General features: G+C 58.4%; 62 protein-coding genes (1 of these 62 cut by a window edge). 36 read left to right on the top strand and 26 right to left on the bottom strand.

Annotated elements, in window-relative coordinates; genetic code table 11:
* Positions 1-344: the end of a polyphosphate kinase 2 gene (gene ppk2, locus GOV53_RS18375; protein ID WP_170469151.1), read on the top strand. It extends 574 nt beyond the left edge of the window; only the last 344 of its 918 coding nucleotides appear in the window; the start codon falls outside the window, past its left edge; it ends in the stop codon at positions 342-344.
* 46 nt (positions 345-390) lie between these two features.
* Here the strand turns inward: ppk2 and GOV53_RS18370 are convergent, their stop codons facing one another.
* On the bottom strand, positions 391-1,434 hold the full coding sequence (locus GOV53_RS18370) for a CAP domain-containing protein (RefSeq protein ID WP_170469149.1): 1,044 nt from the start codon (positions 1,432-1,434) through the stop codon (positions 391-393).
* Positions 1,435-1,726: 292 nt separating this feature from the next.
* Positions 1,727-1,933 (bottom strand): 30S ribosomal protein S21, encoded by a 207-nt coding sequence (rpsU, locus tag GOV53_RS18365; RefSeq protein WP_005614280.1) that lies wholly within the window; start codon positions 1,931-1,933, stop codon positions 1,727-1,729.
* Positions 1,934-2,044: 111 nt separating this feature from the next.
* Here rpsU and GOV53_RS18360 point away from each other — a divergent pair, with 111 nt between their 5' ends.
* Both GOV53_RS18360 and GOV53_RS18355 read left to right on the top strand, forming a co-directional pair.
* Entirely contained in the window at positions 2,045-2,737 is a 693-nt protein-coding gene (locus GOV53_RS18360; RefSeq protein WP_170469146.1) for a COQ9 family protein, read from the top strand.
* Positions 2,738-2,792: 55 nt separating this feature from the next.
* Entirely contained in the window at positions 2,793-3,779 is a 987-nt protein-coding gene (locus GOV53_RS18355; protein ID WP_170469143.1) for an NAD(P)H-quinone oxidoreductase, read from the top strand.
* A 28-nt stretch (positions 3,780-3,807) separates the two neighbouring features.
* On the opposite strand, the gene GOV53_RS18350 is transcribed toward GOV53_RS18355, so the two are convergent.
* The gene (locus tag GOV53_RS18350; RefSeq protein WP_170426953.1) at positions 3,808-4,665 is read right to left on the bottom strand and encodes a DUF2189 domain-containing protein; all 858 of its coding nucleotides are present in this window, start codon (positions 4,663-4,665) and stop codon (positions 3,808-3,810) included.
* Between the two features lie 192 nt (positions 4,666-4,857).
* Between GOV53_RS18350 and GOV53_RS18345 the strand changes: the two genes are divergently transcribed.
* Positions 4,858-5,847: a quinone oxidoreductase family protein gene (locus tag GOV53_RS18345; protein WP_170469140.1), complete on the top strand. Its 990-nt coding sequence runs from the start codon at positions 4,858-4,860 to the stop codon at positions 5,845-5,847.
* Positions 5,848-5,916: 69 nt separating this feature from the next.
* Here the strand turns inward: GOV53_RS18345 and GOV53_RS18340 are convergent, their stop codons facing one another.
* From GOV53_RS18340 to GOV53_RS18310, 7 genes are all read right to left on the bottom strand, one after another.
* On the bottom strand, positions 5,917-6,390 hold the full coding sequence (locus GOV53_RS18340) for a YHS domain-containing (seleno)protein (protein ID WP_170426955.1): 474 nt from the start codon (positions 6,388-6,390) through the stop codon (positions 5,917-5,919).
* 193 nt (positions 6,391-6,583) lie between these two features.
* Positions 6,584-6,850, bottom strand: a complete 267-nt coding sequence (locus GOV53_RS18335) for a hypothetical protein (RefSeq protein ID WP_170469137.1) — start codon at positions 6,848-6,850, stop codon at positions 6,584-6,586.
* Entirely contained in the window at positions 6,847-7,452 is a 606-nt protein-coding gene (plsY, locus tag GOV53_RS18330) for a glycerol-3-phosphate 1-O-acyltransferase PlsY (RefSeq protein WP_170469134.1), read from the bottom strand. The genes GOV53_RS18335 and plsY overlap by 4 nt, the downstream gene beginning before the upstream one ends.
* Positions 7,452-8,732: a dihydroorotase gene (pyrC, locus tag GOV53_RS18325; RefSeq protein ID WP_170469131.1), complete on the bottom strand. Its 1,281-nt coding sequence runs from the start codon at positions 8,730-8,732 to the stop codon at positions 7,452-7,454. The genes plsY and pyrC overlap by 1 nt, the downstream gene beginning before the upstream one ends.
* Positions 8,729-9,115 carry a hypothetical protein gene (locus GOV53_RS18320; RefSeq protein WP_367647702.1) on the bottom strand — a complete coding sequence of 129 codons (387 nt, stop codon included), beginning with the start codon at positions 9,113-9,115 and terminating at the stop codon, positions 8,729-8,731. Before GOV53_RS18320 ends, pyrC begins: the two co-directional genes overlap by 4 nt.
* Complete coding sequence (locus GOV53_RS18315; RefSeq protein WP_170469128.1) at positions 9,100-9,618, bottom strand: hypothetical protein; 519 nt, start codon at positions 9,616-9,618, stop codon at positions 9,100-9,102. The genes GOV53_RS18320 and GOV53_RS18315 overlap by 16 nt, the downstream gene beginning before the upstream one ends.
* Positions 9,615-10,550 carry an aspartate carbamoyltransferase catalytic subunit gene (locus GOV53_RS18310; RefSeq protein WP_170426960.1) on the bottom strand — a complete coding sequence of 312 codons (936 nt, stop codon included), beginning with the start codon at positions 10,548-10,550 and terminating at the stop codon, positions 9,615-9,617. Before GOV53_RS18310 ends, GOV53_RS18315 begins: the two co-directional genes overlap by 4 nt.
* Positions 10,551-11,309: 759 nt before the next feature.
* Between GOV53_RS18310 and GOV53_RS18305 the strand changes: the two genes are divergently transcribed.
* The 6 genes from GOV53_RS18305 to GOV53_RS18280 all read left to right on the top strand — a co-directional run bounded on the left by GOV53_RS18305 (position 11,310) and on the right by GOV53_RS18280 (position 18,804).
* Positions 11,310-12,077, top strand: a complete 768-nt coding sequence (locus GOV53_RS18305) for a uracil-DNA glycosylase (protein WP_170469333.1) — start codon at positions 11,310-11,312, stop codon at positions 12,075-12,077.
* Positions 12,074-12,673, top strand: coding sequence for a metallophosphoesterase family protein (locus GOV53_RS18300; protein WP_170469125.1), 600 nt, complete (start codon positions 12,074-12,076; stop codon positions 12,671-12,673). The genes GOV53_RS18305 and GOV53_RS18300 overlap by 4 nt, the downstream gene beginning before the upstream one ends.
* Positions 12,670-13,290 carry a LysE family translocator gene (locus GOV53_RS18295; RefSeq protein WP_170469121.1) on the top strand — a complete coding sequence of 207 codons (621 nt, stop codon included), beginning with the start codon at positions 12,670-12,672 and terminating at the stop codon, positions 13,288-13,290. Before GOV53_RS18300 ends, GOV53_RS18295 begins: the two co-directional genes overlap by 4 nt.
* A gap of 6 nt (positions 13,291-13,296) precedes the next feature.
* A complete protein-coding gene (gene moaB, locus GOV53_RS18290; protein ID WP_170469118.1) occupies positions 13,297-13,839 on the top strand; it encodes a molybdenum cofactor biosynthesis protein B in 543 nt (180 codons plus the stop codon).
* A 106-nt stretch (positions 13,840-13,945) separates the two neighbouring features.
* Entirely contained in the window at positions 13,946-15,400 is a 1,455-nt protein-coding gene (locus GOV53_RS18285; protein WP_170426965.1) for an efflux RND transporter periplasmic adaptor subunit, read from the top strand.
* Between the two features lie 5 nt (positions 15,401-15,405).
* On the top strand, positions 15,406-18,804 hold the full coding sequence (locus GOV53_RS18280) for an efflux RND transporter permease subunit (RefSeq protein WP_170469116.1): 3,399 nt from the start codon (positions 15,406-15,408) through the stop codon (positions 18,802-18,804).
* On the opposite strand, the gene GOV53_RS18275 is transcribed toward GOV53_RS18280, so the two are convergent.
* Together GOV53_RS18275 and GOV53_RS18270 are read right to left on the bottom strand one after the other, a co-directional pair.
* Positions 18,801-19,220 carry an NUDIX hydrolase gene (locus GOV53_RS18275; RefSeq protein WP_170469112.1) on the bottom strand — a complete coding sequence of 140 codons (420 nt, stop codon included), beginning with the start codon at positions 19,218-19,220 and terminating at the stop codon, positions 18,801-18,803. The genes GOV53_RS18280 and GOV53_RS18275 overlap by 4 nt on opposite strands.
* 13 nt (positions 19,221-19,233) lie before the next feature.
* Entirely contained in the window at positions 19,234-20,040 is an 807-nt protein-coding gene (locus tag GOV53_RS18270; RefSeq protein ID WP_170469109.1) for a protein-disulfide reductase DsbD domain-containing protein, read from the bottom strand.
* Positions 20,041-20,185: 145 nt separating this feature from the next.
* On the opposite strand from GOV53_RS18270, the gene GOV53_RS18265 reads away from it, so the two are divergent.
* Positions 20,186-20,740 (top strand): YqgE/AlgH family protein, encoded by a 555-nt coding sequence (locus GOV53_RS18265; protein ID WP_170426969.1) that lies wholly within the window; start codon positions 20,186-20,188, stop codon positions 20,738-20,740.
* On the opposite strand, the gene GOV53_RS18260 is transcribed toward GOV53_RS18265, so the two are convergent.
* On the bottom strand, positions 20,741-21,667 hold the full coding sequence (locus tag GOV53_RS18260; RefSeq protein ID WP_437436802.1) for an L-threonylcarbamoyladenylate synthase: 927 nt from the start codon (positions 21,665-21,667) through the stop codon (positions 20,741-20,743).
* Positions 21,668-21,820: 153 nt separating this feature from the next.
* On the opposite strand from GOV53_RS18260, the gene GOV53_RS18255 reads away from it, so the two are divergent.
* The 7 genes from GOV53_RS18255 (at position 21,821) to GOV53_RS18225 (ending at position 28,335) form a co-directional block, all read left to right on the top strand.
* Positions 21,821-23,524, top strand: a complete 1,704-nt coding sequence (locus tag GOV53_RS18255) for an acyl-CoA dehydrogenase (RefSeq protein ID WP_170469103.1) — start codon at positions 21,821-21,823, stop codon at positions 23,522-23,524.
* A complete protein-coding gene (locus GOV53_RS18250) occupies positions 23,524-24,570 on the top strand; it encodes an MBL fold metallo-hydrolase (RefSeq protein WP_170469100.1) in 1,047 nt (348 codons plus the stop codon). The genes GOV53_RS18255 and GOV53_RS18250 overlap by 1 nt, the downstream gene beginning before the upstream one ends.
* Before the next feature lie 4 nt (positions 24,571-24,574).
* Entirely contained in the window at positions 24,575-25,027 is a 453-nt protein-coding gene (locus GOV53_RS18245; protein ID WP_170469097.1) for a DUF6173 family protein, read from the top strand.
* 66 nt (positions 25,028-25,093) lie between these two features.
* Positions 25,094-26,932 (top strand): glycerophosphodiester phosphodiesterase family protein, encoded by a 1,839-nt coding sequence (locus GOV53_RS18240; RefSeq protein ID WP_170469095.1) that lies wholly within the window; start codon positions 25,094-25,096, stop codon positions 26,930-26,932.
* Positions 26,919-27,479, top strand: a complete 561-nt coding sequence (locus GOV53_RS18235) for a hypothetical protein (protein WP_170469093.1) — start codon at positions 26,919-26,921, stop codon at positions 27,477-27,479. Before GOV53_RS18240 ends, GOV53_RS18235 begins: the two co-directional genes overlap by 14 nt.
* 68 nt (positions 27,480-27,547) lie before the next feature.
* The gene (locus GOV53_RS18230) at positions 27,548-27,682 is read left to right on the top strand and encodes an aa3-type cytochrome c oxidase subunit IV (RefSeq protein WP_170426976.1); all 135 of its coding nucleotides are present in this window, start codon (positions 27,548-27,550) and stop codon (positions 27,680-27,682) included.
* Positions 27,683-27,702: 20 nt separating this feature from the next.
* On the top strand, positions 27,703-28,335 hold the full coding sequence (locus GOV53_RS18225) for a hypothetical protein (protein ID WP_170426977.1): 633 nt from the start codon (positions 27,703-27,705) through the stop codon (positions 28,333-28,335).
* Here GOV53_RS18225 and GOV53_RS18220 read toward each other — a convergent pair.
* Together GOV53_RS18220 and GOV53_RS18215 are read right to left on the bottom strand one after the other, a co-directional pair.
* Positions 28,324-28,656, bottom strand: a complete 333-nt coding sequence (locus GOV53_RS18220) for an AzlD domain-containing protein (protein WP_170426978.1) — start codon at positions 28,654-28,656, stop codon at positions 28,324-28,326. The genes GOV53_RS18225 and GOV53_RS18220 overlap by 12 nt on opposite strands.
* The gene (locus GOV53_RS18215; protein WP_170469090.1) at positions 28,653-29,369 is read right to left on the bottom strand and encodes an AzlC family ABC transporter permease; all 717 of its coding nucleotides are present in this window, start codon (positions 29,367-29,369) and stop codon (positions 28,653-28,655) included. Before GOV53_RS18215 ends, GOV53_RS18220 begins: the two co-directional genes overlap by 4 nt.
* Here GOV53_RS18215 and GOV53_RS18210 point away from each other — a divergent pair.
* From GOV53_RS18210 to GOV53_RS18190, 5 genes are all read left to right on the top strand, one after another.
* Entirely contained in the window at positions 29,368-30,309 is a 942-nt protein-coding gene (locus GOV53_RS18210; RefSeq protein WP_254439333.1) for a formate dehydrogenase accessory sulfurtransferase FdhD, read from the top strand. The genes GOV53_RS18215 and GOV53_RS18210 overlap by 2 nt on opposite strands.
* Before the next feature lie 97 nt (positions 30,310-30,406).
* A complete protein-coding gene (locus GOV53_RS18205) occupies positions 30,407-31,360 on the top strand; it encodes an AEC family transporter (RefSeq protein WP_170469088.1) in 954 nt (317 codons plus the stop codon).
* A 59-nt stretch (positions 31,361-31,419) separates the two neighbouring features.
* Positions 31,420-32,064 carry a molybdenum cofactor guanylyltransferase MobA gene (gene mobA, locus GOV53_RS18200; RefSeq protein WP_170469085.1) on the top strand — a complete coding sequence of 215 codons (645 nt, stop codon included), beginning with the start codon at positions 31,420-31,422 and terminating at the stop codon, positions 32,062-32,064.
* Entirely contained in the window at positions 32,061-32,552 is a 492-nt protein-coding gene (gene mobB / locus GOV53_RS18195; RefSeq protein ID WP_170469082.1) for a molybdopterin-guanine dinucleotide biosynthesis protein B, read from the top strand. Before mobA ends, mobB begins: the two co-directional genes overlap by 4 nt.
* The gene (locus tag GOV53_RS18190; protein ID WP_170469079.1) at positions 32,549-33,814 is read left to right on the top strand and encodes a molybdopterin-binding protein; all 1,266 of its coding nucleotides are present in this window, start codon (positions 32,549-32,551) and stop codon (positions 33,812-33,814) included. The genes mobB and GOV53_RS18190 overlap by 4 nt, the downstream gene beginning before the upstream one ends.
* Here the strand turns inward: GOV53_RS18190 and GOV53_RS18185 are convergent, their stop codons facing one another.
* The 3 genes from GOV53_RS18185 to GOV53_RS18175 form a co-directional block, all read right to left on the bottom strand.
* Positions 33,815-34,807, bottom strand: coding sequence for a hypothetical protein (locus GOV53_RS18185; RefSeq protein WP_170426984.1), 993 nt, complete (start codon positions 34,805-34,807; stop codon positions 33,815-33,817).
* Between the two features lie 14 nt (positions 34,808-34,821).
* Positions 34,822-35,292: a transcription elongation factor GreA gene (gene greA, locus GOV53_RS18180; protein WP_170469076.1), complete on the bottom strand. Its 471-nt coding sequence runs from the start codon at positions 35,290-35,292 to the stop codon at positions 34,822-34,824.
* Positions 35,293-35,432: 140 nt separating this feature from the next.
* Positions 35,433-35,813: a VOC family protein gene (locus GOV53_RS18175; protein ID WP_170469073.1), complete on the bottom strand. Its 381-nt coding sequence runs from the start codon at positions 35,811-35,813 to the stop codon at positions 35,433-35,435.
* Between the two features lie 87 nt (positions 35,814-35,900).
* Between GOV53_RS18175 and soxR the strand changes: the two genes are divergently transcribed.
* From soxR to GOV53_RS18155, 4 genes are all read left to right on the top strand, one after another.
* Complete coding sequence (gene soxR, locus GOV53_RS18170) at positions 35,901-36,356, top strand: redox-sensitive transcriptional activator SoxR (protein ID WP_170469070.1); 456 nt, start codon at positions 35,901-35,903, stop codon at positions 36,354-36,356.
* Between the two features lie 135 nt (positions 36,357-36,491).
* On the top strand, positions 36,492-38,138 hold the full coding sequence (locus GOV53_RS18165) for an electron transfer flavoprotein-ubiquinone oxidoreductase (RefSeq protein ID WP_170469068.1): 1,647 nt from the start codon (positions 36,492-36,494) through the stop codon (positions 38,136-38,138).
* A gap of 104 nt (positions 38,139-38,242) precedes the next feature.
* The gene (locus GOV53_RS18160) at positions 38,243-39,955 is read left to right on the top strand and encodes a tetratricopeptide repeat protein (protein WP_170469066.1); all 1,713 of its coding nucleotides are present in this window, start codon (positions 38,243-38,245) and stop codon (positions 39,953-39,955) included.
* Positions 39,945-40,766 carry a 4-(cytidine 5'-diphospho)-2-C-methyl-D-erythritol kinase gene (locus GOV53_RS18155; protein WP_170469064.1) on the top strand — a complete coding sequence of 274 codons (822 nt, stop codon included), beginning with the start codon at positions 39,945-39,947 and terminating at the stop codon, positions 40,764-40,766. The genes GOV53_RS18160 and GOV53_RS18155 overlap by 11 nt, the downstream gene beginning before the upstream one ends.
* Here GOV53_RS18155 and GOV53_RS18150 read toward each other — a convergent pair.
* A complete protein-coding gene (locus GOV53_RS18150; RefSeq protein ID WP_170469062.1) occupies positions 40,759-41,757 on the bottom strand; it encodes a polyprenyl synthetase family protein in 999 nt (332 codons plus the stop codon). The genes GOV53_RS18155 and GOV53_RS18150 overlap by 8 nt on opposite strands.
* Positions 41,758-41,813: 56 nt before the next feature.
* Between GOV53_RS18150 and GOV53_RS18145 the strand changes: the two genes are divergently transcribed.
* The 3 genes from GOV53_RS18145 (at position 41,814) to GOV53_RS18135 (ending at position 43,085) form a co-directional block, all read left to right on the top strand.
* Positions 41,814-42,029 carry a putative signal transducing protein gene (locus GOV53_RS18145; protein WP_170387439.1) on the top strand — a complete coding sequence of 72 codons (216 nt, stop codon included), beginning with the start codon at positions 41,814-41,816 and terminating at the stop codon, positions 42,027-42,029.
* Positions 42,026-42,799 carry a tRNA1(Val) (adenine(37)-N6)-methyltransferase gene (locus GOV53_RS18140; RefSeq protein WP_170469060.1) on the top strand — a complete coding sequence of 258 codons (774 nt, stop codon included), beginning with the start codon at positions 42,026-42,028 and terminating at the stop codon, positions 42,797-42,799. Before GOV53_RS18145 ends, GOV53_RS18140 begins: the two co-directional genes overlap by 4 nt.
* Positions 42,800-42,920: 121 nt before the next feature.
* The gene (locus GOV53_RS18135) at positions 42,921-43,085 is read left to right on the top strand and encodes a YdcH family protein (RefSeq protein WP_082643634.1); all 165 of its coding nucleotides are present in this window, start codon (positions 42,921-42,923) and stop codon (positions 43,083-43,085) included.
* Here the strand turns inward: GOV53_RS18135 and yddG are convergent.
* The 4 genes from yddG to GOV53_RS18115 all read right to left on the bottom strand — a co-directional run bounded on the left by yddG (position 43,082) and on the right by GOV53_RS18115 (position 46,892).
* Entirely contained in the window at positions 43,082-43,948 is an 867-nt protein-coding gene (gene yddG / locus GOV53_RS18130; RefSeq protein WP_170469058.1) for an aromatic amino acid exporter YddG, read from the bottom strand. The genes GOV53_RS18135 and yddG overlap by 4 nt on opposite strands.
* Positions 43,945-44,892 carry a transcriptional regulator GcvA gene (locus tag GOV53_RS18125; protein WP_170469055.1) on the bottom strand — a complete coding sequence of 316 codons (948 nt, stop codon included), beginning with the start codon at positions 44,890-44,892 and terminating at the stop codon, positions 43,945-43,947. The genes yddG and GOV53_RS18125 overlap by 4 nt, the downstream gene beginning before the upstream one ends.
* Before the next feature lie 388 nt (positions 44,893-45,280).
* A complete protein-coding gene (locus GOV53_RS18120) occupies positions 45,281-46,360 on the bottom strand; it encodes a tyrosine-type recombinase/integrase (RefSeq protein ID WP_170469052.1) in 1,080 nt (359 codons plus the stop codon).
* On the bottom strand, positions 46,353-46,892 hold the full coding sequence (locus GOV53_RS18115; RefSeq protein WP_170469050.1) for a hypothetical protein: 540 nt from the start codon (positions 46,890-46,892) through the stop codon (positions 46,353-46,355). Before GOV53_RS18115 ends, GOV53_RS18120 begins: the two co-directional genes overlap by 8 nt.
* 113 nt (positions 46,893-47,005) lie before the next feature.
* On the opposite strand from GOV53_RS18115, the gene GOV53_RS18110 reads away from it, so the two are divergent.
* From GOV53_RS18110 to GOV53_RS18100, 3 genes are all read left to right on the top strand, one after another.
* Positions 47,006-47,215, top strand: a complete 210-nt coding sequence (locus GOV53_RS18110; RefSeq protein WP_170469047.1) for a helix-turn-helix domain-containing protein — start codon at positions 47,006-47,008, stop codon at positions 47,213-47,215.
* On the top strand, positions 47,212-47,412 hold the full coding sequence (locus GOV53_RS18105) for a hypothetical protein (RefSeq protein WP_170469044.1): 201 nt from the start codon (positions 47,212-47,214) through the stop codon (positions 47,410-47,412). The genes GOV53_RS18110 and GOV53_RS18105 overlap by 4 nt, the downstream gene beginning before the upstream one ends.
* Before the next feature lie 379 nt (positions 47,413-47,791).
* Complete coding sequence (locus GOV53_RS18100; RefSeq protein WP_170469041.1) at positions 47,792-50,206, top strand: primase-helicase family protein; 2,415 nt, start codon at positions 47,792-47,794, stop codon at positions 50,204-50,206.
* Between the two features lie 216 nt (positions 50,207-50,422).
* On the opposite strand, the gene GOV53_RS18095 is transcribed toward GOV53_RS18100, so the two are convergent.
* Both GOV53_RS18095 and GOV53_RS18090 read right to left on the bottom strand, forming a co-directional pair.
* Positions 50,423-50,620, bottom strand: a complete 198-nt coding sequence (locus GOV53_RS18095; protein ID WP_170469038.1) for a hypothetical protein — start codon at positions 50,618-50,620, stop codon at positions 50,423-50,425.
* Between the two features lie 43 nt (positions 50,621-50,663).
* Positions 50,664-50,996: a hypothetical protein gene (locus GOV53_RS18090; RefSeq protein ID WP_170469035.1), complete on the bottom strand. Its 333-nt coding sequence runs from the start codon at positions 50,994-50,996 to the stop codon at positions 50,664-50,666.
* A 579-nt stretch (positions 50,997-51,575) separates the two neighbouring features.
* On the opposite strand from GOV53_RS18090, the gene GOV53_RS18085 reads away from it, so the two are divergent.
* From GOV53_RS18085 to GOV53_RS18075, 3 genes are all read left to right on the top strand, one after another.
* A complete protein-coding gene (locus GOV53_RS18085; protein ID WP_170469032.1) occupies positions 51,576-52,427 on the top strand; it encodes a hypothetical protein in 852 nt (283 codons plus the stop codon).
* 145 nt (positions 52,428-52,572) lie between these two features.
* The gene (locus GOV53_RS18080; protein ID WP_170469029.1) at positions 52,573-52,950 is read left to right on the top strand and encodes a hypothetical protein; all 378 of its coding nucleotides are present in this window, start codon (positions 52,573-52,575) and stop codon (positions 52,948-52,950) included.
* 206 nt (positions 52,951-53,156) lie between these two features.
* Positions 53,157-53,843 (top strand): thermonuclease family protein, encoded by a 687-nt coding sequence (locus tag GOV53_RS18075; RefSeq protein WP_170469027.1) that lies wholly within the window; start codon positions 53,157-53,159, stop codon positions 53,841-53,843.
* A 92-nt stretch (positions 53,844-53,935) separates the two neighbouring features.
* Here GOV53_RS18075 and GOV53_RS18070 read toward each other — a convergent pair.
* Positions 53,936-54,937: hypothetical protein (locus GOV53_RS18070; protein ID WP_217361263.1), on the bottom strand; the 1,002-nt coding region annotated here is incomplete at its 5' end.

Genomic DNA, 54,937 nt, shown 5'->3' with positions numbered 1-54,937 from the left:
TTACAGACGAGGAACAGCAGTTGCGTTTCCTGATGCGCATTCACGATCCGATGAAACAGTGGAAACTGTCGCCGATGGACCTGGAATCCCGCATTCGGTGGGAATCCTACACCAAGGCCAAGGAGGAAATGTTCTTCCGTACCAATATCCCCGAGGCGCCGTGGTATATTGTTGAAGGCAACGACAAGAAGCGCGAGCGTCTGAATTGCATCGAACACTTGCTGACCAAGATCCCCTATTCGGATGTGGCGCAGGAAAAGGTCAATCTGCCGGATCGTAAGTATAACCCGGAATATGAACGCCGGACGCTGCCGGACGAGTTGTACGTGCCCAAAATCTACTAAAAAAGGAAGAGGCCGGTGGGGAACCGGCCTCTTTTCGTTTTCTTTGTTAGGCGATTTCGAATGAGCAATTGACGTCGTACTCGCTGAACCAGTCATAGTCCCAGAACGTGTTCGTTTCCGCCGCTGGCTCGGTCGTTTCGACATCTGTATCGGGGGTTCTGACCGAAACGAAATCGACGGTGTCCGAGTTGGACGCAGGGGCTGTTCCTGCAGATGGGGCCCAGTAAAAATCGTCAAACTGTGCCTGCAGTGATTCGAAGATCATCTCGAGCTGCGCCAGTAGAGCGGCGGAATCAAAGTCGTCTTCGCCCATGTCCACCGGCTCGGGGGCTGGCATTGGAGGTTCGGGTGTTTCGGTTTCGACGACTTCTGGTTCCGGCGCCTCGGCAGCCGGTGCCTCGGGTACGACGACCTCCGGCTCGGGGTCTGCGACAACTGTCTCGGGGGCCTCAGGCTCTGACGGGGTGGGCTCGTCCGCCACAGGGGTAGGTTCCGGTGTTTGCGGCGGAGTAACTGGCGCTTCGGCTTCCGGCTCGGCGGGTTGTTCTTCAACCACCGGGACTTCGACTTCTTCGGGATCGTCAACCACAACAACCGGCGGGGTCGGGGCCGGAGCTGCAGGTGCATTGCCAGTATCCAGCACGACATCTGCATCGGTGGTCGCAAAGTTCTGCGTGACCACAACAGCGTCATAGCCCTGCATATCGCCGCGCTCGATCCCGATCCCGATGTATTTGAAATCCGGGTTGAGGATATTTGCCCGGTGGCCGGGGCTGTCCATCAGGCTTTGATGCAGCTGGGCCACATCATCGCTGATACCCGGCGCGCCGCGCTCGGATTGCCAGGCGATGTTTTCGCCCGAGCGCCAGCTGCCGGAAAAATCAAAGCCGGCATCGCGCATACGCTGAGTTGCCGAGGATCCGCCAGCTCCGGTGTGGCTGAAGGTATCGGTGTTCAGCATCCAGGCGCTGTGGTCTTCGGAAGACTCGTTCAGGCGGGTTTCAAGTTGTAGCGGTTGCAAACCGCGGGATGTGCGCTCTTCGTTGATGAGCGCCAGCATTTCTAGCTCGAATGAACTTGCAGTCGACATATTGCCTCCGTGGGGGTGTCTCGGTTCGGACGGCGTCAGTTAATGAAGGGACTGGAAGCTACGACAGGGGGCTTTGGATTTCGGGCCGGATTCGGCGTCAGAGTGCTTTTGAAGGATGATTCGTGCGCTGTATTATGCTGGGCAAAGTTCTGCTGGCCCTCAAATGGCAGCTTGTTGCACATGCCGCTTGGCCGATCGGCGGATTCGCACAGGTCCAGAAACGACAAACCCCCGGGCGGGGCCTCGGGGGTCGTCAAATAGTGTCATCCAAAGCTGGACGAGCGTCAGGTGCTTAGAGCAAACCTTCGCGCTGGGCTTTCTTGCGTGCCAGTTTACGGGCACGGCGGATCGCTTCAGCTTTCTCGCGCGCTTTTTTCTCGGACGGTTTCTCGAAATGTTGCTTCAGCTTCATTTCACGGAACACGCCTTCGCGCTGCAGCTTTTTCTTCAGGGCACGAAGCGCCTGATCGACGTTATTGTCGCGAACACTAACCTGCATGTGGTTGTCACCACCTTTCTAGATAGAGTTGCAAGGAAATTGCAGGAGTTGGCCGTATAGCAAAGCGGCTCTATCTTGTCTAGTACTGGCCCCGAGAACCGGAGAACCGCCATGACCGTGACCTATGAAGACGCCAAGCAACAGTTGCTGGATGCGATTGTGATCCATGTTCCGTTTGACGGCTGGTCCGAGGCCAGCTTTCGCGCTGCGGTTTCGGATTGCGATATGGATGACACTCTGGCCCGCGCGATCTGTCCGCGGGGCGCGGTTGATCTGGCGCTGGCATTCCATGCCCGTGGCGATGCGGTAATGGTCGAAAAGCTGAACGCGACGGATCTGAGCGCGCTGAAATTCCGTGATCGCATCGCCGCTGCGGTTCGGTTCCGGCTTGAGGCGGTTTCCGACAAGGAGCTGGTTCGACGCGGAATGACTTTGTTCTCGCTACCCAGTAACGCGGCGGACGGGGCCAAGGCGCTTTGGCAGACCTGCGACCTGATTTGGGACACGCTGGGCGATACCTCGGACGATGTGAATTGGTATACCAAACGCGCGACGCTGTCGGGCGTCTATTCCTCGACCCTGCTGTATTGGCTTGGCGACGATTCCCCTGACCACCAGAAAACGTGGGAATTTCTGGACCGCCGTATCTCGGACGTGATGCAGATCGAAAAGATCAAGGCGCAGGTGAATGGCAACCCATTGTTCAAGCCGTTCCTTGCGGTTCCGAACTGGCTGGCCGGTCAAGTGAAGCCGCCGTTGAAAATGCGGGCTGACCTGCCAGGTATGCTGAACCCGCGCAAGTAAGCGTCTGGGCCTTCCAGAAATTGCCTGCTAGGCATTGGGCAAAGGAGATTTGCCCATGACCCAGATGATGCGCGCTGTCGAGATCACCAAGCCGGGTGGTCCGGATGTTCTGCAGGTGACGGAACGACCGGTCCCGGAACCACAAAACGGCCAGGTGATCCTGAAGGTGGCCTATGCGGGCGTGAACCGTCCCGATGCGTTGCAGCGCGCCGGGGCGTACGATCCGCCTCCGGGTGCAAGCGACCTGCCGGGACTTGAGGCCTCGGGCGAGGTCGTTGCAATCGGTGCCGGAGTTGAGGGGCTTTCGATTGGCGATATGGTATGCGCTTTGCTACCGGGTGGGGGTTATGCGGAGTACGTCGCAACACCTGCCGCGCATTGCCTGCCCCTGCCAAAAGGCATGGGAATGAAAGAGGCTGCGTGCCTGCCCGAGACCTTTTTTACCGTCTGGTCCAATGTCTTCACGCGCGGTGGGCTGAAAGCGGGCGAGCGGTTTCTGGTCCACGGCGGTTCCAGCGGAATCGGCACCACCGCGATCCAACTGGCCAACGCATTTGGTGCCCGGGTTTTTGCGACCGCCGGATCTGCCGAAAAATGCGAGGCCTGTGTAAAACTGGGGGCCGAAAAAGCGATCAACTATCGCGATGAGGATTTCGTTGGCGTCATGCGGGCCGAAGGCGGGGCGAACCTGATCCTCGACATGGTTGGCGGGGATTACATCCCGCGCAACGTCAAGGCGTTGGCCGAAGACGGGCGACTGGTTCAGATCGCGTTCTTGCAGGGGCCGAAGGTCGAGTTGAACTTTGCAATGATGATGGTGAAACGCCTGACCCTGACCGGCAGTACTTTGCGTCCGCAATCCGATCTTGCAAAAGCAAAGATTGCCCAGGATCTACACGAGGCGGTCTGGCCGTTGTTGGATGCCGGGAAGGTCGCCCCTGTCATGGACAGCGAGTTTGATCTGACCGAAGCCGCGGCTGCACACGCGCGGATGGAAAGCTCGGGCCACATCGGCAAGATCGTCCTGAAAGTCGCCGGTTAAACGTCTGGGGCTGGTGCCGCGTGGTCGCTCAGGCCACCGCGCGGCGATACAGGTGCCACGTCGCGTGACCAAGTACCGGTATGACGACGATCAGCCCCAGCAGCATCGGGATCGCCCCGATGATCAGCAAAGCTGCCACGATAAACCCCCATGCGAGAATGACGCCAGGGTTTTGCCGCAGCACGCGGACCGATGTCACCACGGCCACGGGCAGACCGACTGGGCGGTCCAGCAACAGTGGAAAGCTGACCACACTGATTGCCAGCGCGATCAGTGCAAACAAGAACCCGACCGCGTTTCCGAACAGGATCATGGTCCAGCCCGCGCTTGTGGTGAAGACTTCGCCTAGGAAAGCGCCAAAGGACGTGGGCAGATCAGGCCCGATCGTATGCGCAAAAATGCTCTGCGCCGCCATCAGCCAGATCAATAGCAGCATCACAAGGTAGAACCCCAGCGCCAGAATCGCGCCGAAGGACGGGGATCGGAACACACCGAAAGCATCCAACCAGTGGGTCTCTTTCCCCATTTCACGTTTGCGACTGATTTCATAAAGGCCAACGGCTGCAACCGGGCCAATCAGCGCAAATCCCATGATCAGCGGTGCCAGCAGTGGCACCATGTTGCGGTTCAGGCCGAACCCGAACATCAACAGGCCGGCGATCGGGTAGATCAGCACGACAAATATCGCATCCGCCCGCGTTTCCAGAAAATCGTTGTACCCCGCGCGCAGGCAGTCTTTCAGGTCCTGCATCGTCAGGGTTTGAACCTTTGGCAGGTGCCGGGTGTCAGCACTGCCGATGCGGTTGACGCTTTCCGCAATATGATCTCCGGTCGCCCCGATGTTGCGGGCGGCCCAACTTACCGGATTCCCAATTGTTTTGGCCATCGTGATCCCCTCCCTTAGCCAGCGGCGTAGCGGGGTGAATCCGGTGCAGGTTGCCCTTGGCCGGACCAGCCGGCAACGCTCGGCCCCCATTATAGCACAGTTTTTCGCCTTGCGGTTGCGCTGCGGCGGAATCCTACCAATTGCCCTTATTTTCAGCCGTGTTAGCTTGGCGTCAGGCAACAGGAGGTCAGCATGCAGCAAACGGCAAGAACCGTCGTCATCCATGAACACGGCGGCCCCGAAGTTCTACAGATCGAAGACCGCCCCTTGGGTGATCCCGGCCCGGGCGAGGTTCGCATCCGTCACAAGGCCTGCGGACTGAACTTCATAGACGTCTATCAGCGCACCGGTCTGTACCCTCTGGATCTGCCGCACGCGCTGGGCATGGAAGCCGGTGGCGTAATCGAGGCGGTCGGAGAAGGTGTCACGCATCTGGAGCCGGGCCAACGTGCGGCCTATGCGTCGGCCCCGTCGGGAGCATATTGCGAGGCGCGCGTGATGCCTGCAGCGCAGGTCTGCCCACTGCCTGACGGGATTTCCTATGACGCGGCTGCAGCCATGATGCTCAAGGGCATGACGGTCGAGTATCTGTTCCACCGCACAACGCCCCTGAAACGGGGCGACACGGTTCTGTTCCACGCAGCGGCCGGTGGCGTTGGTCTGATTGCCTGCCAATGGGCCAAGTCCGAGGGGATAACTCTGATCGGAACAGCAGGAACCGATGAGAAATGCAGCCTGGCGCAGTTCAACGGTGCCGCCCATTGCATCAACTACAGGACCGAGAATTTTGCGGAACGCGTGGCCGAGATCACGGGCGGCAAAGGTGTGGATGTGGTGATGGATTCGATCGGGGCGGATACGTTCAACGGATCGCTGGATTGTCTGAAACCCTTGGGGATGATGATCTCCTTCGGGAATGCCTCGGGACCCGTGCCGCTGATGGACATCGGCATTCTGGGCAAGAAGGGGTCTCTTAAGATCACCCGGCCGACCCTGTTCACGCATATTGCTGATCACGCCGTCTGTCAGGCGATGGCGCGGCGGCTGTTCGGCAAGGTCGAAGGGGGAGAGGTCAAGATCCACATCGATCAACGTTTCCCGCTGGATCAGGTGGCCGAAGCGCACCGGGCGCTCGAGGCGCGCCAGACCACTGGCAGCACGGTGCTAGAGCTTCAGGACTAACCATCAGATCCCGAAACGCAAAACGGCGGCAGGATTTTCTGCCGCCGTTCTGTTTTTTGCTGAGAGAAATTACTGCTGCAGCTCAGCTGGTGTCTTGTCAGCAATGGTTTCCCAGTTTGCGCTGGCCTGGTCGATAAAGCCCGGGATGTCGCCTTCCCAGCGTTGCTGGATGTCTTGCGACAGGTTCAGGTACAGCTTGTTGTCGACGATCTTCCAGTAGTTCGGATCACCGTCAAACTTGAAGCCCATCGCCGCACCAAATGCGCAGTAGCCACCGTATGCGGGCAGGTATGCCTCGGGGTTTTCTTCGAACGCGGCTTTGTTCTCTTCATTGGCAAAGCGGTACAGCGCGTCGTTGTGCAGCGCGGTGATGCGGTAGTCGCCTTTGGTGGGCTCACCCTCGGTGAAGTAGGCAACCGGGTCATAGCCCTGCAAGGCCAGACCGGTCGAGCTTGCGTTCAGTTCGACGCCCGCGGCCAGAGCCGAGCTTGCGATCGCGACAGACAGCGCAACGCCGCCGATGAGGGATTTGAACTTGTTCATGGTTTTCACCTTTCGTGAACAGGGCCATCCGATGACGAAGAAAATTGCGCCCAGACAACCCGTTGTTTTTGTCCGTGCAGCCGGCAATTGGCTTTCACGAAACCCAAGTGGGCAGGCGACTCATCACGTTCAAAGCAATCAATTGTGAATGTGCAGAGGTGAAGAGCTGATGTTCAGAAATGCAGGGCTGGGCCTAGGGATCGGCAACGAAATCCAAGACAAAATCCATGACTTTTTCTGCGGGCATCTCGCAGGGACGCAGCAAGTCGCCGCTGTGTGTCTGGTACAGGTTGAGGCTGATGTAATCCCCGCCGCCCAACTGTTGGGCGACCAGCTTATGGGATTTTCCGCCGGCCAGTTCCGTCCGGCTGACGATGTAGCGCCTGTCATGCGCGCGCCCGGTCGATGATCCCTTGGGGATGCGGAAAAAAGCGTTCAGAAAGGCGGCAGGGGCGCTCAAGATCGTCCAATTTTGGGCTCGGTGCCTGCCCTGATACGGCCAATGTTGGCACCGTGACGCCAAAACACTAGCCCGGTCAGCAGGAAGCCCAACAGCAGCGCGTTTGCATCCGTCAGGACCAGAACCCAGACGACCGACATCGCGGCGGCCGCAAGGGCGGCAAGCGATGAGATCCGCCAAATCGCGGCGGCCACCAGCCAGGTCAGGCAGCAGGCGACGCCGATGCGCCAGTCCAGTGCCAGCCAGATCCCCAGAAAGGTGGCCACGCCCTTACCGCCCTTAAAGCCCAGCCAAACCGGAAAGCAGTGGCCCAGAAACGCGGCAAGCGCGGCGATCTGGGCGGCGTCTTCTCCGGCGATGGTGCGGGCCAGCAACACCGCGACCGCACCTTTGGCGGCATCGAAAATCAGGGTCAGGGCCGCTGCGGCCTTGTTGCCGGTGCGCAGCACGTTCGTTGCACCGATATTGCCCGATCCAATGTTGCGCAGGTTGCCCAAGCCCATGACCTTGGCGATCACCATGCCAAACGGGACAGACCCCATCAGATACCCAAGCACGGCCCACAGGATCAGCTGGGTCATTGTACTGTCGATGATCGGCATCAGGGTCTCCGGTAAACTTCTTGTCCTGCAACGAAAGTTGCGGTGACCTTACCCTGCATACGCTGACCGTCAAACGGCGTGTTCTGAGATTTCGACTTCAGCGAAAACCGGTCCAGGACAAAGGGCACATCCGGGTCGAACAGCACCAGATCCGCCGGTGCTCCTTCGGACAGGCGTCCGCTGTCCAGGCCCAGCCGCTTTGCCGGGTTCAGAGACATTGCGCGGAACAGGGTCGGCAGGTCCAGCTGGCCCGCGTGATACAGACGCAGCGCGGCGGGCAACAGCGTCTCCAGCGCCACCGCGCCCGAGGCCGCCTCTTCAAAGGGCAGCCGCTTGCTTTCCTCGTCTTGCGGCGTATGCATCGAACTGATCGTGTCGATCAGGCCAGTCCGTACCGCTTCGATCACCGCTTGCCGGTCGTCTTCGGACCGTAGCGGCGGCTTGACCTTGAAGAAGGTGCGATAGTCGGCCACGTCCAACTCGTTTAGCGTCAGATGGTGGATCGAGGTGCCTGCCGTGATGTCCAACCCATTGCGTTTGGCGCGCTCCAGAGCAGGCAAAGCGCGGGCAGTGGTGATTTGGTCGGCGTGGTACTTGGCCCCGGTCATTTCCAGCAGGGCAATGTCACGGTCCAGCCCCATGCGTTCCGCCATGGGTGAGACAGCGGGCAGTCCGCGCAGCACGGCGAACTTGCCGCTGCTGGCCGCAGCTCCGTTGCTGAGCACAGGCTCTTGTGGGTGCGCAATAACCAGTGCACCGCAAGAGCGGGCGTAAGTGAGCGCACGTGAAAACACCTTGGTATTGGCAACGACATGGTCGCAATCAGTAAAAGCGACCGCCCCAGCATCCTGCAGAAACCCGATCTCGGTCATCTCGCGGCCTTCGCGGCCCTTGGTTAGTGCCGCCATGGGCAGAACGTTGACCGGTGTATCCGCCTGGGCGCGGCGGGTAACGAACTCCAGGCTTTCGGGCGTGTCGATAGCAGGGTTGGTGTCTGGACGAGTAACCATGGTCGTTACCCCGCCTGCGGCTGCTGCCAGCCCTGCGGATTTATAGCTTTCCTTGTGACGCTCACCCGGCTCACAGACTTTTACACCGATGTCGACAATGCCTGGGGCAAGGCACTGACCGCCGCAATCAATGACCTGTGCGCCCGAGGCTGGGGCATCGCCTGTGCCAAGGGCGGCGATCCGACCATCCGAGACTTGCAACCATCCGATGCTGTCCGTTCCCTGTTCCGGGTCGATCAGACGGGCGTTGGTGAAGGTGATGTTGCTCATGCCATTGCCCTTTCGATAGCGGCTTTGGTTGCAGCTGGATTGGCCTGGTACTTGATGAGATGTTTGTCGCCGCCCTTGGTGACGATTTGGACAAAGCTGCCCAGGATGTTCACGGCGGCAATCTGGTTCAGGGCGACTTTGCGCGGGCCAGGGCCGGTCAGGGTGGTTTCAGTCATTTCCCAGTTGGCGACCAGCTCTTCCGAGGCCAGATACCACGCGCGAACAACCACGGCGGCCAGCCCGGCCGGAGCGCCGGTCCAGACATAGGGATTGCCGATCAGCCAAAGTACGATCATCGCGCCGGCCATTGCCCCGGCAGCAAGCCATGCGTTGGTACGTATATAAGTGCCCCTGTCGGGGGTGAAAATCACAGGATCAGCCACAGAAGTCCTCCGATGGCCAGAAGGATGATCACCGCCAGAACGGCCGACCCGACGCGACGCGGGGTTTCATCCGAAGCTGGCGTCTGGGCGGCCGAATACGGTTTGGCGCTTTCGGTTTCGATGGTCCCGCCAGCCCAGTTCGTGGCCTCTTCGGTGTACAGGCCGATCAGTCGCAGCCGCGGATCGGGTTTCAGGGTAGCCGCGCGGTCGTGGAATGCCGCACTGCGCAGGACCATGACCCAGCCGTCGATACCGGCCAGCATATTGTGATCCAATTGATCCTTGGACACGCCGCAGCCTTCGTTCAGGTAGCCATAAAGGCCCAGATCCTCGAGGTCAGAGACAGGGAAAATGTCGATCTGATCGGGGTCCAGCCCTTCGACGCCCAAGATCTGATCTGCGGCTCCGGGCTCGCGCAGAAACTTCGCTTCCTCCGGGCGCATATCCAGCGCGAACAGGCGGATTACACCGCGTTCATGGGGGGCGACGGTCAGACTATTCATGCGGCCTCGCTCAGGTTACGGGCCAGCAATTCCATTGCGGCCATGCGAACGGCGACGCCCATCTCAACCTGTTCCTGAATGACAGAACGATTGATGTCGTCGGCCAGCGTGCCGTCAATCTCGACCCCGCGGTTCATAGGGCCGGGGTGCATGACTATGGCGTCGGGCTTGGCCTGCGCCAATTTGGCGGCGTCAAGGCCGTAGCGATGGTAGTACTCACGTTCCGAAGGGATAAAGCCGCCGTCCATCCGCTCTTTCTGTAGGCGCAGCATCATCACAACGTCGACGTCTTTCAGACCTTCGTTCATGTCGTCGTAAATCTCGGCTCCGAATTCGGCGAACTGGCCGGGCACCAGCGTTGGGGGGCCAATCAGACGAATGCGGTTTTCCATCTTGCCCAGCAGGATCAGGTTCGATCGGGCCACACGGGAATGCGCGACATCTCCACAGATCGCGATATTCAATCGGTGCAGGCGACCTTTGGCCCGGCGTATGGTCAATGCATCTAACAGGGCCTGCGTCGGATGTTCGTGCTTGCCATCACCCGCGTTCAGCACGGCGCAATTCACTTTCTGCGCCAGCAGGTCGACCGCGCCGGAATGGGGATGCCGCACAACCAACAGATCGGGATGCATCGCGTTCAGCGTCATCGCGGTGTCGATCAGAGTCTCGCCCTTTTTGATCGAACTGGCCTGCATTGCCATGTTCATCACATCCGCGCCCAAACGCTTGCCTGCGATTTCGAAACTGGCCTGCGTGCGGGTAGAGTTCTCAAAGAACATATTGATCTGCGTCAGCCCCGACAGCACGTCGGAATGCTTGGTCGACTGGCGGTTCATGTCGACATATTTTTCGGCCAGATCAAGAATGGCGGTGATATCGGACTGCGACAGATGCTCGATGCCAAGAAGGTGACGATGGGCGAAACGCATGGGCGGGCTCCTATCTGACAATCGAGCCGCTTATAAGAAGCCGCGCTGCGCAAGGCAACCTAAGGATCAGACCCTTCCGGCAGTTTCTCGCATCCCCCCTCGGGCAGGCACTGTTCTCCGGGCTTGCACCATTTGCCATAGCCGCAATCGACGGCCTTGACCGGTACGCATCCCTGATTTCGCGAACATTTGAACCCTTGGCGGCATTGCGAGCCGGTTTTCTCACAAAAATACCAGCCCGGGCGTGAACATCCTCCACCCGGCAGGCATGACGTGCCCGAGGCACAGGTCCGGCCGTCGTCACAAGTGCGCGGCGGCAGGGTCAGGATGTCGGGGGTGTTTTTCTCACACTCGCCTCTCGCATTGCAAAAGCTACCGCCGGGGCAATCCAACCGAGATCGGCACTTGTTCAACCCGGCCGGTGCACAACGCGTACCGCCGGCAACGCAACGCTCGAATGGTCCGCAGGTTCTGCCGCCCCCGCAATAGGTGCCGCCCAGGGGGATACAGCGGCCGTCAAAGCTGCACCTTTGGCCGCCAGAACAGCAACTGCTGCCGCATTTGAATTGCCCGGCGCGGCATTGGCCATATCTGTCCGGAAACTGCGCAGAGGCCGGGCCGCTGAGCACGGTCAGCAGCAAACTGAATAAAAGGAATCGCAAAACACACAACATGAACAGGCCAATGGTCGGCGCGACGGACCGTCCGATCAAGGCCTATCTGCTTTCCCTCGGTCAAAAGGTGGTTAGATTGAGGGTTATGGAATCGGCTTTGGACTATCATACCGCGCGGGCGCTGCTGGAATGGCAGAGCGAACTGGGCGCAACGGATGCGATCGGGGATGTGCCGGTGGACCGCTATGCGCTGCCTGATACCGCACCGAAAGCCAAAAAGCCCACGCAGGCTCAGGCTGTGCCGGAAAAGCCGAAAAAGGTGGATCCCGTCGCAGTAGCCAAATCCACGGCTGCGGCCGTGGGATCGCTGGATCAATTGCAAGCTGCCATGGGTGCGTTTGACCATTGCGAGCTCAAGCGCGGCGCGCGGCAGTTGGTTTTTGCCGACGGCACGCCGGGTGCCCGCGTGATGATTATCGGAGAAGCACCGGGCCGCGATGAGGATCGCGAGGGTAAGCCTTTTGTGGGACGCGCCGGTCAATTGCTGGACCGAATGCTGGCAGCGATTGACCTGAACCGGGCCGAGAACGTGTATATCACCAATGTCCTGCCATGGCGGCCGCCCCAGAATCGCGATCCCAAGCCCGAAGAGATAGGCATGATGAAGCCGTTTCTTGAACGGCATATAGCGCTTGCCAAACCCGAGGTCCTGGTGGTGATGGGCAACATCAGCTGTCAGGCGGTCCTGGGCAAACGCGGCATCACGCGGCTGCGCGGTCAGTGGGATCAGGCGATGGACCTGCCTGTTATCCCGATGTTCCACCCGGCCTACCTGCTGCGCCAGCCACAGATGAAACGGCAGGCCTGGGCTGATTTGCTAGAGCTGAAAGCCAGGCTGGAGGGGAAGGCGTGAAAATCTTGGCGTTCTCGGACCTGCACATGGCGCGCAACCGCGCGGCCGATGTGGTGGCGGCCAGCGACAAGGCGGATCTGGTCATCGGAGCCGGGGACTATTGCAACATGCGGCAGGGTTTGGATGAGGCGATGGCGATGCTGTCGGGCATCAACGCTCCGCTGGTTCTGGTTCCGGGCAATGCCGAAAGCGCCGGTGAACTGACGGACGCCGCACCCGAAGGTGTGCACGTTTTGCATGGGACTGGCATGACGGTGGACGGACTGCGTTTGTTCGGCCTTGGCTACGGTGTTCCGGTGACGCCATTCGGCGACTGGTCCTGCGACCTGACCGAGCCCGAAGCGGCCGAGCTTTTGGACAGATGCGAAGGTGCGGATATCCTGATCGCCCATTCTCCGCCAAAGGGTTACGGCGATACGACATCAATGGGCGACGCGGTCGGTTCAGTTGCCGTACGGGATGCGATCGAGCGGTTGCAGCCGCAATACGCCCTGTGCGGCCACATTCATGACAGCTGGGGGTTTCGCGGCACGATTGGCGTAACACAGGTCGCCAACCTGGGCCCCAAAGTAAATTGGTTCGAGGTCACCACATGATTGACACGGTTACGCTGCTGGCCTTCATCCCGGCAGCCTTGGCGCTGAATTTCACGCCCGGCGCTGACATGATGTTCTGCTTTGGTCAGGGTCTGAAGTCAGGCCCCAGACCGGCGCTCGTGGCCAGCGCGGGTGTTGCGACCGGGTTGTTGGTGCATGTTCTACTGGCCGGTCTTGGCTTGGGCGCTGCGGTGAACAGCCTGCCGTGGCTGTTCGATGTTATCCGTTGGGTAGGCGTCGGGTATCTGCTGTACCTGGCGTGGGGAGCCATACGAAATGGTGCCGTCTCGGCGGATGCACCACCTAGACCCACGCGGTTCGCGTTTCGGGATGGGTTGATCGTGAATCTGACCAACCCCAAGGTGATACTGTTCGTACTGGCCTTTATCCCACAATTCGTGAATCCGGCCGCGGGCTCGATCCTTGTGCAGTTCCTGACGTTTGGCGCGATTATTGCGGTCGGCGGTTTTGTGGTGAACGGGCTGGTTGGCATTTTTGCCGGTGGCGCAGGCAAAGTGCTGATCTCGAACCCGCGTGCCTCACGCATCATGGGTTGGGTGACCGGAGGGATTTTTACAGCCCTCGCCATCCGCCTAGCGATTATGGAAAGGGCCTGACGCAAAATGTCACGCATTGACGAAAGCCTAGAGTTCATTCCGGTCCGGATCGCTGTTCTGACTGTTTCGGACACGCGGTCTATCGAAGATGATCGCTCGGGGCAGACACTGGTCGAACGGATCGAGCGCGCGGGCCATGTCTTGGTTGACCGAAAGATCATCCAAGACGAACGCGGTGAAATCGCGGCGCAACTGCGCCTGTGGGTCGGCGATCCCGAAATTGACGTCGTGATCTCGACCGGCGGCACCGGTCTGACAGGCCGCGACGTGACGGTCGAGGCGCATCGGGATGTGTATGAGAAGGAAATCGACGCCTTCGGCACCGTTTTCACGATCGTTTCGATGCAAAAGATCGGCACTTCGGCGGTCCAATCCCGCGCGACAGGTGGTGTCGCGGGTGGTACGTATCTGTTCGCGCTGCCCGGAAGTCCGGGGGCCTGCAAGGATGCATGGGACGAGATTCTGGAGAAACAACTCGACTATCGCCACCGCCCCTGCAACTTTGTGGAAATAATGCCCCGATTGGACGAACATTTGCGACGGAAGTAGACTGGTCGCACGTTTAAACGTTCGTAACCGCTTTGTGGCTTGGCATTTTCTGCTGTCCGGCTACCTTTTGTGTATGGCAGCCTGATGCAACCGGGGTGAATTTTACATGCGATTTCTGAGGCAAAGCCTTGTTGGGGTCTTTCTGACGTCGCTGACGTTGGCGCTGTTGTTTGTGGCCGCGCAGATGATCTCGGGCGCGGTGCAGGACGTTCTGACGCGCGAAGACTCTGCCCCACAGGCCCGCGAGCGTGTCTTTGCCGTGACCGTTCGGCCAGCGGAATTTGAAACAGTTACCCCAAACCTTGAAGCCTTCGGCGAGGTGCAAAGCCGCCGCAGGTTGGAGCTACGGGCCGCTTTAGGTGGGCGTGTTGTTGGTCTGTCCGAGGATTTCGAAGATGGCGGCGCAGTCACCGCGGGCGAGGTTTTGGTCGAGCTTGACCCTGCCGATGCCCAATCTGCCTTGGATCGCGCCAAGTCGGACTTGCTGGATGCGCAATTCGAAGAGCGGGACGCAGAACGGTCTTTGCTGTTGGCGCAGGACGAGTTGAACGCGGCCGAGGCGCAGGCGGAACTGCGTGGGCGTGCGTTGCAGCGCCAGCAAGACTTGCAAACCCGTGGTGTTGGGGCTGCAGCCGCAGTGGAAGAGGCTGAACTGGCCAAGGCCGCTGCGCAGCAGGCAGTTCTGGCGCGTCGGATTGCGTTGGCTCAGGCCGAGTCCCGCGTGGATCAGGCGACCACGTTGCTGGCCCGGGCCCGCATCGCACTGGAAGCCGCGGAACGTGATCTTGACGACATGACCATTCGCGCCCGATTTGGCGGGACGCTGACCGATGTGACACTGGTCGAAGGGCGGCTGGTGTCCGCAAATGAAAAGCTGGCCGAGCTTGTTGACCCTACCGCGCTTGAGGTCGCTTTTCGTGTCTCGACCGCACAATACGTTCGGTTGCTGGATGCCAATGGCGATCTGATCGACGCACCGGTCACCGTTTCGCTCGAGGTTACGGGAACCGATCTGACGGCACAGGGCCGTATCAGCCGTGACAGCGGCTCGGCGGGTGAAGGCCAGACCGGACGCTTGATCTATGCTCGAATGGACGACGCCTCGGGGTTCAAGCCGGGCGATTTCGTAACCGTTACGGTACAGGAACAACCGCTGGATAACGTGGTGCGGCTGCCGTCGTCCGTTCTGGACGCTGTTGGAACGGTTCTGGTGTTGGACGAAAATGATCGGCTCGAGGCACTGCCAGTGCAGTTGATCCGCCGCCAGGGGGATGAGGTTCTGCTACGCGGCGATGGGCTGGCCGGGCGCGAGGTGGTGATCGGTCGTACGCCTCTGTTGGGCGCAGGTGTTCGTGTACGACCCTTGCGCGTTGATGAAAACGCAGGGGCCGCGCCTGATATGGTCGAGTTGTCTGAGGAACAACGTGCCCGGTTGGTGGCTCAGGTCGAGGCCAGCACTCGCATGCCGCAGTCGGTTAAGGACCGTGTGTTGGGGCAGTTGAGCGAGGCCAAGGTACCCGCCTCGCTGGTGCAGCGGCTTGAAAACCGGGCAGGGGGTTAAGCGCCATGATGCGCGAGATCCCCGACGCGGCGGGCGGCATCCTCAGCTACTTCACGCGGCACCGGACGGTCGCCAACCTGCTGCTTCTTGTGATGTTGGTTCTAGGTGCGGCGGCGATTCCGAACATGCGGGCTCAGTTCTTTCCCGATGTTATCCTAGAACGCGTAGACGTGAATGTGGATTGGGACGGGGCCGGTCCTGAAGATGTCGACAACGGCATCGTTCAGGTCCTGGAGCCTGCTTTGCTGGCCGTTGAGGGGGTTGCCAGTACCGAGGCGACCTCACGAGAGGGCCGGGCCAGTATCCGGCTGGAGTTCGAACCCAATTGGGACATGTCGCGCGCCGTCGAAGAAGTGCGTACTGCGGTCGACAGTGTCACAAGTCTTCCAGACGACTCGGAAGAGCCTACAATCCGCCGCGGGGCATGGCGGGATCGTGTGACTGATGTGGTGGTCACAGGGCCTGTCGACCCGGATCAATTGGCCAAATTCACGGATGAACTGATCAACCGTCTGTTCGCCGTCGGGGTGACGCGGACAACGATCCGGGGCCTTGCTGCGCCGCGTGTCGTGGTCGAAGTCCCCACCGCCCAGCTGATTGCCAATGACATCACACTGTCCGAAGTCGCATCAGCTGTCGCGGCCGAGGTGAACGCCAACCCGGCGGGCGATGTGACCGGGGCGAATGCTCGCATTCGCACGGGCACGGAAAAGCGCACCCCCGAGGAAATTGAGGGCATCGCCCTGCGCAACTTTACTGACGGTTCCAAACTGCTGGTCGGCGATGTGGCGCAGATCCGGGTCGAAGGGGTCAACCGCGACCGCAGCTATTTTGTCGGTGAAAACCCTGCGATGTCGGTGCGGATTGATCGCTCGAACCTTGGCGATGCGATTGAAATTCAACACACGGTCGAAGACGTCGTGCGCGAGATGCAGGCCAGCCTGCCCGAAGGCGTCACGGTCGAGCTGATCCGCACCCGCGCACAAGCCATTACAGACCGTCTGGATATTCTGGTCGATAATGGCTTGGTCGGGCTGGGCCTTGTGGTCTGCTTGCTGTTTTTGTTCCTGAACGCGCGCATCGCCTTCTGGGTTGCCGCGGGGATTCCGGTCGCCATGTCGGCGGCGATTGCCTTCATGTATATCGGCGGGCTGTCGATAAACATGGTTTCGCTGTTCGGGCTGATCATCACGCTCGGCATTGTCGTAGATGACGCCATCGTTGTGGGCGAACATGCCGACTTTCGCGCGCGCCGTCTGGGTGAGGCTCCGGTGGTAGCCGCCGAGCGCGCCGCGCGGCGCATGGCGATGCCGGTTTTTGCCGCGACCCTGACAACGGTGATTGCCTTTTTTGGTCTGACCGCCATCGGGGGCCGCTTTGGAGAGCTGATCCGTGACATCCCTTTCACCGTGATCGCGGTTCTGATCGCCTCCCTGATCGAGGTGTTTCTGATCCTGCCCAACCACATGGCTCATGCCATCGCGCATTCGGCCAAGGAACACTGGTATGATATGCCCAACCGCGTGGTCAATCGCGGGTTCCGTTGGGTGCGCGATCATCTGTTCCGCCCGCTGATCGCCTGGGTCGTCTGGGCGCGCTACGTGGTCGTGGCGCTGATGGTGGTGATCCTGGCCAGTCAGTTGGCATTGTTCATCCGAGGCGACGTGAATTGGCGGTTCTTTAACGCTCCGGAACGTGGCTCGGTCACCGGCAATTTCATCATGGTCGAAGGGGCCACGCGGGCCGATACGCTAGCTATGATGCACGAACTGCAGCGTGCGACCGAAGAGCTGGGTCAAATCTACGAAGAGCGCCATGGCCGGAACCCAATCGACTATGTTCTGGCCGAAGTTGGTGGAAGCGCGGGTTTTGGGCTGTCCGCTGCGGATGGTAAGGACAATGACCTTCTGGGCGGAATTTCGATTGAGCTGATCGATGCCGACCTGCGACCCTATTCCAGTTTCGAGTTTGTGGGTGAATTGCAGGATTTCGTCCCGCGTCATCCCAAGGTCGAGCTGCTCAGTTTCCGCGGTTGGCGGTCCGGTCCGGGCGGCGATGCCATCGACGTCCAGTTCTACGGCGCGGATGTGAATACGCTCAAGTCAGCATCCGAAGACTTGCAGACCGAATTGTCAAAATACCCCGAGGTTTCGGCGCTGGAAGACAATCTGGCCTATGACAAGGAAGAGTACATCCTCGACCTGACAGCGCAGGGAGAGGCTCTGGGCTTCCGCATCGAAACGCTGGGCCGGGTGTTGCGTGATCGGTTGAACGGGATCGAGGCGGCGACCTTCCCCGACGGTCCGCGCAGCGCCGAGATCAGGGTTGAGCTGCCCGAGGGCGAGCTGACAGCCGACTTCCTGGAGCGCACGCTGATGCGCACGCCAGACGGTGTTTATGTGCCTCTGGCGGATATCGTGTCGGTCGAGCGGAAATCCGGTTTCTCGACTGTCCGGCGCGAAAACGGTCTGCGGGTGATTTCCGTGAATGGCGATATTTCGGAAGACGACCCGGCACGCGCGGCAGAGATCGCGCGGGCCATGGGCGAGGAAATCCTGCCCAAGATCGCCTCGGAACGGCAGGTCGAATGGCGCATGGCCGGCCTGAGCGAGCAAGAGGACGAATTCCTGTCAGAGGCGCGTACGGGCCTGATATTGTGCCTGACCGGTATCTATCTCGTGTTGGCCTGGGTCTTTGCCAGTTGGTCGCGGCCTTTGGTGGTGATGGCGATTATTCCGTTTGGTTTGGTGGGCGCGATTTGGGGGCATTACCTATGGGATGTGCCGCTCAGCATGTTCACGGTTGTCGGCCTGCTGGGGATGACGGGGATCATCATCAACGACTCGATCGTTCTGGTGACGACCATCGACGAATACCAAAGGGAACGAGGTCTTTTGCCGTCCATCGTCGAAGGTACGGCGGATCGATTGCGGCCTGTTATGCTGACGACTCTAACTACGGTGCTGGGATTGACCCCATTGCTGTATGAGGGATCACAGCAAGCTCAGTTCCTCAAACCCACGGTGATTACCCTGGTCTATGGGCTGGGCTTCGGGATGCTGCTGGTTCTGCTTCTGGTACCTGCGCTTCTGGCCATTCTGAACGATCTGTCCCGCCCAATGACAGCGATGCGCCGTGCTGCCCGCGCGCCGGATCGCGTGGTGCAGGGGGCCTTGGCCTGCACGGGGCTTGCCATGTTTGTCTGGTTCGCGCTGACAATGGTCTGGCCTGCGGTCTATGACGCGCCTATCGGGGCGCTGTCTGGCCTGTACGCCGCCGCGGACGGTCCGGCCATTTTGCAGATGGGCCTCGGTGCATTTCTTGCCGGGGCTGCCGTGATACTGGTGCTCAGCGTCACGGTTTCGGGGCTTGTCTACACTCGGCTCAGAGGGTCATTGACTTAGCCGCGACGCAGGGCGGTTTCCAGCAAGTCAATGACGCGGTTGCTCATCGGCAGATTGCCTTGACGGATCTGATCTAACGGGAACCAACGCGCGTCTAACGCATCATCTCCCGCGACCGGCGTGCCGGATTGGTATCGGCAAGCGACGCCAACCAGCAGATAGTGCACCAGAGTTTCGCCACTTTCATCCCGGCGCAGCAGGTCGAGGTTGTCCAGATAGTGGAGCGGCTCGGCGATGACCGCAGTTTCCTCCAGCAGCTCCCGCTGTGCGGCCTGCAGGACGGTTTCGCCCCATTCTACGTGACCGCCGGGGAACCCCCACAGGCCTGCGTCCGGTTGCTTGCTGCGTTGCACAAGCAATACCTGATCCTGGTGCAGGACAACCGCCAAGGCGCCGATTTTCGGAGATTGGGTCATGATCTCATCGGGCTCAGCCTGCGCTGCACCCTTTGATGTCCACCGCGTGATTGGCCCCCAGAACGGTGATCCGAATCTCGGACCGGTCCAGCGCAAAGGGCCCGCCCGCAGCGTTGATCACCTCAGACGTCGCAACCAATGTGTTGCCCGTCCGCGTGGTCTGAGTTTGCGAGGCCCAAAGGGCAGGATTTCCTGGCTCGATCACGGCGACCTCACGCCCACCGGCCGAGGGCATGGTGACCCGCGCTTCGATCTTCATTCCATCTGAAGTGGGCGATAGGCGACAGCTGGCCTGCGACACGCTCGCCTCTTGTGCCGAGAAGGGCCGCTGGGCCAGCGCTGCGGCAATAGCCGGATTGCGCCCGGCCTCGGCATCCAGTGTGTGATTGAAATCCAGCTGTTCGGGGATGCAGACATCCTTGCAGACACCCAGATCCATGGTTCCCTTCAGCTTTACGGGCTTGGAAGGGTTCTTCGGCGTGATTTCGACTGGCAGAACCAGTTGGTTTTCATATCCGATCGATTGCAGCCCATTCTGGTCAAATACATCCGGGGCGGGCCAGGTAATCGACACGTTGCCGACATTGTTTGACTGGTTCCAGTCGAATTCCGGCGGAATGCCCGCGTCGCCCGGTGCGCGCCAATAGGTCTTCCACCCGTCCTGCAGCGTCACGCGTACGGCGCCCAGATAGGTCCCTTGCGCGGTCCGTCCGCCGTCCAGAATATCCAGCTCGGCCACGGGTCCATTGACCTGCGCCGTTGCGGGCAGGGACAAGCCAAAAGCCAGAGCGATAGCCGAAACTGTGATTTTCACATTCATAACCTATAAATGCGCGGTCATCGCAAGGATTCCAAGTCACGTTCCGGTCATGGGGATGAAATCTGCGGAAATATGCGCTGATCCCTTGCTATTCCGGGTGACCAAGGGTCATTGTTGCCACAGACCTACCAAGAGATGTCGGCCTATGGATCTGACCGGAAAACTGTTGATTGCGATGCCTGGCATGGGCGATCCGCGCTTTGATCATTCGGTGGTGTACCTTTGCAGCCATGGCGAAGAAGGCGCGATGGGCCTGATCATCAACAAACCGTCGGATCTGCGGCTCAAAACCCTGTTGGGGCAGCTCAATATCCCGTGCCGAATCCCTGTTGTCGGGGAACGGTTGGTTCATTTTGGCGGTCCGGTTGAGATGTCGCGCGGATTTGTCCTGCATAGTTCGGATTATGAGGCCAACCTGCATTCCATGCATATCGACGAAGATTTCAGCATGACCGCGACGCTGGATATTCTCGAAGATCTGGCCTCGGGTCGCGGGCCTTTGAACTCAACTCTGGTGCTGGGCTATTCGGGCTGGGGTCCGGGGCAGCTTGAGGATGAGATCGGCATGAATGGCTGGCTGACGACCGAGGCGTCCTCGAATCTGGTGTTCGATGTGCCCGATGACGAAAAGTGGGAGGGTGCGCTGGCCACCCTTGGCGTTGACCCTCTGATCCTATCGGCCGAATCCGGGCGCGCTTAACTAGCGTGGGGCAGCGGCCCGGCGCAGGCGGTCATTGATCGCTGCACCCAACCCGTGATCCGGAATCGGCGTGACGGCGATGGGCCTGCCGGTTTCGTTCAGCTTGTGCAGCGCAGCGAACAAGGTCGCTGCCGCCTCAGTCAGATCACCCGAAGCTGACAAGTTCAGGTCGCAGTCCACCGGTCCAAACCCCAACAAGATCTCGTCCCCCTGAGCGCTGCTGGCATTCAGGCGAACGGGGGCATCCGGTGCGTAGTGGGATTGTAGCTGGCCCGGCGCATTCAGCGCGTCGCCGGGCTGATGGAGATGTAGTTGCGTGTTCAGAACGGCTTCGATTTGCTCCAGCGCAATGCCGCCGGGGCGCAACAAGGCAGGTTCATCGGCAAGGCCCACAATCGTGCTTTCCAGACCGACCCCGCAGGGCCCATCGTCCAATACCGCTGCGATGCGCCCGTTCAGGCCTGCCAGCACATGAGCAGCCGTCGTGGGGCTGATTTGCCCCGACGGATTGGCCGAAGGCGCAGCGACCGGCCCGTCAAACGCAGTCAGCACCGCGCGCGCGGCGGGATGGGCGGGAACGCGCACCGCCAGGGTTTCAAGCCCTGCAGTGACCAGTGAGGAAATGCCGTGACCGTGCCGCAAGGGCAGAACAAGGGTCAATGGACCGGGCCAGAACGCATCGGCCAACGCCTGTGCCTGATCGGACCATGTGACAAACCGTTGCGCCGCTTCGACCGAGGCCACATGCGCGATCAGAGGGTTGAAGCTGGGCCGCCCCTTGGCGGCATAGATGCTGGCGACGGCCTCGCCATTGCGGGCATCGCCGCCAAGGCCGTAGACTGTCTCGGTCGGGATGGCCACCAACAGCCCTTGCCGCAACAGGTCTGCGGCCTGAGCGATTCCGGCCGGATCTGCGGATAAATTCATTGTGCCGTTGGGGATCATGGGTGGTGACGCCGCGTTCTGATTGCGTATAGCATGTGGCCCGATACGTAATCGGTTGAACCCAGATGCATAAAGGTGGGCTTCAGAAATTCCAAGCCCGTCGCAAAACGCAATCAGACAGCCCCGAGGGAAGATATGCCATATCGCGCGCCAATCTCTGATTATGAATTCCTGTTCCGTCACGCGGTCGGCTTTGACGAAATCGCGGCAACCGAGAAGTTTTCTTCCGCCAGCGAAGATGTGGTTGGGGCAATCCTGACCGAAGCTGGCAAGCTCTGCGAAGAGGTCCTGGCCCCGCTGCAACGTCCCGGCGATCTTGAACCTGCGCGGTTGGAAAACGGCGTGATGCGGACCTCGCCCGGATTCGCGGACGGTTGGAAGGCAATCGCCGATGGCGGCTGGATCGGTATGAGCGGCGACCCTGAGTTTGGTGGTATGGGTCTGCCGATGACCCTGACCACGGCCGTTAACGAGATGATGTCGGCGGCCTGCCTGTCGCTACAGGTTGCCCCCCTGATGACACAGGGCCAGGTCGAAGCGCTGGAACACCACGCCAGCGACGAGATCAAAGCGCTCTATCTGCCCAAGATGATGGCGGGGGAATGGTCGGGGACCATGAACCTGACCGAACCGCAGGCCGGATCGGATGTTGGCGCGTTGACGTCCAAAGCCGTGCCCAACGGGGATGGTACCTACGCGATCACGGGGCAGAAGATTTATATCTCGTGGGGCGACAATGATTTTGCAGAGAATATCTGCCATCTGGTTCTGGCGCGCTTGCCCGACAGTGTTCCCGGAACCAAAGGGATATCCCTGTTCCTGGTTCCGAAGTTCCTGCCGGATGAGGCGGGAAACCCCGGTATTGCCAATGATCTGAAAGTCGTTTCGATCGAGCATAAGATGGGCCTGCACGGCTCTCCCACCTGTGTCATGCAGTATGACGGTGCCAAGGGGTGGCTGATTGGTCGGGAGCACGGAGGAATGGCCGCGATGTTCACCATGATGAACAACGCGCGTCTGGGTGTCGGCGGTCAGGGCGTTGGCTGTGCCGAAGGTGCATATCAGCACGCGCTGGCCTATGCGCTGGAACGCAAGCAGGGCAAGACGCCGTCGGGTACGATCATTGACCATGCGGACGTGCGCCGGATGCTGATGAGCATGCGCGCTGATACATTCGCCGCGCGCGCTATCATGCTGGCCAACGCCGCGGCAATCGACATGGGCAACGCCACCGGCGACCCCGAGTGGATCGCCCGTGCCGCTCTGCTGACACCGATCAGCAAAGCTTTTGGAACCGAGACTGGCATGCGCGTATCTGAAACCGGTGTGCAGGTGCATGGGGGCATGGGCTTCATCGAAGAGACCGGTGCGGCGCAATACTATCGCGATGTCCGCGTCACCGCGATTTACGAGGGTACAAACGGCATTCAGGCCATGGACCTCGTCGCGCGCAAGATGATGGATGGTGGCGATGCGGCCTCACGCCTGCTGGACGAGATCGAGGATCATGCCGAGCAGGCCCGTGCGACCATGCCCGAACTGGCCGGTCCCGTTTGGGAGGCGACAGAAAGCCTGCGTGAAACGACTGAATGGATGGTCGCACAGTCAGACCTGAATGCCCGCTTTGCTGGCGCTGTGCCATATCTGCGTGCTTTTGCGCGTGTTCTTGGCGCACACTACCATCTGAAAGCTGCTTTGGCGCAGCCTGACGGCCCACAGTTCAAACTGGCGCGGTTTTATATCAACGCGCTGTTGCCCGAGTTTTCAGGCTTGCTGGGTCAGGCCCAAACCGGGGCGGATGATGTGTTTGCTCTGAGTGCTGAGGAGTTTTTGACGTAATGGACGGCGATACTCCTTTGGCGATCAGATATCCTTGGCCCGAACCTCCGGCGGAAGGCGAGGCGATCGAAGTCGCCGACGGCGTTCTGTGGATGCGGCTGCCGCTGCCCATGGCACTGGACCACGTCAATATCTATGCGCTGGATGATGGTGACGGCTGGACCGTCATCGATACGGGCATGTCGTCGAACAAAACCCGGCGTATTTGGGAAGCGCTGATGGCGGGTCCGCTGTCGGGTAAGCCGATCAAGCGCGTGGTGGTGACGCACCATCACCCCGACCATGTGGGCAACGCGGGCTGGTTCCAGTCGGAACATGGCGCCGAGCTGATAACCTCGCGCACGTCATGGCTGTTTTCGCGCATGCTTCAGCTGGATGTTCAGGAAAGCTGGCCGCAGGAAACGCTGGATTATTACCGCAGTGCGGGTATGGCACCCGACATTCTGGCCAAGCGGATGGCCGAGCGGCCGTTCAATTATTGCGATACGGTTTACCCGATGCCACTGGGCTTTACCCGGATCAAGCAAGGCAGCGTGATCCGCATGGGCGGGCGCGACTGGGACGTCCACATGGGTAACGGTCACGCCCCCGAACACGCCACATTCTGGAGCCGCGACGACAACCTCGTGATCACTGGCGACCAGATTCTCAGCTCGATCAGCCCCAATCTGGGGGTCTATGTCACCGAACCACTGGCGGACCCGGTTGCAGAATGGCTTGAGGCCTGTGAAAGGCTGATGGGCCTGGCACAACCCGATCATCTGGCGCTGGGCGGGCACAAGTTGCCGTTCAAAGGACTACCCATTCGGATGAAACAGCTGATCGACAATCACCATGGCGCGCTGAATCGGTTGCAGGACTATCTGGACACGCCCAAAACGGCCGCAGAATGCTTTGTCCCCTTGTTCAAGCGTCAGATCGGCTCGGGTGAGTATGGCCTGGCCCTGGTCGAAGCGGTTGCACATCTGAACCATCTTTACCACATTGGAACCGTCACCCGGACGAGCCGCGCGGACGGGGCGTGGGAGTTTCAGCGCAAAGGGTAAAGCCATGCAGGATCAGATCGAAACATCGGCCGAAGCCGCCGAAGCTGCGGCACTGCCCCGCTGTTACGAAGTGCATGCCAACCCCGAGGCCGAGTCGGGCAACAAGGATTTGCCCGGCCAGCTGCAGAAACCGGTTGAGACCAAAAGCCCGGCGCAATGGGCCTATGAGCGGCTGATCCTGTACATCCAGAACTTCGAAAAGACGCTGACCGGCGACCAAGAGGTCGCGATGGGCTTCACTGGTGGGGACGCAGGCGTCATGCGGATCGAGGGAATGGGGTATTTTGATCCCGACATCATCACCTTCTACGGGTCCGACGCGACTGGGGCGCGGACCCAATTGGTGCAGCATATCAGTCAGCTGAACGTCATGTTGCGGGCCCTGCCCAAATCGGTCGAGGACAAGCCCGCCAACCGCATCGGCTTCCGATTGGCCGCGGATCTGGAAGAAAGCTGACCGCCTGACTTGCAATTCACGTCTGCGCAGCCTTGAATGAGTTCATCTTCAAGGGGGCGTTCGCGCGTGACTCATTTCTCAGCTGTTTCAACTGCGTACAAAGGCGCATGGGCGCGCCGACGCGTGTTTGTTCCCATCTATTTCGTGGTGCGCTTGCTGCTGGTCGCACTGATCGCGCCCGGGGTGGCCATCATTGTGAACCTGGCGGTGCGGTTGTCCAACCAAACCGCGCTGACAGATCAGGCCATCGCTGCGTTCATTCTGTCACCGGCAGGTTTCATCGCCGCCGTCGCCGTGCTCAGCCTGTTTTTGCTGGCCGAGGTCTTTGTTTTCTCGGTCATGGCGGGTTCCTTGCGGATGGGAGAGTCCGACCCGTGGCGCGCCGGCAGTTCAGCCATTGGTCTTATCTTGTCGCGCCTGCCTGCGCTGTTCGGCTTTGCCGTTCGGTTTGTGCTGCGGGTTCTCGTGCTGATCGTGCCATTTGCAGCCGTGTCCGCGCTGATCGCGTGGTGGACGCTGACGGAATTTGACATCAACTATTACCTGACCTTCCAACCGCCATCGTTTTGGCTGGCTGTGGTAATGATCGGCGCGGTTGTGCTGGTCATGGCTTGGGTTTTGATCCGCCGTCTTTCGGCCTGGGCCCTGTCACTGCATTTGGTGCTGTTTGAAGGCGTCCATCCGGGACATGCGTTCAACGTCAGCGCCAACCGGATGGAGGGCAAGCGCGGGCGCCTCAAGATAGAACTGGCTGTATGGCTGGGGATGCGCCTAGTCATTGCGGCGCTGATCGCTTGGGTGTCCGGGCTTCTGTTCGCGCTGGTCCCCCTGCAAGGGGCCGCGAACCTGCGCCTGGCGCTAATCTACAGCTTGGGTGTCGCCGGTATCTGGTCACTGGCCGGTTTGGTTCTGGCGGCAACGGCACTTGGCGCGCTTGCCGTTTTGCTGGACGGGTTCTTCGAGATCGAGACATCTGAGCCGCCCCATCCTGAACCCGGCAGCCTGCGCGTGCCGTTGTTGGCGGCAGTTGGCGCGGCAGCCGTCGCCGTGTTTATCGGGCTGTGGTTTGGACAGTACCTGTTGGAACGCGTCCAAGCCCCAGACCGGGCCGAGGTAATAGGCCATCGCGGTGCAGCTGCGCTGCGGCCCGAAAACACCATGGCGTCGGTTATGAAGGCGATCGAGGACGGGGCCGACTGGGTTGAAATCGATGTTCAGGAATCCGCGGACGATGTGGTGATCGTCGCCCATGACAGCGACTTCATGAAATTGGCTGGCGTTGACCTAAAGGTCTGGGATGCAACGATGGAGGATATCGCCCAGATCGATATCGGCAGTTGGTTCGGCCCAGAATACGCAGAAGAACGCACGCCAACGCTGCGCGAGGTTCTGGAGGCCGCAAAAGGCAAGGCCAAGGTCATCATTGAACTGAAGTACTACGGTCACGATGTCGATCTGGAAAACCGCGTCGCCGCCATTGTCGAAGAACTTGGTATGCAAGACGATATCGCCACGATGTCGCTGAAGTACCCGGCCGTACAAAAGATGAAATCCATCCGGCCCGAGTGGCGGGCGGGGGTCCTGGCGGCGACCGCCGTGGGCGATCTGTCGGGACTAGAGGGTGATTTTGTTGCCGTGAATGCAGCGATTGCAACACCCGGATTGGTGAATTCAGTGCATGCGGCGGGCAAGGATATCTATGTTTGGACGGTTAATGATCCGCTGCAGATGTCAGCCATGGCGTCGATGGGGGTGGACGGCTTGATCACCGACCGGCCCGCGATGGCAAACGAAGTGCTGCGCGTGCGGGCAGAAATGGGCCCGGGCGAACGTTTGATGCTGTGGCTGGCCACAACCTTCGGCATGTCCGTTGATACTCAGGCGATGCGCGATGAAAGCCCTTAGTCTGGCGGCGGTCCTTGCTCTGACTGCTGCATCGGCGATGGCGCAGGATGTCATGCGCACGTTTGAATTGCCCGCTCATCGTGCGCTTATGGCGCAAAGGGGCGGTGCCGAATTGTCGCCGTTTGAGACCGATGGATGCTCGGGCGGGTTGTCGACCAGCTGGCGTTTTGTGGCTGATACGTTTCCCAGTTTTCGTGCACTTTATGAGGCGCATCCACCGTGGGAGTATTGCTGTGTCGCCCATGACCGCGCCTATCACCACGCGGGTGGTGCCCTTCGGGCCGAAGACAGCTATACGGCGCGTCTGTCTGCCGATGACACCTTGCGCGCCTGCGTCAGCCAGCACGGCGCAGACCATGCCGATGAATACGCCGAACGGTACGACATGACGCCCGAGCAGATTCGCACCGCTCATTCCGTCACGGCAGAGGCGATGTTCGCAGCCGTTCGTTTTGGCGGCGGGCCTTGTTCGGGGCTGCCGTGGCGATGGGGGTTTGGGTATCCCGGATGCTCGGTGTTCGCACCTTTGACGCCTGCGCGCGAATGACGTGGTGACAGGCCTCGGATTTTCGATTATCCAACATCTCAAACACGCGAATTGGGAATCTGAGACACATGGCTGAACACAAGCACGGCGAAATGGACATCACTGTTCAAACCAAAACCTTTGATGGCTTCATCAAAGCGACCACCTGGTGTGTGGTTGCCATCGCCTTCCTTTGCCTGTTCCTGGCGGTTTTCGCCTCTTAATCCAAGAAACGGGGTCGACCGTGATCAGGATTTTGTGTGCCTGCCTTCTGGCAGCAACCGTTGCGGGCTGCGCTGGGTCGCAGCGACCACAGGCGGACTTGGCTGAAGTAGCGGCGCGGTCCTACCGGGATCCGGGGCCGTCGACCCTGACTCTTTACACGATGATCAGCACACGGACAGGGTCGGGTGCGCACACGTCGCTGATGATCAGCGGCAGTGAGCGGGTGATCTTTGATCCTGCGGGCTCGTTCCGGGCGGATGTGGTGCCGATCAAGGATGATGTGCTGTACGGTATCACTCCGAATGTCGAGCGCGCCTATCGCAGCAGCCACGCACGTGAGACACACTACGCACGTATCCAGACGATCGAGGTGTCGCCCCAACAGGCCGAGATCGCGTTGCAGTTGGCAAAACAATCAGGCCCGGTGGCCGGTGCATTCTGCGCCAATTCGACTGCGCAACTGTTGCAGCAGGTGCCGGGTTTCGAGCAGATCAAGACAACGTTTTACCCTGTCAAATTGTCCGAACAGTTTGGCGAGTTGCCGGGTGTGCAAACGGCTGAATATCGTGAAAACGACGATGCGGACCTGCAAAAGGGTCTGGCTTTCAACAACGAACGTCTGAACCAGCTGGAAACGACCTCAGCCCAGTAGATACAGAAGACTGTACAATGTACCCGCGCCCGAAAAGATCGCGGCAATTACGTTTTTGGTGAACAAGCCAACGGTAACCGCGACGGCTGCCGCTGCCATGCGCGGGATATCGGGTTGGCCGCCCGTCGCCGTCGGCCAGACGACCAACGGGGCGATCAGGGCGGGAATGATGGCCACGGCGGTATAGCGCAGATGGCGCAGCAGCCACGGCGGCATCGGGCGGTCGCCAACCAAACCGATGAAGACGAACCGCAAGGCGTAGCTGCCGATTGCAAGCCCGACGATGATCGTCCAGATAGTGACGGGATCCGGCTGGGTCACGCGTTGACCTTTCTGCGTTCAGCAATCACTTCGGCCTGCGCCCCTGCAATCATGCCAGCGCAACCTGCGATCAGCAGACCCAGATTGAATGGAATTCCTACTGTCAGCAGCGAGACGATAATGGCCACCAGCGCAGCCACAACATGTGGGAAGGTGCGCATCATCGGTCCGATCATGGCCAGAAACGTGATCGGCAAGGCAAAATCCAATGCCCAGCTTTCCGGGATTCGCGTACCCAATACCGCCCCGAGGTAAGTTGCCAGTATCCAAAGCGGTGTAATGGGCGTGACCGAACCCACAAAATACGCCATGCGCTGGGGAACGGTCATGTTCGGCTCTTTCTCAAACTGATCGATCGAGCTTGCGTAAGACTGGTCAACAGTCAGATAAGCTGCGCAGGCCCTTTGCCACATCGGCGCAGCACCCAGATAAGGCGTCAACGAGGCGGAATACATCGCCATCCGCAGGTTCACCGCCAGGGCAGAAATCAGGATAATCGCAGTCGGGGTCTGGTCCTGCAGCAATTGCAATGCGGCGAACTGGGCTGCCCCCGCAAACACGGTCGACGTGAAGGCCATCGTCTGGACGATGTTCAGGCCAGCCTCGGTCGCAAACACGCCGAACAGGGTACCAAAGGGAATCGCCACAAAGATAAACGGAGTTCCGTCTCGAAAACCCTTCCAGAAGTATGACTTGGATGTGGTGTCTGCCATGGCTAAATCCTATGGTGTTGACCGCAGCAGTAGCGGTCTTGGGAAAGGGTTGCAATTGGCCACGGAACAGAACCTGTCAGACTACATCATCGCCCCCGATCCCGGCGCGCCGCGATTGACCCGCGCCGTTGAGGGCGTGGACCAGAATGGCGAGGCCAGCCAGATCTCGGTGGTCGAAGAGCGCCCTCTGACCATTTTCCTCAATTCGCAGGAAATCGTGACCGCAATGACGATTGGCGATTATCCGGAATATCTGGCATTGGGCTTCCTGCGCAATCAGGGGATGCTGCTGGCTGACGACCAGATCACACGCGTCGAATACGATGATGATCTGGAAACCGTGGTCGTGCGCACCGCACGCGAGACCTCGTACGAGGACAAGCTGAAGAAAAAGACCCGCACCAGCGGTTGTGCCGTAGGTACGGTGTTTGGCGACATGATGGAGGGGCTGGAGGATGTCCGCCTGCCACAAGTTCAGGTGCGAACCTCTTGGCTGTATGAGCTAGCCGCCAAGATCAACCGGACCCCGTCCCTGTACCTAGAGGCCGGAGCGATCCACGGCACGGTTCTGTGCCGCGAAAACCGCCCTCTGGTCTATATGGAGGATGTGGGCCGCCACAATGCGGTCGACAAAATCGCAGGCTGGATGCTGTCCGAGGGCGAGGTTGCCGAGGATAAGATCCTCTACACCACCGGTCGATTGACCTCGGAGATGGTGATCAAAACGGCAATGATGGGCATTCCCGTGCTTGCGTCTCGGTCAGGTTTCACCGCCTGGGGCGTTGAGATCGCGCGCGAAGTTGGCCTGACCCTGATCGGACGCATGCGGGGGCAGCGGTTCGTGTGTCTGTCGGGCGAGGATCGGCTGGTTCGGGATGTGGACCCGTCAACAGTTCCGGTCGAAGACAAAAAGCACAAAAGGAAAAGCTCGCAGGCCTGATTTCCTGCCGCCTGTAGTCGATCCGAAAAAGTTCTGCGAATTCCGATGGATATGCTCTAAGCTGGGCCGATAAGGGTTTTGGCCTTCCGAGTACGCTATGGAGCTGATCAATCTCATTGCGCCGGTCTTTGCGGTGATCCTGACCGGGTATGCGTTTTCCTGGACGAGCTTGCTGAGCAAGGAGACATCCGACGCACTGGTGCAGTTTGCCGTCTATGTCCTGATTCCGGCCATCATGTTCTACCTGATCGGGCAGGAAGAGTTCGCGAACCTTCTGAACTATGGCTTCTACATCTCTTACGGTGGAACCTTGCTGGCGCTGTTTGCCGTTTTGTTTCTGGGGCTCAAGACAGTAGTTGGGTTCCAAGTGGGCTCGGCAACCGTGGCTGCTTTTGCAGGTGTGGCGTCGAACACGGCGTTGGTTGCCCTGCCGATCCTGCACGCGATCTTTGGGTCCAAGGGGGCGTTGCCAGCCGTTCTGGCAAACCTTGTCGTCGCGATCTTGTTGTTGGTGATGACAACCGTTCTGCAAAGCTCGGCGGGGCACAAAGCAAATACCAAAACGCCAATCTACAAGATCCTGTTGAACGTCCTGAAGAACCCCATCATTGCCGCAACCCTTGTGGGGGTGGTGTATTCCTTTACTGGTATCGGTTTTTCGGACGCCGTTTCCGACTATTTGGAACTTCTCAGTCAGGCCTTGGCCGCGGTGGCGCTGTTTGCAATCGGGTTCACGACCAGCGTTCGGACCATTGTTCAGACGGGGCCGCTGATCCTGTCTCTGACGGTCGTCAAACTGATCGTGGCACCGGGTCTTGTCCTGTTGGCGGCGCATCTTGTTGGTCTTGATCCGCTCTGGACCATCGCGGCGACCATTTCCGCAGCTGTGCCCACGGCCAAAAACATCTTTCTCTTGGCCAAGCACTACGATCAGGAACCGCAACTTGCCGCGCATATCGTGTCAGCGACATCCTTTCTGGCGGTTGGCACATTGATCATGTGGCTGTTTGTCTTGCACCATATGTATCCAACGGCGTTCCAATTGAACTGAGTTCAATCTACAACGTGTCCAATAACGGATCACTTCGGTGAAAGCAGTAAGGTGCGGCAATGAACACCCCTTTGGGCGTAATCCTCGCAGGCGGTCTGGCCACTCGGATGGGGGGTGGTGACAAGGGCTTGCTGACCATCGGCGGGCAAAGCCTGTTGTCTCATGTGATCGCCCGTTTGACACCGCAAGTGGGCGGTCTAGCGCTGAACGCAAATGGTGATCCCGAACGATTTGCCGATCTGAACCTGCCCGTCCTGCCCGATACGATCGAAGGGTTTGCTGGCCCCCTGGCCGGAGTTCTGGCGGGCCTAGACTGGGCCGCAGAGCAGGGGGCTGACAGTATCGTCACCGCTGCAGCCGATACACCGTTCTTTCCGCGCGATCTGGTCGAAAGGCTGGTCGCAGCGTCAGACGGCCAAACGCATCCACTTGTCCTGGCAACTACGCGGCGAACCGGGGACGAAGCTTTGAAATCGGGCGGCGGCAAGCGAGTGAACCGGCATCCGACTTTTGGACTGTGGCCCGTGGCTTTGCGCGATGATCTGCGCGAGGCTCTCAACGGTGGGTTGCGCAAGGTTGTGTTGTGGACCGACAAGCATGACGGGCGCGAGGCCCTGTTCCCCGCTGAACCGTTTGATCCCTTCTTTAACGTCAACACGCCTGACGATTTGACGCGGGCACAACAGCTGCTGGAGCATGTATGAGGGTCTACGGCGTCACCGGTTGGAAAAACGCCGGAAAGACTGGGTTGATGGAGCGGTTGGTGACTGAGATCACGGCGCGCGGATTCACCGTTTCGACGGTAAAACATGCCCATCATGCGGTGGATGTGGATCAGCCGGGCACGGACAGTTATCGCCATCGCGAAGCAGGCGCGTCCGAGGTGTTGTTGGCCTCTGGTAAACGTGTCGCGGTGATGCAGGAGCTGCGCGGCGCGCCCGAACCGCCTTTGGCCGATTTGCTGACCCGCTTGTCCCCGGTTGATCTGGTGTTGATCGAAGGGTTCAAACGGGAAAACCATCCCAAAGTCGAGGCCTTTCGCGCCGAAGCAGGTAATCCGTTGATGGCGCAAGAGAACAGCACGATACGCGCCGTTGCCAGCGACACACCGCTGAAATTGGACGTCCCCGTTATTGATCTGAACGACACTGCTGCGGTTGCTGCGTTCATCTTGCAGGAGGTCGGGTTATGACGCCGCCGAACATCTCTCCGCCACCGCTGCGAAACGACTGTTTTGCCTTGCCAGCCGGGGTGAACTGGACGCCTGTGGACGACGCGCTGGGCCTGTTGCAGGACCGGCTTTCTGTAGTGACGGCGGTTGAAACTCTGCCTGTGGAACAAGCCTCGGGGCGTATCCTTGCGCAAGATATTCGCGCGAAACGGTCAAATCCGCCTCAACCGAATACGGCCGTGGATGGTTACGGGTTCTCAGGTGCAGCCCCGGATGGCCCGCAGGTCATGCCCCTGCATCAGGGGCGCGCGGCGGCGGGGATACCGTTTGATGGTGCCGTGCCAAACGGGATGGCATTGCGCGTCTTGACCGGTGCGGCCCTTCCTGCCGGTGTGGACACGGTGATACTGGAAGAAGATGTGACTGTTCAGGATGGTCACATCGCCTTTCACGGCCCGCTGAAACAGGGGGCGAACACTCGCAAAGCCGGTGAGGACGTGGCCGCAGGGGAACTGGTGCTGCCCGCCGGGCGCAGGTTGACACCTGCCGATCTGGCGCTGCTGTCGGCGACCGGGATATCCGATGTGCCATTGCGCAAGGTTCTGCGGGTTGCGGTCCTGTCGACTGGGGATGAGTTGGTCGAGCCCGGGCACACAGCCGGGCCGGGTCAGATTTTCGATGCCAACCGTCCGATGTTGTTGTCGTTGGTCGACCGTCTTGGTTTTCAGCCGGTTGATATGGGGCGGGTGTCAGACAGCCGGGACGATTTGCGCAACCGCTTGGATCAGGCAGCGGAACAGGCAGACGTCATCCTGACCAGCGGTGGCGCATCTGCGGGGGACGAAGACCACGTCTCGGCCCTGTTGCGCGAAGCCGGAGCGATGCAGGAATGGCGCATCGCCTTGAAACCAGGTCGTCCGCTGGCGTTGGGGATGTGGAACAAGACGCCAGTCTTTGGCCTGCCGGGCAACCCTGTTGCTGCCATGGTCTGCACGTTGATCTTTGCCCGCCCGGCGCTTGGCCTGATGGCGGGTGAAGGCTGGTCCGCTCCACAGGGCTTTGACCTGCCTGCGGATTTTGAGAAACGCAAGAAGCCGGGGCGTCGTGAATACCTGCGCGCCCGTGTCCGAGACGGCCGGGTCGAGGTGTTTGCATCGGAAGGGTCGGGCAGGATAAGTGGCCTCAGCTGGGCTGAAGGGCTGGTTGAGATTGGGGATGGCGAACGCCACATCACGCCGGGTGATCTGGTGCGCTTTATTCCCTATGGCAGCTTTGGAATTTGATCAGTCAAAGGTTCCTGCAACACGCCCCAGCAGCATGAATGCCCGTGCAGTGCGTGTGTCGCCCAAGGCGGTCAGGTCCGCATCGCTGGCATCCGGCTCGAACTCGACAATCATGTGATCGAAGCGGCGCAGGAAGTGGTGCGCGGCGTCCCGGAAAATCGGGTCCTGCTTCATCCGGGCCGCTGTCAGCGCCAGCGAGGACCGGTCGCGAATGCCACCCAATGCGGCCACGGCGCGACCACGTGCGCCCTGTGCGAACTGCCGCCAGATTTCTGGCCGGGCCATATCGGGGCGCAGGTCGTCCATGTAGATGCCTTCCTGGCTCAACAAAGTCAGCACATCCTGCGATGCCTGCACCAGTTGTGCGACCTTGCGATCCTGCAGCGCCAGACGAAGGGCATCGAACCCGGCGGCGTCATCCTGTGTTTCAGGGAAGTTCAGAGCGCGGATGAAAATATCCGTTGTCAGAGGCGGCGCAATCTCTTCCGCCGGAGTGCCCAACTCCAACGAGGTTTGGTCGCCGCTTTGGGCCGGTTTGTCACCCCTTGCCGGCTCGGTTCGTTTTGACGAAAACGTCGCCAATGCGGTTTCCGCTTTTTTGGTGGCTTCGGCGATTTCGTCCAGCTTTTTGCTGACGCCCGGTTCTTGAAGGCTGGCGGCACGCTGTTGTTGGATCACATACGCCTGACGGATTGCGTCGATCGCTGTTTGCAGCCGGGCGCTTTCTTCGCGCATGACGCGGCTGGCACGCATCGCGGTGGCCGCGACCCAAATCATCGCGACCGGCATGAACACCGCCAGCAGAGTCACAACGAACCCGCCGCCATCGACCTTGCCGGGCAGGACCAGAAACACGACCGATACGATCAGCCAGACCACGCTCAGGGCAATGGCGACTATCTCGATCTCGGTCACCGAAGGATGCGAAGGCTTGTCGTAGATCCCCAGCGGGGTTGGCCGTTCGGCATCCTGTTCTGGATTGGGCTCTGACATGGTCAAGGCTCCGGTCAGGCGTACTCGATATTCAGAACTTCATATGACCGCACGCCACCGGGCGTGCGCACTTCGACACTGTCGCCTTCTTCTTTGCCGATCAATGCCCGTGCAATGGGCGATTTGATGTTCAGCAGGCCGTTTTCGATGTTGGCTTCGTATTCGCCAACGATCTGCCAGGTCTTTTCCTCGTCGGTGTCTTCGTCCACCAGCGTCACCTTGGCGCCAAACTTGATTGCGCCGGTCAGCTTGGTGGGGTCGATCACATCGGCCAGCGACAGGATGCCTTCCAGCTCTTTTATGCGGCCTTCGATAAAGCCCTGCTTTTCGCGGGCCGAGTGATACTCGGCGTTTTCTTTAAGGTCGCCCAGTTCGCGCGCCGAGGCGATGGCTTCGATGATGGCCGGGCGCTCGACGGACTTGAGGTTCTTAAGCTCCGCCTCGAGCGCGGCATTGCCCGCAGGCGTCATTGGAATTTTTTCCATGTTCTTGTCGTCCACGCATAAATTGTTTCGCCCCGCCGCATGAGACAAGCGTCGGGGCGAAGTGATGGGTCGTCAGATACCTGACCCAAATGAGGCGTGAATTGCAAGAGGGTACGGTCGCGCAACGCGCGGATTACAGCCTAGTCGTAGCTAATCACTTCGAACTCGATGTCATTGTCATCGTTGAAGTAGAAGCGCCGCCCTGGTTCGTAATCCGCATGAGATTTGGGGGTGAACCCGGCATCAATCACTTTCTGCTCGGTGGCATCAATGTCCTCGACCAAAACACCTACGTGGTTCAGCCCGCCGACGATGTCATAGCTGCTTTCGCTTGACGCTTTGGGATCACTGGGTGCGTAAAGCGCCAGGTAAGTGTGCTGGCTGCCGACGTGAACCGTGTAACCACCCGCAATGGCGGGGCCTTCCCATCGTGTTTTCCATCCGAACACCTTTTCCATCCACGCAGCCGAAGCTTGTGGGTCGCGGACGGTGAAATTGGTGTGTTCAAGCGTCGCCATCATGGGATCTCCTTTTCAGTCTTGAGGCTTGTCCCGACTCACCGTAATTTCTAAACCTAACTTTAGGTCAAGGTATTTTGTGAGGGTGAAATGGCTGTGTCCGAAGAGTTGGCAATTGGCGCGTTGGCGCGGCGCACGGGATTGGCCGTATCGGCAATCCGGTACTATGAGGCGCAGGGGCTGATCTCGCCCTGGCGCAATGCTGGCGGACAAAGGCGCTATCAGCGGGCAGATATCCGGCGATTAAGCTTTGTCATGATCGCCCAGCAATTCGGCCTGACCCTGCCCGAAATTCGCGAGGTTCTGTCCGAACTGCCCGGCAACCGCACGCCAACACCGCAGGATTGGAAAGCCATAAGCGTTGGGTTGCGGGCGCATTTGGACCGCCGAATCGATACGCTGACGCGGTTGCGCGACAGTTTGGACGGCTGTATCGGCTGCGGATGCCTCAGCTTGCCAAAATGCGCCCTTTACAACCCGGATGACCGCGCCAAATCCAATGGTAGCGGTCCCAGGTACCTGATGGGGGACTCTCCCGAGGCATAACTGCCGCATTGCAGCAATGTTACGCCGTGTTTCGATTGACCAACGTCTTTCAGACCATGTAATCAGCCGAGAAACAAAATTGCGCAGACCACGCAGTGAAAGCGCCAATTCGGAAAGTTAGCTAAGGAGCCCGCGATGGCCGAGATTGAACGCGAAGCGATGGAATACGATGTGGTGATCGTGGGTGCAGGCCCCGCGGGCCTGTCGGCGGCCATCCGTCTGAAACAGCTGGATGCCGACCTGAACGTTGTCGTTCTGGAAAAGGGTTCGGAAGTGGGTGCGCATATCCTGTCAGGCGCAGTCCTGGACCCGTGCGGGCTGGACGCTCTGATCCCGGATTGGAAGGAAAAAGGCGCGCCGCTGAACGTGCCGGTGCACGAGGACAACTTCTACATGCTGGGTGAGGCGGGCAAGATCCGGATCCCCAACTTCCCGATGCCGCCACTGATGAACAACCACGGCAACTACATCGTCTCGATGGGCAACGTTTGCCGCTGGATGGCCGAGCAAGCCGAAGAGCTGGGCGTTGAAATCTTCCCTGGCATGGCCTGTTCCGAGCTGGTTTACGGCGACAATGGCGAAGTCAAAGGCGTTGTTGCCGGTGTCTTTGGCCTGGAGCCCGATGGATCCTATGGTCCAGGCACCGAGCCGGGCATGGAGCTGCACGGCAAATATGTCTTCCTGTCGGAAGGTGTTCGCGGTTCGCTCTCCAAGGAAGTCATCGCCAAGTACGACCTGTCTGCTGGCAAAGAGCCGCAGAAATACGGCGTCGGCATGAAGGAAATCTGGGAGATTGACCCGGCCAAGCACAAGGAAGGCAGCGTCACGCACACCATGGGCTGGCCACTGGGCAGCAACGCGGGTGGCGGGTCATTCATCTATCACCTTGAAAACAATCAGGTCTATGTCGGTTTCGTGGTTCACCTGAACTACAAGAACCCGCACCTGTACCCCTACATGGAATTCCAGCGCTTCAAGCACCACCCGATGGTGGCCGAGCTGCTGAAAGGCGGCAAGCGCGTCGCTTATGGTGCGCGTGCGATCACCGAGGGCGGTTATCAGTCGATGCCAAAACTGGTTGCGCCGGGCGTTGCGCTGCTGGGTTGTTCGGCGGGTATGGTCAATGTGCCGCGCATCAAGGGCAACCACAACGCGATGCTGTCCGGCAAAGCGGCAGCCGAAGCGGCATTCGACGCGATCAAAGCGGACCGTTCGGGCGACGAACTGACCGCGTATGAAACCGATGTCCGTGAAGGCGCGATTGGCAGCGACCTGAAGAAGGTCCGCAACGTCAAGCCGCTGTGGTCGAAATACGGCCTGACGGCCAGCCTGATGCTGGGCGGTATGGATATGTGGACCAACACGCTTGGCTTCTCACTGCTGGGCACTCTGGGTCATGGCAAGAATGACGCGGAAGCGACCGAGGATGCCAGCAAGCACCAGCCGATCGACTATCCCAAGCCTGATGGCACGCTGTCGTTTGACCGTCTGACCAACGTATCGTTTGCGATGACCAACCACGAGGAAAGCCAGCCTTGCCATCTGAAGCTGGCTGATCCGTCGATCCCGGTCAAAGTCAACCTGCCCAAGTTCGACGAGCCGGCGCAGCGTTACTGCCCCGCAGGCGTATACGAGATGGTCGAGGATGAAGACGGCCCACGATTCGTCATCAACTTCCAGAACTGCGTCCACTGCAAAACCTGCGACATCAAGGATCCCAGCCAGAACATCACCTGGACCACGCCGCAGGGCGGGGACGGACCGAACTATCCCAACATGTAAGCGAAAACATGGGCAATGGCGGGGTCGTGAAGGCCTTGCCATTGCCTCTTTCCTGCCAAAGCCCTAGCTTGTTGGCCAGTCAACGATAGCAAGGCAGGATTTTGGTGGCTTCCCTCGTTCGTCGCGCAGCATTGGTCGCGCTGTTAACCTCGTCATTTGCACTTCCGGCTCTGTCGGATACAGGCTCAGGGGCGTATCTGGCCGGGCGTCAGGCGATTTACCAAAGCGACTATACTTCAGCCGAGAAGTATTATGCGCAGGCACTGCGCGCCGATCCCGAAAATGGCAAACTTCTGGAAAACGTAGTGGTAGCCCGCCTCGCCTTGGGCGAAGTTGCTCGCGCCTTGCCTGTCGCACGGTCCATCGAAGAGCTTGGGCTGCCCAGCCAGGCGGCCAAGATGGTCATAATGGCGAACCTGATCGCCGACGACAATCTTGAAGAGCTTCTTGCGCGCGATCCCGAGACGCAAGGCGTCGGGCCACTGGTCGACGGCTTGATCTTGGCTTGGGCCCATGTGGCGCAGGGCTCGATGACCAGCGCTATGGAAAAGTTCGACGAAGTTGGCACGCAGGAGGGCTTGCGGGATTTCGCAATGTTCCACAAAGCCCTGGCGTTGGCGTCGATCGGTGACTTCGAAGGGGCGGAAGAGATCTTTTCGGCCAATAACGGGGCCGTTTCGCGTTTCTCACGCCGAGCGGCCCTGGCCCGGACCGAGATTCTGTCGCAACTGGATCGCAACGAGGATGCGATACAGTATTTGGATGAGGTTTTTGCCGCTGGCAGCGACCCCTCCATAGAAGGCTATGTGGCGCGGTTGGAAACTGGTGAAACACTGCCCTTCACTCATGTCCAGTCTGCCAAAGATGGCATGGCCGAGGTGTTCTTTTCCGTGGGTGCGGCGCTCAGCAGCGAGGCATCGCAGGACTATGTGCTGCTGTACGCACGGATCGCTGCATTCCTGCGCCAGGATCATGTAGATGCAATCCTTCTGAGCGCCGAGCTTCTGGACGCGTTGGAGCAATATGATCTGGCGGTTGAGGCCTATCGCATGGTGCCCACCACCAGCAGCGATTATCACGCGGCCGAACTGGGCCGGGCCGAAGTTCTTGGCCGGTCCGGCAAAACCGATGCAGCGGCAGAGGTTTTGCAAAACCTTGCTGCCCAAAGCCCCGATCTGCCCAGTGTTCACGTGGCCCTTGCCGATCTGCAACGACGGCAGGAAGACTATGCAGACGCGGTGCGTACGTACGACACGGCGATTGAACTGACCGAGCAGGGCATCAGCGGAAACTGGTTCCTATACTACGCCCGGGGTATTTCACATGAGCGGCTCAAGAATTGGGACTCGGCCGAGGCGGATTTCCGCAAGGCATTGGAACTGAACCCCGATCAGCCGCAGGTGCTGAACTATCTGGGCTATTCGCTGGTCGAGCGGAAAGAAAAACTGGACGAGGCGCTGGACATGATTGAGCGCGCCGTGGCAGCGCGTCCTGACAGCGGATACATCGTTGATAGCCTGGGTTGGGTTCTGTTCCGTTTGGGCAGGTATGACGAGGCGGTAGGGCATATGGAGCGCGCGGTAGAGCTTATGCCCGTCGATCCGGTGGTAAACGACCATCTGGGCGACGTGTACTGGGCCGTGGGCCGTGCCCGCGAGGCCGAGTTCCAGTGGAAGCGCGCGCTGTCATTCATTGATCCCGAAGACACCGATGGTGAGGCCGACCCGGATCGAATCCGCCGCAAGCTTGAGATCGGACTGGATGCGGTTCTGGCCGAAGAAGGGGCCGAACCGCTGAAGGTCGCCAATGGCAACTAAGGCCTTCGCGCCCGCCAAGATCAATCTGACCCTGCATGTGACCGGCCGCCGCGACGACGGGTATCATCTGTTGGATTCGTTGGTGGTCTTTGCGGATGTCGGCGACACGCTGGAGTTCACTCCGGGGCCTGAATTGTCGATTTCAGTGACGGGCGAACATGCGGTGGGCGTGCCCACTGACAACCGTAACTTAGTGTGGAAGGCGGCCGCAGCTACGGGCTGGACGGGGCACATAGCGTTGAACAAAGTGCTTCCGCACGGTGGCGGGATCGGAGGTGGGTCTTCTGATGCGGCCGCGACACTTCGAATGATCGCCGAGCAAGGCACTGAAATCCCGGATGGCACAGCTTTGTCCCTTGGTGCGGATGTGCCAGTGTGCATAGCGGCCAAGGCCACGCGGATGCGCGGCATTGGTGAGCGGCTGGAACCGGTGACCTTGCCGCAGTTACCTGCCCTATTGGTCAATCCTGGTGTCGAGGTGCCGACAGGTGCGGTGTTCTCGGCCCTGCAAAGCCGCGATAACCCTGCGATGCAAGACCACATCCCGACCTTTGAAACGCCCGATGCCTGCGCCGTTTGGCTGCAAAACCAACGAAACGATCTTGAGCCCCCCACCAAAGGCCTCGCGCCCGAAGTGGCTCGTGTACTGGACGAGCTGGCGGATACCAAAGAAGCGCTGCTGGCCCGCATGTCGGGCTCAGGTTCGACCTGTTTCGCACTTTACCCCACGATGAAAGCAGCGCATTTCGCCGCCTACGAGATCGGCGCGGCCCATCCCAATTGGTGGTGCCGCGCAACGCAGCTTAGTTGAGGCGTGAAACTACGTAATCTGCGAGGTCGCGCAGCAATGTGCGGATTTCGTGATCCGGCAACGTGTCCAGCGCGGCTTTTGCCTTAGCGGCCCAACCAAAGGCGTCCGCGCGCGTAGCCTCAAGTGTGCTGTATTTGTTCATCAGGCTCAGCGCGTGGTCCAGATCGCCGTCTTCCTGGCGTCCCCGACCAATTGTGCGCTCCCAGAATGCGTGCTCGTCCGGCGTGGCCTGAGCAATAGCTTTGATCACCGGCAGCGTCAGCTTGCGCTCGCGGAAGTCGTCGCCGACGTTTTTGCCAGTCGCCTTACTGTCACCCTGATAATCCAGCAGATCATCGGCTATTTGGAACGCGATTCCCAAGGCATCGCCATAGTCGTACAGCGCCCTTACCTGAGCCTCTGAGGCTCCGGCAATCACACCGCCAACCTCGGTCGCGGCAGAAAACAGCGCGGCGGTCTTGCCGCGTACGACCTGCAGATAAATTGCTTCGGTGGTACCCAGATCGGTGGCTGCCGTCATCTGCAGCACTTCGCCCTCGGCAATTGTTGCCGAGGCGTTGGCCAGTATGTCCAGAACGCGCAGAGATCCGGTTTCAACCATCAGCTGGAAGCTGCGGGAAAACAGATAGTCTCCGACCAACACGCTGGATTTGTTGTCCCACAACAGGTTCGCAGTGGGTCGGCCCCGCCGCTGGGCGCTTTTGTCGACGACATCGTCATGCAGCAGAGTTGCGGTGTGAATGAACTCGACCGTTGCGGCCAGACGTACGTGGTGGTCGCCCGCGTATTCGAACATGCGGGCCGCTGCCAGCGTCAGCATGGGGCGCAGACGTTTGCCGCCGGCTTCGACCAGATGTGCGGTGACTTCGGGAATGCGAGGCGCGTGTTCCGATGCCATGCGCGTGCGGATCAGCTGGTTCACCGCATCCATTTCACCTGCCAGAAGCTCAGCAAGTCGTTCGTGCGGTTTCGAGATAGTGCCGATGTTCATCACTCTCCTGATACAAGGCTCGACTTCCGCCTCGCCTTGCCCTTACATCAATCCCCATGAAAGAACTACTGCGCAGCACCGATCCGACGATCCTGGCCTTTGCTTCCGCCCTTCTTGAAGGCGAGGATATAGACTGCTTTCAGATGGACGTAAATATGAGCATCCTCGAAGGAGGTATCGGAATCTTTCCGCGCCGCCTGATGGTGCGCGCGGATGATCTGACCCGCGCGGAACGGGTGATGCGTGACAACGACATCCCACTGGGTCGATGACCCTGTTTTCCGACACTGATTTGACTCGAAACGACTTTCTGGGTGGCCGTGTGCGGCTTTGGCAGCCACGGTCTGGATATCGTGCCGGGGTAGACCCGGTGTTGCTGGCCGCCACGGTACCGGCGACACGTGGTCACACCGTTTTGGAACTGGGCTGCGGGGCAGGGGCGGCGGTCCTTTGTCTGCTCGCCCGCGTGTCGGGCTTGCAGGCTGTCGGGGTCGAGCTGCAAGCCAGTTACGCCGATCTGGCGCGCCGCAATGCGGCCGAGAATGACGCACCGCTTGAAGTGGTCGAGGCGGATCTGAGCGCCTTGCCCGCCGACTTGAAACAACGACAATTTGATTACGTGATTGCGAACCCGCCTTACTACCGGGCTGGGGCACACAGCCCGGCAGAGGATGCGGGGCGCAGCGTCGCGCTGGGCGAACAGACGCCGCTGGAGCTTTGGTTCGATTGCGCGGCCAAACGCCTTGCCCCGCGGGGCTATCTGCACATGATCCAAAAAGCGGACCGGCTGCCCGACATGCTTGCAGCCTGTGCGGGGCGCTTGGGATCGGTCGAAGTGCTGCCCTTGGCCGCGCGGACCGGTCGGGCTGCCGAATTGGTTATTCTACGGGCCAGAAAGGGCGGAAAAGCTGCTTTTCGACTGCATGCGCCGCTGATTTTGCACGCGGGGGATCGCCACGAAAAGGACGGCGAAAGCTATGAACCGCAGGTGTCAGCAGTACTGCGTGATGGGGCTGCGATGACCGGGTTTTTTGGTCAATAGGCATTAACCAGCCGAATTTGTCGGATTTATTACAGATTCTGTGCGTCTGCAGCGTGACAGGGTGGAAACGATGTGGTCAAATTCTTACGTGAACCTGAGACACCAACGAAGGAGTATCGCCATGAGCGTGAGCGCACATCTGACCGAACTGAAGAAAAAGCACGAAACTCTCGGTCTTGAAGTCGAACAAGCCCAACGCTCGCCAGGCATCGATGATCTCCATATCGCTCAACTCAAAAAACAGAAGCTAAGGCTAAAGGAAGAGATCGAGCGCCTGTCAAACTAGCGTTTCAGACTTGCACGCGCGGCAATGATCGCGCCGCCCGTAATCAAAAGTGCCGCGATCGCCAGACCCCAGGACGGGGCGGCGATCCCGGCCAAAACAAGAACCAGCGTAGACAACAAGGGTGCCGCATACGACGCCGTGCCCAAGACCTGAATGTCGCCCTGTTTCACCCCGATATCCCAAACATAGAACGCCAGCCCGACCGGACCCAGCCCGAGTGCTACTACGGAGGCCCAGCCAAGGGCCGTGTCAGGCAAGATCGTATCCTCGACCGCCAGATGCAGCGCGGCCGAGGCGATGGCCGTGGCAATGCAGAATACAGCGACCGAACTGGTGGGGGTGTCGCCTAAACGACGCGACAGCACAGAATAGCCAGACCAGGTCAGTGCGCATAGCAAGGCCAATGCGTATCCCGGCAGATGCTCGGCTTGAAACCCGGCGCTGCCGCCGCCTGCGATGATCACGGCCGCCCCGGCAAAACCCAGGCAGGCCCCGATCAGATGTCCGATCCTAAGATGCTCACCCGGCAGAAGCCCTGAAAGCAAAACGATGAGCAATGGCCAGAGGTAAGCGATCAGGCCCGCCTCGGCCGCAGGTGCCATGCGCAGGGCTGAGAAATAGAGGGCGTGATAGCCAAACAGGCCGATTGTACCAAAAACGTATGTGGTCCAGGTGATGTCCAGCAACTGGCGCAACCCGCCGCTGCGCCACGTCCAGATCAGGCCCAAAGCTCCGCCGATGGAAAAACAGATGGCGTTCAGTAACAGCGGTGGCGTCGGCACCGAGCCCACCGTGAACAGTGCCAGCAGAGACCAAAGGAGGACGGCGATGAACCCAATGGCCGTGGCGCGCGATTTCGTCATGTGGCCGGAACCTCTTCCACCGGAATAATCTCGAACTCATCCGAGATATGGGCTGTCTTTTCAATCTCTGACATGAACCAGTCGCGGAATGCTGCGATCTGCGGTCTGTTTTCCGCCCCCGGCAGGCACAAGAACCGAAAACGGCCCTGTGTTTCAATCGCGGTTTTGAATGGGGCAACAAGGCGACCCTCGGTCAGGTCCTTGATGATCATCGCGCGGCGTCCCAGTACCACGCCAACACCGGCAACAGCGGCATCAATTGCATGGTCCGCGTTCGAGAAATGCGCCCCATGGCTGGGCGCAAAATCCACACCGACCGCCCGAAACCACTTTGGCCAATCGCTGGGTGGCTGCAGGAACGCGATAGAGTCGTCAAAGATCAGCGGGGCGTCTTTCAGGCTTTCCGGGGTTGGAAACTGCTCGGCCAGTTCGGGGGTCATGACCGGCGTCAGCCATTCCTTGCGAACGGGTAGCGAGTATAGCCCCTCATCTCCGCCATAGCCGAACCGGATGGCGACATCCACGTCGTCGCGCTCAAGATCCATGTTGCGCAGGGTGGCCGAGAATTTGAGGTCGATCTCAGGGTGCGCCCGGGCAAAGTCGTAAAGACGCGGGGCAAGCCACTTGGCCGTTAACGCGGGCCCCGCCGTCACTGTCAGCGAGGTATCGTTGCCCTGCCGTCGCGCGGCCTGCCATGCGGTTTGCAAGGCGGCAAACCCCTCGGCCGCACCCGGGGCAAGGGCACGCCCGGCTTCAGTCAGTTCGACCGCGCGGTTCAGGCGGAAAAACAACGGTCTCCCCAGATGCTCTTCAAGCGACTTGATCTGAAACGACAGGGCCGCTGGGGTAACGCGTAATTCCTCGGCGGCCTTGGCAAAAGACATATGGCGTGCGGCGGCGTCAAAGGCGCGCAGGGCGGTCAGAGGGGGAAGATAGTCGCTCATAGATGCACAAGAAAATCTTAACTGAAACCCGAAGAAAGCTCGTTTGTCAGTATGATTGATAAGGCGCATATTGGGTGTAAGTCAAACAAAGCTGAACTGAAAGGAAGACTGCCATGATCGAAATGACAACAAATCCAGCAGCCGCCCGCGCCTTTCAGCGGGCGCATGCCGAGCGCAGTAAAGCGATTGCACGGGCTTTCAGCTGGCTATTCGGTTCCCGCTGAACGCAGCGCGCACGTTCTTACGGGATAATTTTAGGCTCTGGCGTTGTCTAACAACGCTGGGGCCTAATTGCTCTTGGAACCAATACTCTTAAATTCGCTAAGTATTGTTGTTTAAAGTAAAAGCGGATTAAAATCTTCGGTTTCCCCGGCCTTTCCCCGGCGTTTCAGAGCAAACCATCAATCGCGTTCATCGCCTGAGCGCGGTCATCGTCGTCCGGCTTTTGGTAGCTCATCGTTTGTTCCGGCGATGCGTGGCCCAAAATGCCTTGAAGCACACGAATTTCGGTTCCGTTGCGCAGCATCATTGTGGCGAAGAAATTGCGCATCCCGTGCGCCGGACTAAAAGCTTGTGGTAACCCCAAGTTCCGCTTAACCCGGCGACCCGCATCTGAAACCGCACCCATTGACCGTTGACCACCGTTCTTGCCGGGGAACACGAAGTCACTGCTCCCGGCTTTCAGTTTCGCCCTGCGCAGCACCCGGACAGCGTCAGAGACAAGCGGAACGGTACGTTCGCTTGTACGCGTCTTGGGCGGTCCTAACACCCACTCTCCGGCCTTGTCCCGCGTTAGGTTCCGGCGCACATGTAGTTGCTTGCCTTCAAGGTCAACACAGTCCCAGAGCAGACCACCCGCTTCACCCCGGCGCAACCCAGTCAAGGCGCACAACCGATACAGCAACCCGTGTTCAGTGAGGTCGAGGGCGTCCAGAAACAGGCGCACATCCACCAGCGGTGGCACCACTCGTTCGCCGTGTCGTGAGGTCTTTGGCAACCGAGCAGCAGAACAGGGGTTGTAGATGATCTTACGCGCCTTCACAGCGTCATTCAGGGCCGAACTGATGATGGCCTTATAGTTGACAAGCGAACCGGCACTGACACCGCGTTCCCGCATTGCGGCCAACCAGTATTCAATTTCGTCCACCGAAAGCTTGGCAAGTGGGACCGCACCAATATGTGCGTTCGCGTCGTCAATAACCGACCGATATCCGACTGCTGTGCTCGGCCGGACCAAGTTCATGCGTTCCCGGTAATCGACCCAGGAGCTAAGATATGCGGCCAGCGACCCCTTGCCGAAGGTTCCGCCAACCAATTCCCGTTTGGCAGCTTCGGCCTTTGCCTCGGCGTAGGTCTTGAACGTGGCTGAAGGCGCGTGAATCCGTTCGCCGTTCGGGGTCGTGCGTTCAGATTTTACCCGCCAGCGCGGTTCGCCTTTCTTGGTGTAGACCTTATTGATGCTAGCCATCTCGGTTCCTCCTGTACTGGGCGCCAGACTTACAACTGGGGCCGCACCAAGCAGCCGAAGACCGCTTGGGGACGATGCGCCGTTCGCAGTACCCGCAGCGAATGATGCTCTTGCCTTCAATGATTGTGTGAACCCCCGACACCGCGACCGCCGTTAGTGGGTCGCGCGCATTGGGGAAGAAGTTGTGCTTGGCCGTGAAGTCCCAGATCAGGTGTGGGCCGAGTATTTCAGCCACTTTCCCCATCCTGGCTGCGTTTGGGACCGGGCGTAGAGGCGTGTTAGAGGCGTTCTCGTTGCCCTCGCCGGTTACATAGGCCAGCTTTAGTAACTTACACGCCTCTACAACGCTCTCCAGCGGCCCGAGGTCCGTTGCCCCGGTCAATTCGGCCAGTGCTGCGGCCAACGCACCCATCTGCGCTTCGGTCCGGGGCACGTATTCCGCAATCAGGTAATGCACAGCCCTGAACCGCAGTTCGTTGTCCTGTGCGTCCGCCATCTCGCGGAGCAAGGCCTGTTGTCGTTTTTCGATCATCTGTAATCCTGTCTGTACGATAAGTTACTTCTTTTTTAGTATAAGGGTTTACCTGGGAAGTAAAGTTATATAGCTTCAATATACTCCAAATAATGCTTCCAATGGAATACAATATGTCTGATATTGAACCAAACAAGCAGTATACATTGCCCGAGGTGGCGGAGATATTGCAGATCAACATACAAACCATTCAAGCGAAGGTTCGGCACAAAGCCATCCCTCACCAGCAATACGGTCCACGAACCCGGCGCATCCTGGGGTCTGACCTGATTGACTACATCAACCAGTCGAAGGTTGAGGTGGTCGGGAAGGGTGCCGCATGAAGCCAATGACACTGCGAGACGAAGAACTGATCGGTGCGATCAAACACGCTGCGGCAAACGGCTATGGCGTGAAGGTTGAAGACGCGGCGGAACTGCGCACAGCCAGGAGCATCGTGAAAGCCTTAAACGCCGATGTGCGGCTGTTGATCTACAATCCGGCCACCGAAGCTAATGACAACGCCGAACCCAAAACCTAGCCCAGCAAGGTATATCTCGTTAAGGTTGTGATGTCAGAAACTGATCGATCCCCGCATCTGTGACGACCGGGGGTCAATGCAACAAGAGGCAACAAAAAACAGAAAATGCCCCAAGCTTACACGAAATGTACCCCACATAAGCGTCTGTTAAAAGGCGAATATTTGGCGTGTGTTTTGCGCACGAACACAGCTTACTACAGAGCTACAGGATTAAAGAAAAGTACCCACGACCGGATGAGCAGTCGTGGGCCAAATTTTTCCGTAGTTCTGTGGCGGTGTAAAGCCGACCGCAACGGTACCAACCACGGCTTTACAACCCTGAGTTTAGCTACGAGGACCCAGCGAGTAAAGCCCCTAGCCAAAATAGATAGGGGACAAAATGCCTACATTTACGCAAGCCTTGGCACTCGCAGACCAAGGAAAAGAAACCACAATCCGGTGTATTGGTCCTGGCCACACGGACCACAATCCGTCGCTGCTGGTTCGTCCCGGCGACCAACCCGGCACCTACCACCTGTGCTGTCTGGCTCGACGCTGTAGCAAGTCCGACCTAGAGACCGCCGCAAACGAGCTTGTAGAAAACGTTGCTTGGGCTGACAAACCAAGCCAGCGCGACAAACCAAAGCGAATACCAGAAGTCCCCGTGTCGTTCGGCCTACCTAAACAAGCAAATAAAGCAGACAAAATCCACGAAATACGCAACGGCGAAAACGCCCTGCTGGCTGTTGTTCTGCGTTGGGGGTCTGGGCAAGACAAAGTGGTTAAGCCCTATTATTTCGGCAAGGACGAAAACGGCCAGCGGTGGGTGCCCGGTTGGCCTAGCGGCGAACAACGACCGCTGTATGGCCTAGACAGAATAGAGAAACGCACCCCAGACATACCCGTGGCGCTGCACGAAGGCGAAGACGCGGCTGACGCCGGCAATATCGCAACGCAAGACGAAACCCACCCTTGGCACAAACAACTGCGGCGTATGGCCCACGCTTCGGTTATGGCTGGCGCAGGACCACAGCAAACGGACCTTCGGCCTTTGCGCGGTCGCACCGTTTACATATTCCGCGACAAGGACAAGCCTGGATTAGAGAAAGCTGTGCGGCTGGCCGACGCTTTAGAAGGGATTGCTGCTGCGGTTTACATATCGGACCCGTCCTACTTCGACCAGTTACGTAACCCGAAGAAACACGACGGGTCTGGGTGGGATTTAGCAGACGGGACGTTTGGTGCACGGGGTGTGGATTTTATGTCGAAGTTTCGGCTGCGCACGTTTCCGTATGATCGGATTGTAACCACTGGGCCGCAAGGAGGAGAACGAGTGTCGTATTTCTTCCGTCCACACTACGCAGAACTATTCGTCCACTTTAAGAACCGCAAAACCGTGTGCGAACTGCGCAAGCTCGACCCTGACGAAGAAGTAACTTCTGGCACGTTTACCAGCTACTACCACCACCCGTTTGCCCCAAGTAAGAACGCATACGAACAGGTGGTCGCGTCGCCTCACACAGAAATCGTGTACGACTATGGCACCGACCCCAGTCTACCGTTTGGCGCGCTGTTCTACGATGGTGGCCGCAGATACGCCAACCTGTTCCGTGGCCCAGACTTCGACCCGGTAGAAGGCGACATTGCTCCCTTCCTGGCCTTCGCCGAACACCTATTCCCAGACCCACGCGAACGGAATATCGCTCTTGCTTGGTTCGCTGTGGTCGCTGGAAACCGGACGCGAGACCGAGGGTTCCTGTGGGCTATCTGCGCGATATCGCATGAGACCGGGACAGGCAAAACTACCTTCGGCGAACTGCTGTCGGAACTGGTTGGTCGGGACAACGCGGACGAGATAACACCCCAGTTGTTTAGCAGCGACAGGTTTAACGAATGGTATCGAGGCAAGCGAATAATTGTTGTAGAAGAAGCCCGAGAGAGCGGCAAAAGTCCGTGGGGCTTTACCGAAGCCTTGAAGCCGTACATTACCAACGAGTTTGTGTCGATCGCGGAACGTTACCGGGGCAAGGCCACAACCCGCAATATCGGCTATTGGTATCTGTCCTCTAACCACGATAGCGCCATTAACATCGACGACACCGACCGCCGTTACTTTGTGCCGCGCGTTACCGAAACCAAAATGTCCGCGGACCAGATATCGGGGTTGCGCAGCTGGTTCTATAAGAAAGGCGGCAAGCAAGCCGTGCTACATTGGGCGCTGGCCGAAGCACCCCGGATAATGTCCCTGATTGGGACGCCAGAAGGCATTGAAAAAGGCTACACGGTCGAAGCACCGATTACCGACCGCAAACTTGACCTACAAGAAGACAACCTTTCAGAAGCTGCGCAATACGTACAAGAACACCTCGGCACCTTCGCCAAAACCCTTGTGCTGTCGTCGCAGGACGTGCGCGAATTTATCAAGACTGCGGTAAAGGACCGGCAAATAGACAAGCCGAAAGGCCGCCCGGACCTCGTCGCCAAACACGTGCTGACTGCTCTTGGTTTCCGTAAGGTTTGGGACCGCCGACGGTCGCTGTTCCAAGGCTCCGGCGTTCAGACGAAATTGGGATTTTATTCCCAACACGATTTCGGCAAGGAACCAAATTCCGAGTTGGTGCGTAAGAACTTCTTGCCGCTGTCCGCGCACTGGTCGTCTTTACTTGGTATCGCACCCTTCGACCCACGCGGAAGCACAATGGGTATCGCTGCTGATAATGCGGGTCGTATCTACCGGGTCGTATCCGACCTGCAGGATGACGAACCAGTGGACCGCAAGCACCTGCGTGTCGTACAGAAACCAACCGGACAATAGAAAACTCCCTTGCGGGTCGTATCCCGGGTCGTAGATACGACCTTATCAATTCCACGTAGTAACAGCGGGTTACACAGCATCGGGTCGTACGGGTCGTATCTTTTCTCTTATTGCGAAGAAATTAAGAATAAGGAGGGAAGAATGGAGAATAGGGGAAAACCAAAACAATCGCACTCCGTATGACCTGACGACCCGCACCAAACTCCGTTGTGCGGCCTAAACCGTGTTCGGTGCGTCGCCCAGAGCGTACAGTAGCAGGATGGCCAGAAGGGGTGATCCGACGATGCTGATGCCGACCCAGATCCACGGGTTGCGATTTCGGTTCTTGGCCATATTCCACGGCACGACGAAATACAGCCACAGCAGCGCGACCATCGCCAGAACGTACAGCACGAGTATGAATATGTCTTCCATGCGCACAGCGTAACACTGCAGGTATGTTGCTGGCTACTTTCTCTTAAGGTGTAACCGGGCCGACAAACCTAACAATTCTAATCGCTCCACCGCAGATAACTTCGATGTTTTCAGTGTGCCCATCAGACCAATAACTGCGAGCAAGTTCATCCCATTTCGTCGGCCCTGCCTCAAAATCTATCAGTTCATAATTGGTTTTGTGAACCAAAGCACTTTGATCGACTAATTCTACTTCATAGATCAAATTCGTCGCACGACCGTGGATTTCGGCAAACCTGCGAGCATCTGCTTCGCTTTCGCAGCAAAATACACAGTCTTGTCTGCTCGGTTTGCCACTAAACTCTTTTGCCCTCACAGTCTCATAGGCCAATTCCATATCAGCCTTTCTCCGATCAATTTCCAAATTGGACCGAATGCGCCAAAAGTTCCCGGGTAGTATCTCGCTCCCTACGCCTAAAGGTATTGGCGCGATGTGATAGAATGTTGAATGCATTGGATTATTCATCTCGGTATTTGAACTGTTCATTTTGGGAAGTGCAGACAAACACGACTGACAGCAGGTAGCAACGAGATTTGTTGCTGGCTAGGCCTTGCACGACCCCAAGAACAAAAATAGAACACCTGTATGAGACGCTGGCCAATGACTATTCCTTATGACTTGAGGTGTAAGCTTGAATCTGCGCGCCAGATGCGTTGTACGCGCGGTCCACAGGACGATTGGTTGGTCGTCCTGGAGTGGTTGGACGCCCACGGCGTTGCCCCACCAGACCATCCGTTGCCGACTGAGCCGGAGCAAGTTGGAAATATCGGACAATAGCGCGAAGATTTCTTTAGCCACACAACCAAAGATTTTGTCTCAGGTTCTTGCTCGAGCTATTCAGAGGAATTAATGCATCATGTTGAGCGGCTTAGCTGCGCCCTTGGACAACACAAGCAGAACCAAAGGAACACTGTATTGGAAGACCCCGTCAAAAAACTGGAAGAAAAAGTCGAGGCATTGGCCGCGAAAGTCCAGACATACGAAATTTATAGCAAAATCATTGGTGTAGTTGCCATTATCTTCGGCCTGAGTGGTGCATGGGGTTACAAGGTTCTGGACACTACCAAGAAAGAACTGGAAAGGGCTGAGAAGGACCTGGGGGTCGTCATAAGTCAAACAAATATTTTGAAAAAAACGGTCGAAAACGCGGGTGCAGCCTTTGATGAAGCCCTCATTGCAGCCAAAGCAAGCGTAAGAAACGAAGTGGCCCTGGCGGTAGAAAATGTGTCAACTGACTTCGTTACAACCGTTGTGAAATCAACAATAGGCAACGGTGTGGAGATCGTCCGAACGTCCGCCTTGGAAATTGTGGACTCGAACAACGAAAGTGTTGGCGGGTTTGCCGCCGGCAAAGACCCCGCGTTGTCGACCATTTGGCTTGGACCTAGCAGCGGAGAATTTGGGACGTGGATTTATGCAAATCGCGACGGAACTTCATCCATTCAAGCCATTTCCGATAAAATCCCTTTCTATAGGATCGGGTCAGACATAAACGGTAATGGATTTGCCCTCTTTTCCGGCAAGCGAGGCGCATCATCTCTATTTGTCGGTCACAATATCGCTGAAAACGTCGAAGTTTCAGCGAAAGTGAACGACGTTTTTCAGTTCTCTTTAACTTCGGATCGCTTCAACGGTGGGAAATTCCATCTTAGATCCCAAGACAATGATGTCATTGTCGAAGCCGGAAGGTTTACGGACACAAAGAATGGTTTTGTCTCGGTTTATGGACCACCAGAACTGCGTGGTTTGTTAGTGCCAAACCGATGAGACTGACCAACTAATAAAAAACAGAGGTGTGGCGCGGTGCGCCCACCTACTACGAAGTTGAATTTCGCCTTATTTATAGTGCCCTTTACCTCCAGAAGTTGTAACCGCTATCCTTTAGCTCCACCCAAAGTATAAAGGACTTGGTATGACCGAGTATCTCCCGGCTCCTGCCGACTTGCCCGAACGCGAAGCAACGAAATGGGCTGCGGTGGTGCACAGTCGTCCTATTGGGTATTTTACGGTGCTGCACGCCGACCTGATACGCATATACGTCAGCGCCGTGTGCACCCTGCTCGACCTGCGGAAACTGGAGCAACGGAAGATTGATAAACAGGGAGACGACTGGTTCCTAACTGAAGAGGCGGACCTTGTGGGTTTGCGTCGGATTTCCTTGGCCGGGGTGATCGAACAATACACCCATCTGCTTGGCCTAAGCCCTGCGTTGGGTACAAGCCTGCTTGATTACAATAAGCTGAGGCGTGACTTCACCTCAGAGCATACCAGTCCTGAACCTATCAACTAACTGCAGGACGGGAGCCGCAGCAACTGCCCGCAGGGGGCAGACCAAGATTTATACGAGCCGGAGTTTTTAGCGCACTAGGATGCCTCCGGTAAAACTGTCATTACGCAGCTTATTCACAACAGTGGTTTAGCTAAAGGAACCTGTGGGTTGCCCTTTTGCCAAATAAGCCAATTTTCGGGGGTAAGCTGAGTGGAGATTGAAGCAAAATGCCATTTACACCCGAAAAATTGGACGAGATACAACGCTGTATTAACTTGGCGCTCGCATCAACCTTGTTGAATGAGTGGGAGCGAGATTTTCTTAGGGGCATCAAGAGTAAGCTTGATCGCCACGGCACTGGAACAAACCTAACCAAGAAGCAATACAGTCAACTTCTGAAAATTACGACAAAGCAAACGCGCATGAAATCACGCAGCGTCCGTCAGCCAAATTCCCCAGCCAGGCTCAAAACAAGCCGAAGAGCCTTCGCCAAGAACCGCAGACGTCACAAAGCAAAGGGTAACAAACTGCTATCTTTGATCATTGCTTTGGGTGTTGCCATATTTTTGGTTTTCCAGGCTGTTGAACGGTTTCCGGAATATCTGGGTACTGTTGTTGCCTTGACTAGTACCCAAGAGCTCAGGGGTCGCGTGACCCGCGTCCGAGATGGTGACACTATAGAGGTTGCAGGTGTTCCTATTCGCTTCGGCTCGCTTGACTGCTCAGAGCGGGGAACGACGAAGGGCCGCCAGGCAACTGGGCGGATGCAAACCCTAGTCACGGACCAGAATCTGACCTGTTACCTTAATGGGCGAACTAGCTATGACCGTAAGATCGGCAGTTGCCGTTTGGAAGACGGCCGGGACCTGGGCGGGATAATGATAAGCGAAGGCGTTTGCCGAAGGTTTTGGTGACAACCATCAAACGAGCTTTACCAGTTCGTACTGATAGGGAGCACTTCCAACCTTGTTCTTCAACCAGGCGACAAAACAAAAGCGCCGGCAGTTCAATTCGAGTTTAGGTTCTTTTCGGCGTTCAATAGTAGATCCAGTTTCTTTTCAAAATCGCCTTCTCGGGAATTATGGTTCTTTAAAAGCTCACCGAGTTCGCGTTGATATGTTTCCGCATCAAGTGGGGCGTCTGTTTCGCCTTGGCGGTCCAAAAGGCGGTCAAGGAACTCTTTAATGTCCGCGTTAAAGTAGTATTCCACTTCATCAGACCGACTACGAAAATCTTCAATGAGACTTAGTTCACGAATAACCTCCAGCTGGAAAGCCCTCAATCGCTCCACAGAAGTTTTCTCATTAAAATCAGTGCTTTCCGAGGCCAGATCTTCCAAGATCTTCTCGACACTATCATAGCTCAACTGCAAGTCGATGTTCCGGTCCATCCTGCTCCTCAATGCATTCAGGTCGTTTATTGCTTTTCTCGCTTCATTTTCAGCAGCTTCCTTGTCGTTTTCCGCTTGGTTAAGCCTCAGTGTTGCATCTTGAAGATTAAGCTCAAGTTCCTTGTTGCGCTTATTCCAAAGCTCTCTTTCGTTTCCGTATTCTAACTCTATGGATTTACAAGAGAATTTTGCACGCTCGCTTTCGATTATTTGCTTTCTGTTAGCCTGCTCAGCAGTCAGTGTTGCCGCAAGGCTAGCCTTCTCTGTAAGACAGTTGATTTTGGCTTTTTCCGAAAGCTGAAGCATTTCTTTTTCGACTTCCAGCTCCTTGACAAGCTCACTAATTCTTTCATTTTTTGCTTCGGTGATGCTCTCAACATCTGGACCCAAAATCCAAAATATAAACGTAGTTGCGGAAGCAATAACGGCAGCAACAACCGTAGCCCAACCCATGTCAAATGGTTGCTGAAATACTCGCTTCATTACTATTTTCTCCAAATCTGAATTTTCAATGCGCGCACCCCAATTCTGAAGTTTCGGCATTAGAGTGCAAGCCTTAAACCTAGGGTCAGGACCCATTGATTTCCGTCTGGTGGCATGATTCACGGTTCGAAAAAC

Source organism: Ruegeria arenilitoris, from assembly GCF_013035315.1.
In the GTDB taxonomy this organism is placed as follows: Bacteria; Pseudomonadota; Alphaproteobacteria; order Rhodobacterales; family Rhodobacteraceae; genus Ruegeria; species Ruegeria arenilitoris_D.
The sequence above is the reverse complement of the archived record's forward strand: the minus strand, read 5'-3'. Positions and strand labels throughout refer to the sequence as shown.

Excerpts from the sequence above, each read along its gene's own strand:
- mobA (WP_170469085.1), top strand. The coding sequence starts at position 31,420 with ATGAACACCCCTTTGGGCGTAATCCTCGCAGGCGGTCTGGCCACTCGG.
- GOV53_RS18185 (WP_170426984.1), bottom strand. The coding sequence starts at position 34,807 with ATGTCAGAGCCCAATCCAGAACAGGATGCCGAACGGCCAACCCCGCTG.
- moaB (WP_170469118.1), top strand. The coding sequence starts at position 13,297 with ATGTCACGCATTGACGAAAGCCTAGAGTTCATTCCGGTCCGGATCGCT.
- GOV53_RS18135 (WP_082643634.1), top strand. The coding sequence starts at position 42,921 with ATGAGCGTGAGCGCACATCTGACCGAACTGAAGAAAAAGCACGAAACT.
- GOV53_RS18205 (WP_170469088.1), top strand. The coding sequence starts at position 30,407 with ATGGAGCTGATCAATCTCATTGCGCCGGTCTTTGCGGTGATCCTGACC.
- GOV53_RS18095 (WP_170469038.1), bottom strand. The coding sequence starts at position 50,620 with ATGGAAGACATATTCATACTCGTGCTGTACGTTCTGGCGATGGTCGCG.
- rpsU (WP_005614280.1), bottom strand. The coding sequence starts at position 1,933 with ATGCAGGTTAGTGTTCGCGACAATAACGTCGATCAGGCGCTTCGTGCC.
- GOV53_RS18340 (WP_170426955.1), bottom strand. The coding sequence starts at position 6,390 with ATGAACAAGTTCAAATCCCTCATCGGCGGCGTTGCGCTGTCTGTCGCG.
- GOV53_RS18140 (WP_170469060.1), top strand. The coding sequence starts at position 42,026 with ATGACCCTGTTTTCCGACACTGATTTGACTCGAAACGACTTTCTGGGT.
- GOV53_RS18355 (WP_170469143.1), top strand. The coding sequence starts at position 2,793 with ATGACCCAGATGATGCGCGCTGTCGAGATCACCAAGCCGGGTGGTCCG.
- GOV53_RS18115 (WP_170469050.1), bottom strand. The coding sequence starts at position 46,892 with ATGATCGAAAAACGACAACAGGCCTTGCTCCGCGAGATGGCGGACGCA.
- GOV53_RS18230 (WP_170426976.1), top strand. The coding sequence starts at position 27,548 with ATGGCTGAACACAAGCACGGCGAAATGGACATCACTGTTCAAACCAAA.
- GOV53_RS18110 (WP_170469047.1), top strand. The coding sequence starts at position 47,006 with ATGTCTGATATTGAACCAAACAAGCAGTATACATTGCCCGAGGTGGCG.
- GOV53_RS18150 (WP_170469062.1), bottom strand. The coding sequence starts at position 41,757 with ATGAACATCGGCACTATCTCGAAACCGCACGAACGACTTGCTGAGCTT.
- pyrC (WP_170469131.1), bottom strand. The coding sequence starts at position 8,732 with ATGAGCAACATCACCTTCACCAACGCCCGTCTGATCGACCCGGAACAG.
- mobB (WP_170469082.1), top strand. The coding sequence starts at position 32,061 with ATGAGGGTCTACGGCGTCACCGGTTGGAAAAACGCCGGAAAGACTGGG.
- GOV53_RS18215 (WP_170469090.1), bottom strand. The coding sequence starts at position 29,369 with ATGGCAGACACCACATCCAAGTCATACTTCTGGAAGGGTTTTCGAGAC.
- GOV53_RS18145 (WP_170387439.1), top strand. The coding sequence starts at position 41,814 with ATGAAAGAACTACTGCGCAGCACCGATCCGACGATCCTGGCCTTTGCT.
- soxR (WP_170469070.1), top strand. The coding sequence starts at position 35,901 with ATGGCTGTGTCCGAAGAGTTGGCAATTGGCGCGTTGGCGCGGCGCACG.
- GOV53_RS18280 (WP_170469116.1), top strand. The coding sequence starts at position 15,406 with ATGATGCGCGAGATCCCCGACGCGGCGGGCGGCATCCTCAGCTACTTC.
- GOV53_RS18270 (WP_170469109.1), bottom strand. The coding sequence starts at position 20,040 with ATGAATGTGAAAATCACAGTTTCGGCTATCGCTCTGGCTTTTGGCTTG.
- GOV53_RS18175 (WP_170469073.1), bottom strand. The coding sequence starts at position 35,813 with ATGATGGCGACGCTTGAACACACCAATTTCACCGTCCGCGACCCACAA.
- GOV53_RS18295 (WP_170469121.1), top strand. The coding sequence starts at position 12,670 with ATGATTGACACGGTTACGCTGCTGGCCTTCATCCCGGCAGCCTTGGCG.
- GOV53_RS18235 (WP_170469093.1), top strand. The coding sequence starts at position 26,919 with ATGAAAGCCCTTAGTCTGGCGGCGGTCCTTGCTCTGACTGCTGCATCG.
- GOV53_RS18075 (WP_170469027.1), top strand. The coding sequence starts at position 53,157 with ATGCCATTTACACCCGAAAAATTGGACGAGATACAACGCTGTATTAAC.
- yddG (WP_170469058.1), bottom strand. The coding sequence starts at position 43,948 with ATGACGAAATCGCGCGCCACGGCCATTGGGTTCATCGCCGTCCTCCTT.
- GOV53_RS18360 (WP_170469146.1), top strand. The coding sequence starts at position 2,045 with ATGACCGTGACCTATGAAGACGCCAAGCAACAGTTGCTGGATGCGATT.
- GOV53_RS18100 (WP_170469041.1), top strand. The coding sequence starts at position 47,792 with ATGCCTACATTTACGCAAGCCTTGGCACTCGCAGACCAAGGAAAAGAA.
- GOV53_RS18120 (WP_170469052.1), bottom strand. The coding sequence starts at position 46,360 with ATGGCTAGCATCAATAAGGTCTACACCAAGAAAGGCGAACCGCGCTGG.
- GOV53_RS18345 (WP_170469140.1), top strand. The coding sequence starts at position 4,858 with ATGCAGCAAACGGCAAGAACCGTCGTCATCCATGAACACGGCGGCCCC.
- GOV53_RS18260 (WP_437436802.1), bottom strand. The coding sequence starts at position 21,667 with ATGAATTTATCCGCAGATCCGGCCGGAATCGCTCAGGCCGCAGACCTG.
- GOV53_RS18105 (WP_170469044.1), top strand. The coding sequence starts at position 47,212 with ATGAAGCCAATGACACTGCGAGACGAAGAACTGATCGGTGCGATCAAA.
- plsY (WP_170469134.1), bottom strand. The coding sequence starts at position 7,452 with ATGCCGATCATCGACAGTACAATGACCCAGCTGATCCTGTGGGCCGTG.
- GOV53_RS18350 (WP_170426953.1), bottom strand. The coding sequence starts at position 4,665 with ATGGCCAAAACAATTGGGAATCCGGTAAGTTGGGCCGCCCGCAACATC.
- GOV53_RS18245 (WP_170469097.1), top strand. The coding sequence starts at position 24,575 with ATGCAGGATCAGATCGAAACATCGGCCGAAGCCGCCGAAGCTGCGGCA.
- GOV53_RS18165 (WP_170469068.1), top strand. The coding sequence starts at position 36,492 with ATGGCCGAGATTGAACGCGAAGCGATGGAATACGATGTGGTGATCGTG.
- GOV53_RS18285 (WP_170426965.1), top strand. The coding sequence starts at position 13,946 with ATGCGATTTCTGAGGCAAAGCCTTGTTGGGGTCTTTCTGACGTCGCTG.
- GOV53_RS18265 (WP_170426969.1), top strand. The coding sequence starts at position 20,186 with ATGGATCTGACCGGAAAACTGTTGATTGCGATGCCTGGCATGGGCGAT.
- GOV53_RS18090 (WP_170469035.1), bottom strand. The coding sequence starts at position 50,996 with ATGGAATTGGCCTATGAGACTGTGAGGGCAAAAGAGTTTAGTGGCAAA.
- GOV53_RS18190 (WP_170469079.1), top strand. The coding sequence starts at position 32,549 with ATGACGCCGCCGAACATCTCTCCGCCACCGCTGCGAAACGACTGTTTT.
- GOV53_RS18250 (WP_170469100.1), top strand. The coding sequence starts at position 23,524 with ATGGACGGCGATACTCCTTTGGCGATCAGATATCCTTGGCCCGAACCT.
- GOV53_RS18310 (WP_170426960.1), bottom strand. The coding sequence starts at position 10,550 with ATGCGTTTCGCCCATCGTCACCTTCTTGGCATCGAGCATCTGTCGCAG.
- greA (WP_170469076.1), bottom strand. The coding sequence starts at position 35,292 with ATGGAAAAAATTCCAATGACGCCTGCGGGCAATGCCGCGCTCGAGGCG.
- GOV53_RS18210 (WP_254439333.1), top strand. The coding sequence starts at position 29,368 with ATGGCTAAATCCTATGGTGTTGACCGCAGCAGTAGCGGTCTTGGGAAA.
- GOV53_RS18125 (WP_170469055.1), bottom strand. The coding sequence starts at position 44,892 with ATGAGCGACTATCTTCCCCCTCTGACCGCCCTGCGCGCCTTTGACGCC.
- GOV53_RS18255 (WP_170469103.1), top strand. The coding sequence starts at position 21,821 with ATGCCATATCGCGCGCCAATCTCTGATTATGAATTCCTGTTCCGTCAC.
- GOV53_RS18305 (WP_170469333.1), top strand. The coding sequence starts at position 11,310 with ATGGAATCGGCTTTGGACTATCATACCGCGCGGGCGCTGCTGGAATGG.
- GOV53_RS18155 (WP_170469064.1), top strand. The coding sequence starts at position 39,945 with ATGGCAACTAAGGCCTTCGCGCCCGCCAAGATCAATCTGACCCTGCAT.
- GOV53_RS18315 (WP_170469128.1), bottom strand. The coding sequence starts at position 9,618 with ATGAATAGTCTGACCGTCGCCCCCCATGAACGCGGTGTAATCCGCCTG.
- GOV53_RS18370 (WP_170469149.1), bottom strand. The coding sequence starts at position 1,434 with ATGTCGACTGCAAGTTCATTCGAGCTAGAAATGCTGGCGCTCATCAAC.
- GOV53_RS18275 (WP_170469112.1), bottom strand. The coding sequence starts at position 19,220 with ATGACCCAATCTCCGAAAATCGGCGCCTTGGCGGTTGTCCTGCACCAG.
- GOV53_RS18080 (WP_170469029.1), top strand. The coding sequence starts at position 52,573 with ATGACCGAGTATCTCCCGGCTCCTGCCGACTTGCCCGAACGCGAAGCA.